This is a genomic window from Bartonella sp. AA168HLJHH, assembly GCF_042197365.1.
Taxonomy (GTDB): Bacteria; Pseudomonadota; Alphaproteobacteria; order Rhizobiales; family Rhizobiaceae; genus Bartonella.
Window position 1 is genome coordinate 49,687 of record NZ_JBHIRS010000007.1, and the last position, 46,862, is coordinate 96,548.

Here is a 46,862-nt window from a genome sequence, read left to right on the forward strand (position 1 = left end):
ATTGCACAATCCAACCATTACGCCTCCATTGGCACCTTTTCTCCCCATATCCTCCCCACAACCATCACGGCTCTTGACCAACCACACACCCTTTTACAGTTCCACGTTTTTACGATTTTGCAAATTCACAGAAAACAAGCAAACTGCCGATAAACCGCCCCATTAAAGCCTATACAAGCCTATTACAAACCTATCACCAGCCTATTCATTGCCATCAACCCTTTTCCCCCAGAGATCAGCGTAAAATGAGAAAAACAATCGATGCCGTCCTCCCAAGCCGTGAAGCAATGGCATGATCTAAAACTTATGCCTCCCCCCATGACACGAGCACTACATGCGCTTTTTCAGCGCTGCGTTTAATTGTTTGGTAACCTTGTAATACGAGATCAAACGCTTGATAAAAGAAATATACAGTGCCACAATGGGTATTGTTAAGAAAAAATTAAAAACACCCCCCAGCAGAATGATCAAAATCACCGTCCAAGCTGCCGCCATTTCGTAATGCATTTTATCCCCTTCCCTTTATAAATTGATTGATTGGGTTGCTTCAGTCACTTCTTCCAACTGCTGAATCTTCTTTTTCAATCGATGGGTTAAAATTTCACGAAGGATCACAACAACAGGGATCGTTGCAAAAATACATACCGATAAAAAAAACCAGAAAAGCAAGAGAATGACAAAATATTCAAATCTGCTCTCATCTACCTTAGCAGCTATCCCTTTAGAGAAAATCACATAGACATAAGCTTTGAAAAACATAATGATGAAAGAAAGGCATGCGTGGAGGATATAATCTTTGCGTGAAAAAGCGAGCCATTTTTTTAACGAATAGAAACTTATCTGTGTTTCTAGTGTTAAGTTTTGCGGCACTCTCTCTTTTTCTTTTCCGCTTTTTTCAAAGAAACAAAAATGCTGCGGCTGTTCTTTCATCAAACCTCTTTGTTTTTTCACTCTGTAATAGAGCCTCAAACGCTTGATTAAAGAATAATAAGGCGCCACAATAATCATATTCACAAAAATGGCAAAAACTGTAACTGCATTTAGAAGAAAATATTCAACTGGCAGAAACAAAATAAAAAACGCGATCTCACCCCTCATGCGTATAACCTCATTGATTAATCTCTTGCTGCTTTATTTTTTCTTTTAGTTTTTTCTTTATTTTTTCCAATTTACGCTCTTTAAAACGACAAATGCCCCACAAAATAGGAAGGGGTGTGAGAAGACAAAACCATATCAACACTGGTAAGAGAAAAATAAGAGAACCAATTCCTTCCCATCTTGTCCATTGCAACGGCTGTACCAGAGACTTTGCACCCGCAGGAACTTCTAAAGTCATCATGATAAGGCATGTACAAAACATGATAAAAAAGCGGTGCCCTATTATTTTACACCGTCCCACCCCTTTACGCCTTTCCACTGAAGACACCATAAATTTTCTAAATGAAAAGAAAGACTCTTCAAATGTTGCTTTTTTCTCCTGCATTGTTCCCCTCTGCTTTTACGCTTCGCGCTTTTTACGCATTATTTTTAGGTTTAAGCTCTTTTTAATTTATCTAAACTCTTTATTTTTCTCAATAATTTTTTTCCTCAACCCTAATTTCTACATCCATATATTCTAACTCCCCATCCTTTATGTAAAGAATATCGGGACGATAGTTTTTTCCATCAACTTCACAAATCGCGTCCTTTTCGTAAACAAAATATCCCTGTTGCCTTAATTCTTGTCTTTTTTCCTCGATCAAATTTTCATAAGAATCTCTTCTTCTATTGCACAAATTGGGATCTGTAGCTCTAAAACATTCATAGCTTTCCACCTCCATGGAAAAATCCTTTGCCGCCTGTTGAAGCAAATCGTAACTGGGTTGCTTTGTCTTTTCTACCGCCTGAGCAATCACCATTGCGCGTTCCAGATGCTCCTCTTCGATGCTTGTTTCAAAGCCCAGCTTCTCACCTTCCATAAAGCTTTTGTGATAAGAGTGTAAGGTTTCAACATCACCCATCAAAGCCAGAGCCGCAAGATAACGCAGGGAATAAGAAGCCAACCGAGGGACCACAGTTTTGTTTTCCCAAGGCAGGATTCTATATTGAGAGTGAAGCATCTTGCCAAGATCAACCTCAGTCATTGCCTTTTCTAAAGCTTTCTCGAGTGCACGACGTAAACATCCAACGCTTACCTTTTCTTCAAAAATTTCCAAGCCCTTCACATCAAAACTCAATTCAAGAGCAATCAAGCCTCCAGAATTATAAGGGTCTATTGTTTGGCAAGCCGCCGCATGGATACCAGAAACCACTGCAATTGCACAATCAAATCGCGGATACCCCTTCTCAGCATTATAAAGAAACTGCACTTCACGATCTGGTAAATAATAGGTGGCCAAATGATCTCCTTTTCCTTCAATTTCCACCTTCCACCCCAAACTCTTTAAAAGCGCCGTTGCACTTTCCATCGTTAAGATTTCCTCATCAGAAAGAGAAAACTCTTTTTTCTCAGATAACAGCTTAATCATCGGCATTGCTCCACTAGACGGCTCAAAAACGACAGATTGTTCAAGCACGCGGCTTAATTCTTTTGTCACTTGGCAATACAGTCTCACCCGCTTGAAAGTAGAGTAATACAATGCCCAAATAAACATCATGACCACGGCAGAAAGCAGCGTGAAAAGCGTCAAGCCCACACCCCACGAGAGTACAACAATAATATCCATCATTTTAATATCTATCATTTTCTCCGCCCCTTCATGCGCTGTTTTGTTGAGAAGCGGTTTTTCTCCGCTTCCAGATTGCTTGCTCCAACATATCGATCTTTTCTTTCAACAGAACCGTGAAAATGATACGAACCACAAAGGCAACAGGGATGAACAAAAAAATAAACCATGATATAAGCTGCATGATTAACGAGAGAGCTGCCACGACATCCCCTTCCCACTCCGCCAACTTCCACCCAAGCAACATGGGTACGAAGCGAAGAGCCATTCTTAAAGCTGCCACAATGAAAGCAATACAAAAGATGACTTTATAATTTTTGCGTGTCAGAAACGCTTCTTCCAGTGCAAAAGACCGTGGTTCTTTATCCAATGGTGAATTTTTTCCATTGCCCCTCATTTTTTATCCCTCATTTGTTTCAATTTTCAAGCCATTTTCATGAACCGAAGCTTTCGTCCTCACAATGAATGAGGGTTCATCAATATCAAACGCTTGTATCCCTCATCTTTTATAAAGACAATATCAAGGGTGCATTTTTTTTCCATCACCTTCAAACATCACACGAATAGAAACTCTCCTACAACGCATGAGAATATATAAAGACCAGTATAGACCAGTATTCATTTTCTGCCCTCCCTTCACACGCTGTTTTGTTGAGAAGCGGTTTTTCTTCGCTGCCAGATTTCTTGATCCAACATATCGATCTTTTTTTTCAACAAATGCGTAAAGATGATACGGACTACAAAGGCAACAGGAATGAGTACAAAAATTAAATCTAATATAACCTGCACGATGCAAAAGAGAACTGTTATAACATCCCCTTCCCACCCCGCCAACTTCCACTCAAGCCACATGAGTAAGAAGAGAAGAGCCGTTCTTAAAGCTGCCACAATGAAAGCAATGCAAAAGATGACTTTATAATTTTTGCTTGTCAAAAACGCTTCTTCCAGCGAAAAAGACCGTAACTCTTCATCCAATGATACATTTTTTTCATTGCCCCTCATTTTTTATCCCTCATTTGTTTCAATTTCTAAGCCATTTTCATGAACCGAAGCTTTCGTCCTCACAATGAATGAGGGTTCATCAATATCAAGCGCTTGTATCCTTCATCTTTTATAAAGACAATATCAGGGGTGCATTTTTTTCCATCACCTTCAAACATCGCACGAATAGAAGGTCTCTCCTACAACGCATGAGAATATATAAAGACCAGTATTCATTTTCTGCCCTCCCTTCACGCGCGGTTTTGTTGGTAAGCCGTTTTTCTTCGCTGCCAGATTTCTTGATCCAACTTATCGATCTTTTTTTTCAACAAACGCGTAAAGATGATACCGACCACAAAGGCAACAGGAATGAGTACAAAAAGAAGCGCTGATATAAAAACCAATATTAATGTTAAAATGAACAGGATATAATTCCACCACCCTGTCAAATCCCACTTAAAAAACATAAAGAATGCCATTATAAAAGCTGCCACAATGAAAGCAATGCAAAAGATGACTTTATAATTTTTGCTTGTCAAAAACGCTTCTTCCAGCGAAAAAGACCGTAACTCTTCATCCAATGATGCATTTTTTCCATTGCCCCTCATTTTTTATCCCTCATTTGTTTCAATTTTTAAGCCATTTTCATGAACCGAAGCTTTCGTCCTCACAATGAATGAGGGTTCATCAATATCAAGCGCTTGTATCCCTCATTTTTTATAAAGACAATATCAGGGGTGCCTTTTTTTCATCACCTTCAAACATCATGTTTTCATCACTCACAGTGTACCCCCTATTATCTTAAGGCTTCTCTTTTCTCCTCGATCAAATTTTCATAAAATATCTTCTTCTATTGCACAAATTTGGGTCTCTGACTCTAAAATTCTAAGTGCTCTTTTTATTTTCAGAAAGATAAGCTGCTTTCCAAAGAAGAAGCAAACGAGTGCAAGAAAATCGTAACGAAGTTGCTTTGTCTTTATGACGATTTGAATCATCAACAAAACCGGCCCAAATTGATTTTTTCGATATTTTTTTTCAAAGCCCAAATTTTCATCTTCCATAAAGCTTTTATGAGAAAGCTGCCAAATGTTAATATCAGCCCTCAATACCAAAGCCCCAAGGGTGTGCAAGTAAAGAAGAAGCCACTTGAGAGATAGCACAATTTCCTTTTCCCAAGGAAGGGTGTTCTATTGAAAGCCAAGCACGCGGACAAGATCAACCTCAGTCCCAGATCAAACCTCAGTCATTGCCTCATCGAAAACTTCCTCAAGTACACAGCATAAATGCCTTACGCTTACCTCTTCCTCAAAAATTTTCAATCTCTTAGCCTTAAAATCCACCCCTTTGCCTCAATGCCTCGTTGTCAATCTGGCCCCCCCCAAAAATGATAAAGCCCTAAAATGATAAGGATTAATTATTTGGCAAGCCGCCGCATGAATACCAGCGTCTCTCACAATTCCATAACCAAATTGCACAAAACCTTTTTCATCCAGAGAGAGAAACTGTCCTTAGCGGTCTCGTAAATAAATAGATGTCCCTCTTTTCTTTCAATTTCCCCTCTCCACCCCAAGCTCTTTAAAAGCACTATTACACTTTCCATGGAGCAAAACGTCTTGATCAAAAACTTAAAGCTTTTGGCTCACCTTCTCTATGCGTCTTGCCTCTCCACCTGCAAAAAATGGGCTTTTTTTTCCCCAAACACCAGAATATCTTTTGCTTTAAGTATAGATTTTTCGCTCTCAATATCGCTTGGTAAAACACATTTTTATGCTTGATAAAAAGAAAATAAGTTACAAGATTTTCTCTCTTTAAGAGAACAGAAACAGCAAGTAAAGTCCAAGAGCGGCCTCTCTTCACTTTCCCCTCAGCACTCAAACAAAAGCTTCAACTCAAGCAAGAGCCTCAATTCTTTTAAAAACACGACACAAATATAAAAAAGCATAAAACGAGAAGTGTCCCCCATGCTCCTTAATGAACAAGTCAAAAGCAAGGCTCAACAAAAGCCCTCTTCACTTTCCTCTCAGCACTCAAGCAAGAGCACCAACTCAAGCAAGAGCCTCAATTCTTTAAAAAAACACGACACAAATATAAAAAGGCATAAAACGAGAAGTGCACCCCATGCTCCTTAATGAACAAGTCAAAAGCAAGGCTCAACGAAAGCCTCTCTTCACTTTTTCCCCTCGCTCATTTTCCCCTCGCTCATTTTCCCCTCGCTCATTTTCCCCTCGCTCACTTTCCCCTCGCTCACTTTCCCCTCGCTCACTTTCCCCTCGCTCACTTTCCCCTCACTCACATCGTATAATATGACGGGAGCTCCTTTCTGCTCAACCTCTTCTTCTAATTGCCGTATCATTTTGTTCAACTGACGTGTCACGATAAAACGCATAATAAAAACAATCGGTAAGAATAAAAAAGTACAGGCAAGCATCCATGCCAGTGGCTCGAATACGACAAGAGAAACAAAGTCCTGCCCTCTCCATATCTTAACGACAGCAGTTATAACTATTGGAGCAGTCGCCATGACTGTAGAAAGATAGAATATTTTTTTATAGTCTTGCCAAACAAGAGAAAGCTGTTTTTTATCAAACATTCTGCTGCTTTTTATTTTGGGGAGTTCTGTTTTAAGGCGATATCGCGTTCATTCAGCACGCATTTCAGTTCCTTTTTCACGCGACAATACAACCGCGCACGCTTGATAAACAGGTAATAAATGACAACGATTGGCGCCCATATTAAAACACTTAAGAGCGTAAAACACAGGAAAGAAATGGCTATTAATGTTATAAGACTACTCGTCATTTTGTCCCCCTTCCACATTCTGCATACGCATTGCCTGATCGCGTTGTTGTATCGCTTCTTCCAATTGTGGAAGTATTTTGTTCAATTTTCTTGTTAACTTTATGCACATGATCCCAATGATCGGAGAAAAGAGAAGAACCCCTAACCATATAAGGCTCAACAGCTGCATGATAAAGGCAACACTATCATTTTTCCACCATACAAAATTTGCAATAGAGAAAGCAGATTGCAAAACAGAAAAGAGAATAAGGATAAAAAAGATTATTTTACATTCTTTTGAATAAAAAGGCAGAGATTCTTTGAAGTTAAGAAAGCGCATTTTCGCATCAAGGGTCTTATGGGCGAGATTGTGTCTTTTCATTTCTCCCAGATCATTGCGCAATTGTTGTATGGCGTGTTTTTGTTGCGTCGTACTCTTTTTCAAGCCTTGAGCGAGTTTAAAAGATAACCTGATATATTTGATCAACAGGTAAGGAAACCTGACCATAACCATAACCATTAAAATGGCAATGATAATGAACCCTAAAAAAGCCAAATGCTGCATCATAATGCTCCCTTTTTTTCCCTATCGCATTGATGTGAAATCATCATTTTTATTCTCTGCTCAAACAAATGTTTCTAATTCCTTTACTGTTTCTTGCACGCCATACTGAAGGAGACTATGGAGAATTAAAATGACAGGTAAAGAAACAACAATACATGTCCAGACCCAAAACAGCAGTCGCATGACAAAATCAATAATGTGAAGCACTATCATAGGCACGTAATTGTGCAAAAAAACCGCAGATTTTGGAAGAAAAGCTGAAAAAACGACAAAACCTGTGCAAAGTGCAACCATAACGAAGGCGATAGAAAAGATCATAAAATAATCTTTTTTTGAGAGAAGCAAAGATTCTTGAAAAGAAAAGGCACGCAACTGTGTTGCAAGAACTGTCCTCTGTCCTCTACCCTCTACCTGATAATGCCCTAAATTCTGCGCTGCACCCTTTTTTAATTTTCGCTGCGTCACCAATAACAAGATTGTCCGTTTTATCAACGAATAATAAAGTGCAACGATTGTCACCACGGTAGAAAGGAATACCATAAAAATTGCAGAACAAATAAAAATTGCCGTTCCTACGTCAATCAACATTCCAATGATTAAAGAAGCGCTCACTTTTCCCCCTATTGTCTTCTGTTAAGAGATTGATTGTCTAGCTGTTGCTGCTCTGGCAAGGTTTCCCATTGTAGCATCATTTCCTTCACATCCCGTTTAAATACGGCGTTAAAGACAAAAAAGAGCGGACAAAAACCAAAAAGAACGCCAAAAATTATTTGCGGTAAGAAACATAAAAAAGCCCAAACACTATTCCACCCCGCATCAAGAACATGCTGAATTATAGGATTTTGGAAAGGGTGTTTAAGACTTTCCTGAAGTCTTTCCTGAAGACTTTCTTGTTTCATTTGTCCCAGTGCTTGGAGCTGTTCTTTGGATATAACGTGAAAAAATTCCAAAGGATCCATATAGGCAGACGCGGAAAAAAGCACCAACAAGAGGATAGCCAAACAACAAATGATGATATAATCGCCTGTTGAAAGAGCCGTCAATTTTTTGAAAGCTTCTGATTGATCCAACACTGGCTGCGATACAAAAGCCTTATCTCCCTTATGGGCAAATTGATGTTGTGATTTATCTTCGATCATACGGATACTCCCCCACTTCTAAAATTCCCACTCTTCAATATTTGATAGCACGCCACCAGCGCGGTAAATTCGCTTAGCACCCTTCTCAGAGTAATGCAAGTATTATAAATCCCCTCTACGTATTTTGTTCATTTGCCCTATACGCGCTTATACATGAAGCACTATACGTGAGGCGCTTACAAGCCACCCCCCCTATCCCCAAGGTGGTGCCCGCATATTGAAAGCCAAGCACGCGGACAAGATCAACCTCAGTCCCAGATCAACCTCATTCATTGCCTCATCAAAAACTTCCTCAAGTACACAGCATAAATGCCTTACGCTTACCTCTTCCTCAAGAAATTTCAATCCCTTTGCCTTAAAATCCACCCCTTTGCCTCAATGCCTCGTTGTCAATCTGGCCCCCCCCAAATGATAAAGCCCTAAAATGATAAGGATTAATCATTTGGCAAGCCGCCGCATGAATACCAGCGCCTCTCACAATTCCATAACCAAATTGCACAAAACCTTTTTCATCCAGAGAGAGAAACTGTCCTTCACGGTCTCGTAAATAAATAACGGTCTCGTAAATAAATAGATGTCCCTCTTTTCTTTCAATTTTCCCCCTCCACCCCAAGCTCTTTAAAAGCACTGTTACACTTGCTATGGAGCAAAACGTGTGCTTTTGGCTCACCTTCTCTATGCGTCTTGCCTCTCCACCTGCAAGAAAATGGGCTTTTTTTCCCCAAACACCAGAATATCTTTTGCTTTAAGTATAGATTTTTCGCTCTCAATATCGCTTGGTAAAACACATTTTTATGCTTGATAAAAAGAAAATAAGTTACAAGATTTTCTCTCTTTAAGAGAACAGAAACAGCAAGTAAAGTCCAAGAGCGGCCTCTCTTCACTTTCCCCTCAGCACTCAAGCAAGGATCCTACTCAAGCAAGAGCCTCAATTCTTTTCAAAACACGACACAAATATAAAAAGGCATAAAACGAGAAGTGCACCCCATGCTCCTTAATGAACAAGTCAAAAGCAAGGCTCAACGAAAGCCTCTCTTCACTTTTTCCCCTCGCTCACTTTCCCCTCACTCACATCGTATAATATGACGGGAGCTCCTTTCTGCTCAACCTCTTCTTCTAATTGCCGTATCATTTTGTTCAACTGACGGGTCACGATAAAGCGCATAATAAAAACAATCGGTAAGAATAAAAAAGTACAGGCAAGCAGCCATGCCAGTGGCTCGAATACGACAAGAGAAACAAAGTCCTGCCCTCTCCATATCTTAACGACAACAGTTATAACTATTGGAGCAGTCGCCATGACCGTAGAAAGATAGAATATTTTTTTATAGTCTTGCCAAACAAGAGAAAGCTGTTTTTTATTTTTGAGAGATCTGTTTTAAGGCGATATCGCGTTCATTCAGCACGCATTTCAGTTCCTTTTTCACGCGGCAATACAACCGCGCACGCTTGATAAACAGGTAATAAATGACAACGATTGGCACCCACAATAAAACATTTAAGACCATAAAGAACAGGAAAGAAAAGGCCATTAATGTTATAAGACTACTGGTCATTTTATCCTCCACGCCCATTCTTCATACGAATTGCCTGATCGCGTTGTTGTATTGCTTCTTTCAATTGTTGAAGTTTTTTGTTCAATTTTCTCGTTAATTTTACGCACATGATCCCAATGATCGGAAAAAAGAGAAGAAGCCCAAACCATAGAATGCTCAACAGCTGCATGATAACGCCGACCATATCGCTCTTCCACCATACCAAATTTGCGACAAAGAAAGCAGATTGCAAAACAGTAAAGAGGATAAAGATAAAAAAGATTATTTTACATTCTTTCGAAGAAAGAGGCAGAAATTCTTTGAAGTTAAGAAAGCGCATTGTCGCATCAAGGGTTTTATGTGCGAGATTGTGTCTTTTCATTTCTCCCAGATCATTGCGCAATTGTTGTATGGCGTGTTTTTGTTGCGTCGTACTCTTTTTCAAGTCTTGAGAGAGTTTAAAAGATAACCTCATATGCTTGATCAACCGGTAAGGAAGCCGGATCATAACCATAAACATTACAATGGCAATGATGGTGAACCCTAAAAAAGCCAAAAATTTTATAACAATAGTCACGTGTTTCCCCTATCGCATTGATGTGAAATCATCATTTTTATTCTCTTCTCAAGCAACCATTTCTAATTTCTTTATTGTTTTTTTCACGCCATAATGAAGGAGACTATGGAAGATTAAAATGACAGGTAAAGCGACAACAATACACGCACAAAACCAAAACAGCAGCTGCATGCCAAAAACGCCAACCTTAAACAATAGAGGCATATAATTGTGTAAAAAAATCACAGATTTTGGAAAAAAAGCAAAAAAAGCGAGCAAAACTGCGAAAACCACAATCACAATGAAAGCTAGAAAAAAGATGATACAATAATCTTTTCTTGAAAGTTCCAAAGATTCTTGAAAAGAAAGGGGGCTGAACTTTATTGCACAAACTGTATTTTGTCCTATGCTGACTTTCTGATTATGCCCCAAATTCTGTAATGCACCCTTTTTTAATTTCCGCCGCATCCCACACAACAATATTGTCCGTTTTATCAAAGAATAATAAAGTACCAAGATTGTCATCAGAGTAGAAAAAAGTATCATGATCTCCCCGAGAAACATGACAGTACTCCACCCTACTGTGGTCAAAATTACAAAAGTACTTATAAAAGAAGCAGCCACTTGTTTCCCTATTGTGTTTTGTTGAGAGATTGGTTGTCTAGCTGTTGCTGCTCTGGCAATGTATCCCACAGCTTCATCATTTCCTTCACCTCCCGTTTAGAGATAGCGTTAAAGACAAAAAAGAGTGGAAAGAACACCACAAAAACACCAAAAATCATTTGCGGCAAGAGACATAAAAAAGCCCAAACACTATTCCATCCCGCGTCACGCAAAAACACGATTGCAGGATTATTTTCAAAAGGCTGTTTCAAGATCTCCTTAATCATTTTTCGAAGATCTCCTTGTTCCATTTGTCCCAGTGCTTGAAACTGTTCTTTGGATATAACGTGAAAAAACTCCAAAGGATTCATATAGACAGTCGCGGCAAAAAGCACCAACAAGAGGATAGCCAAACACAAAATGATGACGTAATCTTTTCTTGAGAGAGCCGTCCATTTTTTGAAAACCGCACACTGATTTAACACGGGCTGTGACGCAAAAGCCGTATTTCCCTTATGGGCAGATTGGTGTTGTGATTTATCTTCGATCATACGGATATTTTCTCACTTCTAACATGCCCACTCACTCTTTGAGAACATGCAACCAGCAAAACCGGTTTATCTAGCACTCTTTTAACCATGAAACACGCGCTATAAGCCCCTTTAAGTCTATTTTTAAAATTTCTCATACGTGACAACATACAATCCCTAAACCTTACAAGCACAAATGCCATTGTATCCTCTTATCTATTACCCACACTTCAAAAGACAATGTTTCACAAAACTCAACAAGCAAAAATATTCAATCTAAGAAATATCTGATGTGTAAAGTTTACAAACAATACACTGATTTATAACAATTTATTGTTTTTCATATTAAATGAGAACCCTAAATACCGTAGGATTGTCTTATTCCAAACCTATTCCATATTAAATCAACCCAAACCATGTCTCTTGTGCGTTACAAGCAGAAAGAGCCATATAGAGTAAAACATTAAGAAAGGATGATAAATGCCTCTAAGGAAGCGCCTCAAATGCCAAGGGCTGTCGCAACAATGAGAGCTGGCAAAATGTGTGATGCTATAGACTTTCTTCTTCACAAGCGTAAAAATGGAAGTGTGCAATAGATTTTATATTATTCAAACTTTATATGGATTTCATTGGGGACTTTATCGTTATACCCTTCATGAGCACCCTTGCAAAATGGGCAAAAGAGAGCCCTAAGACATGGCTCTTTAAAAAGCAACACAAAACAAAGTCAAACAAGCAATCGATTATCCAGTATGAAAAACGTGCGACAAACAACCTTAATCCTCATTTGAAAGCTTCTTAATCAAAAAGGCTTCATTTTAAAAATTCTTCATTAAAGATGAAATATCTCACAGCCCCCACATTTGTATAGCCCCTACATTCATCAAGGCATCTCTTATAAAAGCATCTTTTTATAAAAGCATTTTCTTCTTATAAAAACAGCTTCTTTCGATAATGCATTCCGTCCTTTAAACGACATCCCCTCGTCTTATGATGAGATCCATTAAAACGGAAAATTTTATACTCTATAAAGGATACTTATAAAGGATACACCAAACAAAATAGCGAGATCATTCACAGTTTATTTTAAGTCGATAAACGATATTTTATTTGAAAATATAGGGCATCTTATGCTATTATAATAGAATGCGGAGGTTTGCTTTTTGCCGCTCTCTGCCACTCAACAGAAGACAATATATCTCCTATAAAGGATAAAAGTATGCTTAACAGCGTGATGTATATCAAATATCTTGGGAAAGCGCCCAACAACAAAAAAATAAGAGAACCCAAATAAAAAGCTTCCAACTTAAGAAAACAATGACCTTTCAAAAGTGGAATTGAAAAATTTCCACAAAGCGCTCGTGAAAAAAGAGACAAATAATCCCATTAGAAAAAACTTCCTATTAGAAAGACGATGACATGCCCTTGAAATCCATTGTTATTTTTTCATTCACATTTGACAAAAATTTTCCTTCAATCTCTCAAGAACAGTTAAGAAATATTTAAAAAGCAAATAATCCGCTAGCAATAAAAAAATAAGCATGACAGGGGCGGAAGATAAGACTGATAGGGATAAGATAAAAAAGGTAAGAAACCACCTTAAAGATGATTTTTTCGCCCCACACCGTTGCTTTTCTTTGCATTTAAAACGCCTTTAGTATCGTTTGTTTTTTGATCTGCAACGGCTGATATTTCCCAGTATTTGCTCACTCCCCCAGTATTTTCCTCTTTTTAAGTATTTTCCTCCTTTTAAGTATTTTCCTCCTTTTAAGTATTTGCTCCCCCCAATATTTGCGCCAAGTGCTTTTTACATCACTGTCCCCCATCAACAGACAGTTTCTTTTTCATTCAAATGGTTAAGTTCATGAAAATACGTAAAAAACGCGGTAGATCGAAAATAACAGGAAAGCGAGAGCCCAATAGCTGTATTTCACGTGCCCAAAATTCCAGCGAATCTGCGCTTCAATCTGCGATTGAAATGCGTGCAAAACACTTTGGTTTAAGCTTCGAAGAAGCGAAAAATCCGCTTGTCGGAACCTATATTGGGCGTCTTTGTTTGCTTGGCTATAAAGAGGCTTCATCAGGCATCAGTAAAGAGCAATATGACACGGCGCAACAATACTTGCAAATTAGAAACGACTATTTATGTGCAAAAGGTTTACCAAACGGTTATTATGATGGTTTTACGCACAGCGCATCAGATGAGAAAGCAAAAAAGCAATGGGTCCAAAGAGCAACGAAACACTATGAAGCTATGCAAGAAGCGATTAAAGAAGCACAATATCTACATCGTCAACACAACTTCCATGCGGCATTACACTATCTTGTTATAGAAGATCAACCGCTGCCTAATCTTGTTGGTTCGTTGCGTATTATTCTTGATGCCCTTTATAAACATTTTGACAGTTCTACCCAAAAGAGCCTTGGCTAAAACACCCATCATTTCCTCCCCCTCACAGGATAAAGATTCTCCCCCTCCTTTTATAACATGCCTCTTTATAACCAGCGCCTTTATAAAGTCCCCCTTTGGCAAGTGACACTTGAGAACCTCTGAGCATGCCCTTTCATAAAATTTCATGGGATTGACAAGCTTAAAGCGCACAACAAACAAGCTTAAAAATATCCACCACGCCCTTTAAAAAAATACTTCAACTGTCAAAGAGACTTAACCTTATATCTACCCATGGACTCACTTAATCCATGCCTCAAAGGACAATATTTCACGGCATGGACAGGATAAATATTGCCCCCTCTTTAAAAAACAGCAACATTCTTCCCTCTACCCCCATTGTAACAAACCACCCTCATCATACACTTCACCCAATATCGCGACATCCTTAGCTCTTCAGACAATTCATTATCGTCATTTTACGTCTTTTCTTGTACAATTCTATATGGCTCTTCTGATCTTATGACGGACAAGAGCTATGGCTTTTATTTCAGCATAATCTGGGTTTCTCATTCAAGATAAATAACGATAAAATATCCACTATAAATCAATAGCTTATCATTAAAACAACCCGTTGATTTTTGACACAATTAAAAGCATCATCCCTTAAACGAAAGAAAAAGCCCCTACCAACAATCTCCTCCCTCATCAACAACTGCACCGATAACCCTCCACACCTATCACACCACCACTAATACGACAGCCAGCACAGCCCCAATCACCCCCACAAATCGCCAACACCTAAAGCTTTGCCCCGCAACACCTTCCAACCACCGCCTTCCCAATTCCATCAATAAAATACCACGGATTTCAAAACCACAATTCTCCCTTCATCTTGTCCCCTCCTTTCTCAAAGGAGAAAAAGCATTTACTCAATAAATCTTTATACAGAAACCTTTAGAGACCCCAACAGCCACTCGAAGAGCCATCACGCCTCTAAGCACCCACGAGTCCCCCACCTCGTCATCCCCTCGGAACACCCCCTGCGCAATACCTAAAGCTTTGTTCCACAAACACCTTCCAACCACCGCCTTCCTAATTCCATCAATAAAATACCACGGATTTCAAAACCACGATTCTCCATTCATCTTGTCCACGCCTTTCTCAAAGGAGAAAATGTTTTTTGCCACATCAAAAACTTTTCCATTAAAACAAGATATTTTGCTGCATAGCCAATGAATGAGCTTTTTTCTGTAGATTTTTCCCGCGATAAAGGAGGAAAAATAATCGTTTTGCGGTTGACAGAATATGAAAAATCGTATTTAATGATGGGTGCGGTAAGGGGTTTTCTGCGTCCAGATTTCATCATAAAATTTTCGCATTATCATAGACTATTATAAGTTATTATAGACTGTTATAAACAGTGTGTTTCGCGACAATGTTTAAAACTTTACGGTTTGAAGGTATCTTTCGTCCTTTTCTGACTGTTTTCTTTTGCATTACACAATTTGCATCACCAACAACTCTATAATTTTGAGATTTTCAAAACAAGTGGTATTCAATAAGGGCTCTCAATAGAACGCCCTAATAATCCCCCCATAAAATACCAATATCATACATCACAGCAATGATGAGCAATACACGCATAAAAATATGAAAACAGCATTATTATGCTCTCATCGCCTCACCTTTCAAGATGCAAAGGCTTGTTTTTCAAAACATTGTTTAGCCAGAATTGAAGAAGATAATATCACTTATCGATCATCAACATAGAGGCTAAGATTATGAAGCCACAAGATTCTCCCCCACCACATTCCTCACAAACCCCAGAAGGTGCAAGTGCACCTGAAGGGGCGCATGCAAATGCATCATTAGACACTCTTACTGCACATTTAGAACGGCTTAACATTGAAAAAATAAAAAACACCCCTTTTAATCGTGCGGAATTAAAAGATATTATTGCCGGTTTAGAAAAGCATAATGCCGATGGCAGTTGGATCAAAAATTATTATGATATTCTAGATCTGTACATGATGCCAGCCTTGGTCGATCAAGCAAATCGTAAATATCCAGAGATGAATCTCAAACTTACAAGCCCCCCTGACGGCTTTGCCCTTGCACTCAAAGAAACGCTCGAAAAGGGCATAAAATCTTCTAGGCTGATCGTTAACGCACAAGATAGGGGAATTCATTTTGCGGTTGTCGATCATCAAACCATTGATAATAAAACATCTCTGATATTTTTAGAACCTACCTCACTGCGTGACACGCTTCCCGCATTACTTGCATTAAGAACGCGACAATCCATTGAACATCACCAATTTCCGAATATTCATTTTGCCATGGTAGAAATGGATATTCAACGAAGCTCCTCTGAATGTGGGATGTTCAGCTTAAGCCTTGCCAAAAAGCTTTATCTCGAAGCTCAAAAATTAGAAAGACTACACAAAGATAATATTAAGGGTGTGTTATGTGAACCAGACACGCCTTTACCTGCTGAAAAATTAGATCCATATCTTCCAGCTCGTTTATACAAACACGTGCAAGGCAGAAGACGTCTTGGGGAATATCTAAAAGCCAATCCAGAAGCAGCACAGGAGAAAGTAAACAAAAAAGGCGAAACCCTAACCGAAAGATTTGAGAGAAGCTTGGTAGCAACAGAGACAAAAACTGTTTCTGTTTCACAACACAGAAAAAGAGCCACAGAATACAAATCTCTAATGATGTAATAAGCATTTAGCTCTATTCCACATCCACAAAGAATGAAGCTCTGCGGCTTTACGGTAAGGCATAAATTGCTGTTAGCAAATCTTCTTTTGAGGTAAAGATGCAAACAGTAAGCAACGTGATCTCTTAAAAGACAAAAAGATACCTTACCTTTGACTCTGAAAAGCGGGGGATTTTGTCTTTCGTAACAAAAATTTTTTAAAATAAAGATGATTTCATCTCTTTGTTTTTTTTAGATAAAAATCTTTCCTGCAAACATTGTTTAGCCAGAATTGAAGAAGATAATATCACCTATCGATTATCAATATGGAGGCTAATAGTATGAAGCCACAAGATTCTTCCCTCCCTCATTCCTCACAAACACCAGAAGGAGCAAGTGCAAATGCATCGTTAGACACTCTTACTGCACATTTAGAACAACCCAGTAGCGAAAAAGGCAAAAATATCCCATTCAATCGTGAAGAATTAAAAAGTATCATTGCCCGTTTAGAGGATGATATCTCAACGGGTCGTTGGTTCACAGCTGATTATGCAAGTACAGACCTTAAACTAATGCCAGCCTTGGTCGATCAGGCAAATCGTAAATATCCCGACATGCGTCTTCAATTGGCAGCGTCATCTCACGACTTTGCCCTTGCACTCAAAGAAGCCATCGAAAACGGCGTTCAATCTTCTAGATTTATTATTCACACAAAGGACAGGGGAATCCATTTTTCAGTGATTGATCATCAAACCATCGATGACAAAACCTCCGTGATATTTTTTGAACCTACAACACTCAACAATATGAAACCAGCAGTGCTGGCATTAAGAACACAATTGGCTCTTAAAGCGCATAATTTGCCCAACTGTTCTTTTGCCATGGCAGAAATGGACATTCAACGCAGTTCCTCTGAATGCGGAATGTTTTGTTTAGCGCTCGCTAAAAAGCTTCATACCGAATCTGCTAAATTAGAAAGACTGCATAAGGATAATGTTAAGGGTGTATTATGTGAACCAGATACACCTCTATCTCCTGAAAAGTTAGATACATATCTTCCAACCTCTTTTTACAAACACGTGCAAGGAAGAAGACGTCTTGGGGAATATCTAAAAGCCAATCCAGAAGCAGCACAGGAGAAAGTAAACAAAAAAGGCGAAACCCTAACCGAAAGATTTGAGAGAAGCTTGGTAGCAACAGAGACAAAAACTGTTTCTGTTTCACAACACAGAAAAAGAGCCACAGAATACAAATCTCTAATGATGTAATAAGCATTTAGCTCTATTCCACATCCACAAAGAATGAAGCTCTGCGGCTTTACGGTAAGGCATAAATTGCTGTTAGCAAATCTTCTTTTGAGGTAAAGATGCAAACAGTAAGCAACGTGATCTCTTAAAAGACAAAAAGATACCTTACCTTTGACTCTGAAAAGCGGGGGATTTTGTCTTTCGTAACAAAAATTTTTTAAAATAAAGATGATTTCATCTCTTTGTTTTTTTTTAGATAAAAATCTTTCCTGCAAACATTGTTTAGCCAGAATTGAAGAAATAATATCATTTATCGATCATCAATATAGAGGCTAAGATTATGAAGCCACAAGATTCTTCCCTCCCTCATTCCTCACAAACACCAGAAGGAGCAGGTGCAAATGAATCTTTAGAAGACCTTATTGCACGTTTGATGCAAAGTTCCATCCAAACAGAAGAAGAACATGTTGCACCGAGTTCTGACGAATTAAAAGATATTATTACAGGCTTAGAAGATGATCTTGTCACCGGCCGTTGGATTAACGCTTATTATGAAAACACAGATATTAGATTGATGCCGGCTCTCGTAGAAAAAGCAAACAGCAAATATCCAGAAATGAATCTCAAATTGGCTCTTACAGCAGAAGAGTTTTCGCACGCCCTAAAAGAAGTCGTTGAGAGCGACGCAAAATCTGCCCGATTTATAGTAAATTCGGGAAGCAAAATCCACTTTGCCGTCCTTGATTATCAAAAAGTTGATGAGAAAATCTCTTTGATTATGCTTGAACCTACAACATTTCAGAATATCACAGCTTGCAAACTAGGGATAAAAATAAATCAAACCCTTCAATGTCTTCAACTGCCTCCTTATTCTTTTACCACGGCAGAAATGGATATTCAGCGAAGCTCTTCTGAATGTGGGATGTTCAGCTTAAGCCTTGCCAAAAAGCTTCATCTTGAATCTGATAAATTAGCAAGATTGCACAAAGATAATGTTAAGGGTGTATTATGTGAACCCAACTCATCTTTATCTGCTGAAAAGTTAGATTCCTATCTTCCAACCACTTTTTATAAACATGCGCAAGGAAGAAGACGTCTAGAACAATATTTAAAAGTCCATCCGGAAGCTGAACATGAAACAGTCAACAAAAAAGGCGAAACCCTGAGGGAGAGATTTGAAAAAAACTTAAGAGAAACAGAGGGAAAAACTGTTTCCGTTTCCTCCCACCAAAAAAGGCTCACTGAATACAAATCTTTAACGATGTAAGTGAGGCTTTTTCCATATTCCTATTCATCAAAGAACGAAGAGAGGCTACTTTACGGCTAAGATTTCTCTAAGCAAACCAGCTTTTGCGCTCATAAAACAAAAATAGCCAACAACTTTCCTCTTAAAGAAAAAGCACCATTGTCCTATAAAAACCAGCCCCTCTTAAAATTGTATCAAAATTCCACAGCTCTTGTTAGCCCAAAGCTCTGTGTAACAATGAGACTCTTTGGATAAGCAAAACGCTTGATACATAAAATATTTAATGCTTTCGTCTTCAGTAAAAGCATATGTCTTGTTTTTCTGAGAGTATCCACTTCGTATCTCAAACACCCCCACATCAATACCATACGACCAAACAACCGCAATAGACCACACTTATCGTGCATCAACCAAACAACCGCCCGCACCCCAAGAAGGCTCCATCAAAAACACCAGGACAAGCTCTTAAAATCAACAACCTCTCTTAACGGAAAACACCAGCCCAACTATTTACCCCTCTTTGCCAACTATTTACCCCACTTGCCCAACCATTATCCCTCTTGACCAACCATTATCCCTCTTTGCCAACCATTACCCCACTTGGCCGACTATGATCCCTTTTGACCAACCATTCCCCCATTTCCTAAGATGTCATAACCAACCTTTTGATTTCATAAAAGTTTCACATCTCTTCTGTTTTTGAAGCGTGAAAAAATTCATTTTTAATCTGTCAACCAGCCTCACGTTAACGTGAGGCTTTATTTTATGGAGAAGCAAATGAGAAAAATATCTAAAGCAGGGCTTGCGCTCATTAAACAATGGGAAGGATTGCGTTTACAAGCCTATAAAGATTCCATCGGGGTGTGGACAATCGGCTATGGCCATACCAGCGCGGCTGGCAAACCGTTCGTTCACAAGGGCATGATCATTACTGAAAAACAAGCAGAAGAAATTCTTTCTCAAGATTTAAGACAATTTGAGAATACCGTTGAAAAACATGTGACGGTTTCTTTAACGGATGAACAATTCGCCGCGCTCGTATCGTTTTGCTATAATATAGGAACATCGGCTTTTTGTAATTCGACCCTGCTCAAAAAACTCAATAATGGCGAATATGAAGCCGTCCCTGCTGAGTTACAAAAGTGGACTAAAGCAGGAGGAAAACGTCTTCACGGTTTAGTGCACCGTCGTGCAGCAGAATCGGGATTATGGGCAAAAGGGGCTTATGTTTCTCCCAACTACCAAACTGTAGAAACGCAAGCTCCAATGGGATTTTTCAAAGCAGAAGCGCTTACACCGATTATTGGTTCTTTTTCTGGACTTGGGGGCTTATTGGCAGGCAATGGTCCCATCCAATGGGCATTAGCAACCATTATGGTTTTAGCCGCCTGCGTTGGCATTTTCTTTGTGGCAAAACGGTTTCGGGAGCAGCGCTTATGATGTGGTGGTTGAAAAAAAATCTGATGATAACAGGAGCGGCTCTGACCGCTTTTTTTATCGCTTTAGCGAAAGCTTTCACTCTTGGAAAGAAGGTTGAACAACAAAAGCAAATAGAAAAAACGCTAAAGTCATCAACAACACGGCTAGAGGTGGAAAATGCAATTAATCAAAAAAGTGATGCTGATGTACGCGCTGCTCTTACTCACTGGTTGCGCGATAAAAACAATCAATGAGCCTTTTTCTTGCGTTGGTTGGATGCCCATTTATTTAGACAAAAAAGATCTCAATGTCATCAGTTCAAATCTCGCAAGAGATATTTTAAAGCATAACAAACAAGGGGAAGGCTTGTGTGGGTGGAAACATGGCTAGAAAAAAAACAGAAAAACAAACAGAGCTTACAGAAAAGGAAAAAGAAGTCCTACAAGAAATCATCACAACGTATAAAAGTGTAAAAATGATGTCACGCTATACGAAATGGATTATATTCATCATTTTCTTATTAGCACTTGATTTTTCACGGATCGTAGATGTGCTGGGAAGTATTTTTACACAAAAATCGAATATTCAGCTCTAAAATAAATAAAAAACGTGAGACGTGTTAAATCTTTTAAATATAAAAAGCCATTCGTTATTTTTGAAAACATGGAGTTTTATTGATGATTTTTCATGTCTCACGAGAAATTTTTATACACTCTTCACAAACACTTTCATGAAATGAATTTAGGGGTATGAAGAGAGATTTTTAACCAACGCGTAAGTCAGCAACTTTGGTAACATAAGAAAAGGATCATACCAACATACATTTTTTTAATAATCTATTGATATCCAAATGATTTTATACTCTTCATAAATAACATTGCCAAGAATTTGTATTAAAAGACATTTCTTTTAAAGAAGCGCATAAACAAGCAATGTAATGGTAGCCTTACATAAAACCTCTCATCTTTACGTTGAATAAAAAAGCAAGCCGGCTCCTCCCACCCTCCCAATTCCCTGCCTCCCAATGCCCTGCCTCCCAATTCCCTGCCTCTCAATTTCCACCCTCTCAATTTCCACCCTCCCAATACCCTGCCTCCCAATTCCCTGCCTCCCAATTCCCTGCCTCCCAATTTCCACCCTCTCAATGCCCTGCCTCCCAATTCCCTGCCTCCCAATTCCCTGCCTCCCAATTTCCCCCTCCCAATGCCCTGCCTCCCAATACCCTGCCTCCCAATTTCCCCCTCCCAATTCCCTGCCTCTCAATTCCCTTATGTTCTATGCATAAAGGTCAAGTTGAAGAGAATATATGGAAAATCCTTGGCTCGAAAATATGAAAAGAAGGCATGAGGCTACAACAGAATTTCGCGTGCCTTTATCATCAGAAGCATTAAAAATTCTAACACAAGCACGCCTACTGTCTTGTCATGATTTTTTTCGGCTAACTGTCATGGTCCCCTTAGTTCAAAAATTGCTCCCCACTCAAGAATTTTCTGTCACAATATAGGCAACAAACAGAACTTGAGTATAACAACATGGGTTTGGCTCCAGTTTAGGTGATGAGCTTACCGAAAAAAAGATGAGAGCAAGGCGAAAAATTAGCTTTTGTCTTTAAGCTTCTGAAATGGGGCAGTCTCCCCATTTCAGAGATCAACGAAACAGAGAGATGCTTATTCTCCTATGCAAAAGCTTGAAATACCAGCATCTTATTCATAAAAAACAAACCAGCCCCATCATGCTCTTTTCAACTCTGTCTTTCCAACGCTCAATAGGTACTAACTCTTAACTACTGACTCTTTTTAACTACTGACTTTTAATGATTGCGTTGGTTCATAAAAACCGTAGTGACCTCTCACCTTATGAAGCACAAACACAGGATTTTTTAACGATGCATGCATAAACCTGAAATGAAAAAACAGAACTGTATTATGAATAAATGATTATAAATCAAATAGTTATATTTTTATTAGCACAATATTTTCAAAGGAAACCACGATCCCCGCACAATAGAAACATTTCATAAAAACAAGAGAAAAAGCTATGGATTAAGAGTGAAATTCATTCACAATAACGGTAGATCAACCAGAGGAGAATAGAACAATCCTATAAGATAAAGAAACTATCATAAAAGGAAAAACTGTATGAAACGTGAAAAAGCATAAAAAAAACGGGCACAGAAGACCCGTTTCTTTATTACGTCTAGGAATAAGAGCTTAGAAATCCATTCCACCCATTCCGCCAGCAGGCATCGGAGGCATTGGTGTATCTTTCTTTGGAACTTCAGCGACCATTGCTTCTGTTGTGATCAGAAGGCTCGCAATTGAAGCCGCATTCTGAAGAGCAGAACGCAAAAACTTTCACGGGATCAACAATTCTTGAAAGCAATCAAATCACCAAATTCACCGGTTGAAAAACATGAAAAGCATAAAAAAAACGGGCACAGAAGGCCCGTTTCTTTATTACTTCTATGAAATAAGAGCTTAGAAATCCATTCCGCCCATTCCACCCATTCCGCCAGCAGGCATCGGAGGCATTGGTGTATCTTTCTTTGGAACTTCAGCAACCATTGCTTCTGTTGTGATCAGAAGGCTCGCAATTGAAGCCGCATTCTGAAGAGCAGAGCGCACAACTTTCACAGGATCAACAATTCCCAAAGCAATCAAATCACCGAATTCACCAGTTGCGGTATTGTAACCATAAGTGTCAGCATTATTTTCCAGCACTTTGCCCACAATAATAGCGGCTTCTTCACCAGCATTGCTTGCAATCTGGCGCGCTGGTGCTTGTAGAGCACGACGAACGATACTAATACCAGCTTCTTGGTCAGGATTACTTCCCTTAACGGTCAACGCATTTGCTGCACGCAACAATGCGGTACCACCACCAGCAACAATACCTTCTTCAACAGCAGCACGTGTTGCATTCAAAGCATCATCAACACGGTCTTTCTTTTCTTTCACTTCAACTTCTGTTGCACCACCCACACGGATAACAGCAACACCACCAGCGAGTTTAGCAAGTCTTTCTTGCAATTTTTCACGGTCATAGTCAGAAGTTGTTTCTTCAATCTGAGCCTTGATTTGATTGACGCGAGCAGTAATTTCAGCCTTTTGTCCAGCACCATCAATAATGGTGGTGTTTTCTTTAGAAATATTCACTTTCTTTGCACGTCCAAGCATATCCAAAGTGACATTTTCAAGTTTAATGCCCACATCTTCAGAAATAACCTGTCCGGATGTCAAGATAGCGATATCCTCTAACATTGCTTTACGACGGTCACCAAATCCAGGAGCTTTTACAGCAGCAATTTTCAAACCACCACGCAATTTGTTGACAACGAGCGTTGCCAAAGCTTCACCTTCCACATCTTCAGCGATAATGAGAAGTGGTTTTCCAGACTGAACAACAGCTTCAAGCACAGGAAGAAGAGATTGCAAATTAGACAATTTCTTTTCGTGAATGAGAATGTAAGGATCATCAAGATCAGCGACCATTTTCTCAGCATTTGTGACAAAATAAGGGGAAAGATACCCACGGTCAAATTGCATTCCTTCAACGACTTCTAATTCCGTTTCAGCGGTTTTAGCTTCTTCCACGGTAATGACGCCTTCATTGCCCACTTTTTCCATAGCATCAGCGATCATTTTACCGATTTCAGCAGCGCCATTAGCGGAAATTGTTCCCACCTGTGCAATTTCTGCTGAAGTTTGAATTTTTTTTGCTTTTTTGAAGAGGTTTGCCACCACTTCTTCAACAGCAGCATCAATCCCACGTTTAAGATCCATTGGGTTCATGCCCGCAGCAACAGCTTTAACACCTTCTTGCACAATAGCTTGTCCTAAAACAGTTGCTGTTGTTGTTCCATCACCAGCGATATCATTGGTTTTAGAAGCAACTTCGCGCAACATTTGTGCACCCATATTTTCGAACTTATCTTCCAGTTCGATTTCCTTTGCAACGGATACACCATCTTTTGTGATACGAGGCGCACCGAATGATTTATCAATCACCACATTGCGACCTTTAGGGCCGAGTGTCACCTTAACAGCATTAGCAAGGATGTCGACACCGCGCAACAAACGCTCACGCGCTTCACGGCCAAATTTGACTTCTTTAGCAGCCATTTAATTTCTCCTTGGAGTTTTCTCAAAATAGTACACAATGAAAAACTAAGTGCTTCAATTAGCCCATAATTCCCATAATGTCAGATTCTTTCATGATGAGGAGGTCTTCCCCATTAATCTTGACTTCAGTTCCAGACCATTTTCCAAACAAAATACGGTCTCCTGTTTTGACTTCTAAAGGCACGCGCTTTCCGTTATCATCGAGAGCGCCATTGCCAACAGCAATCACTTCGCCTTCTTGGGGTTTTTCTTTTGCTGTATCAGGGATGATAATCCCACCAGCCGTTTTATTTTCAGATTCAACCCGACGGACAACGACACGGTCGTGAAGTGGGCGGAATTGTATATTAGCCATGTTTTAAATCCTTAAAACTGAACATAATTGAATTAATCTTAAAAGTTCTTGCTAGCACTCTCAAATTACGAGTGCTAGCATGTGTTAGATATAAAATCGGCATCTCTCAATGTCAAGAATAGCCATAAAAATAATTTCTCTAAATGAAGCTTCAAAGTCTTGCCTCTTATTGCACTTTCGCGTTATCTATCTTTTTTGAGAACCCGTGAACAAAAAAGGATCTTATCATGGTTGAAACACGTCAGGAAACGGATAGCTTTGGAACGATTTCGGTACGTCAAGATCGTTATTGGGGCGCACAAACTGAACGTTCTCTGCATAATTTTAATATTGGCAGTGAAAAGCAGCCTCTTGCCATCATCTATGCCTTAGTCCTTGTCAAAAAAGCAGCAGCGATTGTAAATATGGGCAAAGGAAAACTACCAGAAAATATTGGAAAAGCAATTATTGCCGCCGCTGATGAAGTGCTTGCTGGCGATTTTGATACGCATTTTCCACTGTCCGTCTGGCAAACAGGTTCTGGCACACAAAGCAATATGAATGTCAATGAAGTCATTGCTAATCGTGCTAGTAAGATTTTGGGAGGAAAACTTGGAAGCAAAAAACCAGTTCATCCCAATGACCATGTCAACATGAGCCAATCATCGAACGATTCCTTTCCCACGGCGCTTCACATTGCCACCACGTTGCAAACACGCCAACACTTACTGCCAATCCTTGAAGCTCTTATTGCGACATTAAAACAAAAAGAGCAAGAATTTGCAGATATCATTAAAATCGGCCGCACCCATACGCAAGATGCAACCCCTTTAACCTTAGGGCAAGAATTTTCAGGCTATCGTGCCGCATTAGAAGCCAATTTTCAGCGTATTGAAAATGCTCTAACCGATGTCCAAATGCTTGCTCAAGGTGGTACGGCTGTTGGCACAGGGCTGAATGCGCCAAAAGGTTTTGACGTTGCTTTTGCGCAAACAGTGAGCACTCTCACAGAAATAACGTTCCAAACTGCCAGCAATAAATTTGAAGCACTTGCCCATCATGGCGCCCTTGCGCATTTCCACGGGAGCTTGAATGCTCTCGCTGCTGATCTGTTTAAAATTGCCAATGACATTCGGTTTTTAGGCTCTGGTCCACGTTCCGGTTTAGGGGAACTCAGTCTTCCTGAAAATGAACCCGGATCTTCTATTATGCCCGGCAAAGTCAACCCCACGCAATGTGAAGCCTTAACCATGGTCGCATGCCAAGTTTTTGGTAATCACACCAGCGTAACCTTTGCCGCAAGCCAAGGACATTTTGAACTCAACGTTTATAAACCTGTTATTGGCTATAACGTTTTACAATCAATTACCCTTCTTGGTGATTGCATGCGTTCTTTTGATATGCATTGCATTCAAGGATTACGGGCCAATCGTGTTCATATTCACTCACTCATGGAGCGCTCACTCATGTTAGTCACAGCTCTTGCACCAGAAATTGGCTATGAAAAAGCTGCTGAAATTGCCAAAGCAGCGCATAAAAATGATACAACTTTGCGCACCGAAGCATTAAAAGCAGGTGTTTTTGTAGAGGATTATGACCGATTAGTTGATCCTAAAAAGATGATTGCTCCCCAATAAACAACCCACTAAAAAAGATGCAAACATCTTAAAACAAATCTTTCTGTCAAAAGATCGGGGTGTAAACACCCCGATGATGACCGATAACAATTACCCACAGCGTTCATTTTAGGCTCTGAGCCGCATTTATGCTATGGGTGTTTTTGTTGCTTATATTGTACTTAAAAGGCACAACGGTTTTGGAAAGGCATGGATAGTCATAGCTCAACACCCAATGGCTATACTGGCAGAAAGTGATTTAAATGGATATGACCTTAAGGTGTTTTTCATTCTAGCTTCGCGTTTTGATTTTGAAAATCTATTAGCTATCAACCAAACAGAATGAGCTCAAAAAAATCGGTATTAATAGACATAATTTCAATCGAAGTATAAAAAGATTAATGAATTCATCGTAGTTACGCTTTACAATGTTATCATTATTGATAACATTGGGTAGATAACTCTTATCTCAATGAGATAATGTGTTTATTTATAATGATAATCTAGCGTTATCCATATTGAACGAGAATCCTAAAGACCGTAAGATTTTCTCATTTTAAATCGGTCCCATGTTGCATCAATCAAAATCACTGACTTGCACATCACAAACGCAATGAATGCGTGAATAGAAATTGTATCCGATAAGGACTACAAACGCCTCTAATGAACCACCTCAAGTGCCAAGGACTGTCACAACGGACAAAGGGGCCTATCACAACATTGTGGAGAGGACTGTCACAACAACCCCACGAACTGGCAAATATAGTAATGGTACCGGCGTGCTCCTTTATGAAGCGTAAAAGAGATGCTCAATAGATTTATTATTATACCATTCACAATCGCTGTCATGAAATGGGTTTAGGAACATTGAGAAATGTCTCTTTTATGAAGCGTGAAGATGGGAGTGCTCAATAGATTTATTATTATATCATTCACAATCGCTGTCATGAAATGGGTTTAGGAACATTGAAAAATGTCTCTTTTATGAAGCGTGAAGATGGGGGTGCTCAATAGAGGAACAGCTGTTGGAACAAAATTCAATGCACCGAAAGGTTTTGACCTTTGCTGAAACAATCAGCTCTCTAACGGGGATATCCTTGACAGCTCGCAAGAAATTGGAGGCATTTGCCCATTATAGCGCCCTCACCCATTTCCACAAAAACCTGAATGGCACGCGCTAATCTCTTTAAAATCGCCAACGACTTTCAGTTTTTAGGCTCTCATCCACGTTCTGGCTTTAAGTGAACGGAACGGAGAGTTTATCCGTTTTACATGGCGCATAAGAAACCTCATGAGACTTGAGATTCTCGCACTTTACTCCTTCTTATTCTTCGTATTCCATTCAATCAATCAAAACTATTCGCTTGGATTATCATAAGCAAAAGTGGCATATAGATAAAAAAGAAATAAAGTCGCTCATCCCCTCAAGTGCTCAAAAGGCTATCGCAATACAAAGCTACGCAACATCAGAAACGAGCAAAGAATATGATGGTGCCAATATGCATTTTTTACGATCAATTGAATATGTAAGCACATTGATGTCAATCATAATGGATAATACATTTAATAACAAAAAGTGTTTTAATATGTATAAAATAATGTTTTTTAAATAAGTAAAAAGCTTATTTACTATACTATAATTTTTTCTAAAACACAGAGAACACTGAAGGCGTATAAAAAAATCCTGAAAAATCAATATAAACCCGGCATAATAGCATGAAAACAAGTTTTAAGAACGCTTAAATATGGATAATTATAGAGTTTTTGAGTGTTTTAGTTTTCATAATGATATTAAGTATAGATTTTTTTAACCAATTTGTATATAATACGATTTGTATCTGAAATAAATTGGGGACGTTTTTATGAAAACAAAATGTTTAGTTGCACTATCTATTTTCACCTTCATTACCGCTTCAACAGCGCAAGCAGCAGATACGGTAATCTTTAAGCAATCAGAACCGAAGGTTTCATTGCAAGATGTTTCATCGTCACGTATTTCACCGGTTACTGTTTCTGCGCCTTTTTCTTGGTCTGGTTTTTATTTTGGAGGACAAATTGGATATTTTTCCAATAAAAATACTCTAAATTACGCACAAGAAGCTAGGGACGGAAAATGGGCTTGGGTTGATAGAGATTTATCACCGAAACTATCAGGATTGAGAGCAGGTTTGTATGCAGGTTCTAATATTGATCTGGGAGATCTTGTTTTCGGTTTTGATACCGATATGGTCTGGTCTGGAAGGAAAAGCACCCAAACAGACAATGGAAAGAAAATTCTAGATGAATCAAACTCCATTAACATTGCCTTTAAAAAAGCTGGGATTCCTATCATAAAACCTGCAGCTCAGGGTGAAACGATATCCAACTATGGTGACATTGTTGTTAGCAGTGTAACATTGAAAGAAACGTGGTCTGGTGCCACGCGCGCGCGCATTGGTTTTGCTTCCCATCGTCTTATGCCTTATATTGCAGGGGGTATAGCCTATAGACAGATGCAATATATCATGTCACTTTTATCAAAATCGCAAGAAGATTCGACAATTTTTGCTTCTGGCAATGTGTTAGATGAGACAAAAACAATGTTTGGTTACACTGTTGGTGGTGGTTTTGATCTTGCAATGACAGATAATATCATTATGCGGACAGAATATCGTTATTCAGATTTTTTTAAAAAGAAATTTGCAAACGATAACCTTAAAATCTCTTCTCAAACGCATGATGTTCGCTTTGGTATCGCTTATAAATTCTAAGTTTTGTAGAAAAATTGAACGATTAAAAAACCCTGTTAAAAACGGGGTTTTTTAATGCCCCTTTCCCCCTAAAAAGACGTAGCTTCTAAAAACCTGTACTAAACTGTAAACAAATAGTCACGAAACAATAAAGCCTCTCCCTCTCTTAAAGCAAGCTCCTATCCTCTCAGCCTTTCATGTAATGCCTTTGGAATATAAAGCTTTACCATCATACCACTGGGCGCCATCGTAAAATAAATGAGAGCCGTTATTTAAGAGATATTTCTTTAAAATAAATATAGATATTGTGCATCAATTGCAGTTTTATAAGATGATGTTGACTTGGCCTCCCCGCTCTTAAAGGATAAAGATTCTAAAAACCCATTTTTAAACACCCATTTTTAAACACCCATTTTTAAACACCATGTCCGTTTATAAAAGCACAAAAACCCTTGGAGACTCTTGGGAGATATTGGGGGATATTGGGCGGGCTTCTTTGGGCTCCTCCTCATGGAATGCCCTTAAATCTCAAGCAAGACAAACACTGAAGAATATCCAACACACACCGAAAAAAATACTGTAACGTTTCAAGGAAGTATGCCCTATATGACCACACTTCAAACAACAGTATTTTACCGCTATTATATGCCAAGAGTGGAGAGAGAATATTGCGGTTCTCTGTTTATGTAATTTCTGTAACGAGAAGACAGCTTCATTTGGAGAGAACATGAAGTTGTCAAGGTAAAAAAACAATTTCCAACCTTACCATTTCCCTCTGCTTTACGACTTTCGAAAGCCTCTAAAGCATAATCTTTTAAGCCTCTCATGCTCCTGTCTTTTAAAGAGAGGAGATTACACATTGCCCCATGTTTTTGTTGCTCACATATCTTTTTGGCGATCACGCCCCTCATGTCATACGACAACGCTTCAAACCAAACACACTCAAATTCAAGACACTTTGGTTGCCAATTCACATGCGTGTTTTAAAGAAACAGCTCTCAAAACCCTCAAGCCCATTTTGCGAAAGCACCTACAAGAATATAAAATCTATAAAGCCTCTAAAGCACTATTTTTTAAGCCTCTAAAGCTCCTGTCTTTTAAAGAGTGGAGATTACGCACTACCCCATGCTTTTGTTGCTCACATATCTTTTTGGCGATCACGCCCCTCATGTCATACGACAACGCTTCAAACCAAACACACTCAAATTCAAGACACTTGGGTTGCCAATTCACATGCGTGTTTTAAAGAAACATCTCTCAAAACCCTCAAGCCCATTTTGCGACAGCACCTACAAGAATATAAAATCTATAGAGCACCATCTCTACACTTCATAAAAATGCAAGCTGGCACCATCCATCATATACTTTACCTCCAATGATGCCCTTGAAACGGCATAAGAGGCATTTTTATTCATTTTTTGTAAAATTTCACTCCACGCGAGAGCTCATCTAGCTTGTAACGTACGAGCGACATGATTTTGGTTGATTTACTATAAGCAGACTTGAAATGAAAGAATCCTAGGGTATTCGAGGTTTTTCATTCAACATGCAAAACATTGAACACGGTCTATAAATCCCACGTTTTATAACCCCCCATGTTTTATAAAACAACGTGATGCGCCATAACAGGATAAAGGAAAATATTTATGAAGTGGTGCGGGTGGTCGGACTCGAACCGACACTCCTCTCGGAACCAGATTTTGAGTCTGGCGCGTCTACCAGTTCCACCACACCCGCACACTGCTATAAAAGACAGGACTATAAAAGACAGACTTGTCGATTATTCCTTTGCACTATATGAAGAAGCACAGATTCGTCAACAGAAGACTTCTCATTTTTTAAGAATTCATATCATTTTCTTATCTATTTTATGAAATACTTTCTTTATTGGATTTCTCTACCGGATTTATAGCAATCTCATTTGTAAAGTCTTTACCTCTTAAACTTATAAAAGCCTCATGATATTAAACAAATTAAAGCTTTGGACGATTTCTTTAGCAAATCGGCGTACAGCACCACACTGGCTTGGTTTCATTGCCTTTATTGAAAGTTCTGTTTTTCCAATTCCCATAGATGTTTTATATATTCCGATGCTTCTTATCCATCAAAAGCGGGTTTATCGCTATGCTTTGATTGCGACAATCTGTTCTGTATTAGGAGGCATTGCCGGTTGGTTTATCGGACATTTTGCCTATGATACCCTTGCCAAACCCATTTTAGAAATTTATGGTAAGGTTGAAAGTTTTGAATCACTGAAAAATAGTGCAACCCTGCAATTTCTCATCATTTTACTGATAACATCAGGTTTTTTTCATCTTCCCCCCATCAAGATTGTCACAATTTTGGCCGGTGTTATGAGTGTGCGTCTTGAATTTTTCATTCTTATTTGTATTTTTTCCAGAGGCGCTCGTTTTTATCTTCTCGCGTGGCTGATTAAACATTTTGGGCAAAAAGCAATGAATTTTCTAGTACAGCATTTTAAATGGATTGTTCTCATTGGTTGTGTTAGCCTCCTTTTAATTTATGGGATTTTCATAGCTTTTTTAAACAGGAAGCTTTTATAAGGAACAGACTTAATGGCATGCGTTTTGTCTTCTCACCCACTTTTACACAAACACCTTCATCTTGAACCCAGCAGAAAAGAACAAAGTTTATGGGCTTTTTTTCTCGCTTTTTGCTTGTCTGCCACAATAGGGATTGCCCTTGGTTTTGAATATTTCGGAGGATATCTTCCTTGCGATTTATGTCTCATAGAACGTTTTCCCTATTATGGAGCCATACCATTTTTGCTCTTAGCAGGTTTTGGGGCATGTTTTTTTCGCATAACTGCTTGGATACAACTTTTATTTTTGTGTGTTTTTGTCTTAATGTGCATCAGCCTTGTTTTAGCCGTTTATCATGCGGGTGTTGAATATGGCTTTTGGGCAGCTCCCCTCAGTTGTGGTTTAAGCGCAGTCAGAAAAACCTCAGACATTAACCAGCTGCTTAACCAATTAAACAACATTCATCCTCCTTCTTGTTCTGAAGCATCCGCACGCTTTCTTTTTCTCTCATTTGCCGGTTGGAATGTCGTCTCAAGCCTATTTTTCTCCCTTATAAGCCTCTATATTACTTCAAAAGGGCTCCTTTCAGTCCATAAAAAACTCTAACCATAAAATAGAAACGAAACCGCGTGCACTCGTTCTCTCCAATCGCTTTCCCCTACCAACAACCCTCCAGTCACCAATCCCCACCCAGAACCACCCACCGCCAAACCAACCCACCCACACCAACGAGTCACCAACATCCCTCCTCTAGCGTTGTACTCAAAAGACAAAAATAAGCAGATACATCCATTTTATGGTTTCACCTCTCTGTACTTATAAGCAACATTTTGATAAAAACTCGTGATAGAAAAGCCGTAAAATAATAAGTGAGGGGACCAATAAATATAAATGGTCTGCTATGGCTGAAGATAAGAACACAGAGCCTTCTACCCTATCACCTATTTCCTTAGATATAACCAAACTTGAAGAACCATGTGTTATGATGGAACATGATCATAATGCATGGCGTGAGCATATAAAAGAAAGGGATTTAAATGCGCCTTACGAAAAACCACCTCATATAAAACCACGAATCAAATCGGCACCACGCATCAGGCAAGTTTTTTGGTGCGATTTTCCTCATGATTCGATACTCCCTGAATTTTGGAAAAAGCGGCCTGTTTTAGTGCTTTCTAAGAATGCAAAATTATATGGAAATGTGACAGTTTTACCTTTTTCAACGAAATCACAACCCAATAATCCCGCTGCGTATCCAATACAATCTCCCATAGAGAATAAAAAAGCATGGATTATCTGCAATTATGTCACAACAGTTTCTGTAAGTCGTTTAAGTTGCTCACGTACCGTTCCAAGATTATCCTGCGAAGATTTTCATAAAGTTGTAGCTCTGATGCTCAAATATTTACCGCATTTACACTATTGACTTTTGAGAAAAATAAGTGTACCTATATCAGCATACACGGCATCAGTAATGGTGGCCGCTTCCCCGCAAGGGGAGATAGGAACGAAGGAGTGGGAAACCGCTCCTTTCGTCATTTTTGGTATTTTTTTGAAAACTGCCATTTTTTGCAACCTTCCCTAGAACATATCCAACATTCATTCTCCACCGTTGTTGTTTTGAAATATCTGCGATTTGGGATAAGCAGAAGACAATATCCACACCTTGGATCCGGTAAAGTTTCCCACGGAGATTACCGAGATATTGTACATACTTATCATTTCATTGCACAAAAAATCGTGCTGCCGTTGCTTAAACTTTATATGATTTTCCGCAATAAGAATATCTTTCCAAGATTGAAAAAAGCTTCGCTTTATATGACCACACCTCAAACGATCGTATTTGACAAAATAACAAAGAAAATTCTCTAATAAACCAGAAATCAACACCCAACCGATTTCTATCTCTTCACCAATAACAATTGTTTATTGCCCTAACCGCATTATTTCACCTGTCACACGACCCAACATAGCTTTTGCAGATAGACTTTCTTCCTCTTCTCCTAGAAACGATATATTAAGCTATTTTGGGATTTACTGCTAAATTGCTTATGCTTGCACTTTGAATACCTTTTTCTCATTATACAAAAGGTAGATAAAAAAATAATTTCGTTTATCAGCTTTATTTTAAAGACACACCTATTTTTACAGGATACGTTCTCCTTTCTATCAACCCTATCACATTTAATACACTTGTCGTTTCTAAACATGAACCACCAAGCATCACAATGGAGCAATAGACACCCATCACTTTCATGGGCACTTGCATTGACAAGAGATAAACAAGAGCATTGATCACCACACACAGAGCAAAAATCTATAGCGACTACGCCATAGACTTTCGCCACGCAAGGGTTATTCTTAAAGCATATTTATGATGAGATAATCATTTATGACATCCTTTTTGTTGCGCCATAGAACGGGTTTTGCTAACGAGTTTTACTATTGTGCAAATTTTTCAAGAGAAATCCTCACTCGCTCATAGATGACAAGATTTCTTTATGGAGAGCGCACATGACGCTCAGCTTTGACCTTTTCCATAACAAGGGTAAGTTCAAACTTTAACCAACACGACAATACACCTATTCTAAACGATTTACGCACCACCTCATCGGCAACAGGCTGCTCCAATATCGGTGCACTTACTTGAGAATTTTTTGCACTTCCACGCACCGTAAAAAAAGAAAGTATTTTTATCATATTTAAATCCATTTCTGTTGATTTGGATTTTAAAAATGACCAAAAAAATCAAACAAAAATAGAGAGGTAAGTTACGAAAACTACAGGGTAAATTTTACTGCCCCAAAATGTCTATTTTCCCCCGCCTGAACAGTCAGAGGAACACTATAAAAATTATTTTCATTGAAAAACAATTACTTATAATCTAGGGAAGAAAAGTAAAAATCCCCCCAGAAAAAGAGATTACCTTCAAAATTATCAAAAAAAGCAGCACAATTTTAGTGATCTTTTTATTTTTTTTTTTTGATAAAATTAATTGGCAGGTGTCTTAGGCGCCCCTCCGGTAGGTTCCCAATTCGCAACAGCCGCTAATTCCTCAATGAGCTTCTCTCTTGGTAAATTATTATCATCCACCAACTTGTACTGAACGGCATTATCACTAAGCCACTTTATAAGCGTTCCTTTAACAGTTTTACCACCCTCAGCCTCACTCACCGCTTCCCATGCTGCAACAATAGCAGCAAGCTTTGGAGCATAACGTGGATGCGTTGGATCTTGAAACGCATATTTTTGATCCTTAACGTCACGAGAATCATCCTCAGGGAAAAAAACTTTAGGTCTCTTACCACGCAATAAAAGCCATTTTTTTAAATCATCTAGGGAAACAGAAGAATATTCAGCAATAGGACCGTTCAAATGCCCCACCCGAAAACCACTAAGATAGTACCATTCTACCCTTAATTTTCCCTCTTTTGCTTCTCTTACTATGTCACTATAAACAGCTCGGAACAAAGCAATTTTATCAAACGGTACTCGCTCCTCTCCTTCGTAAATATCACTGTCTTCAGGGCTATATTCGCCGGGAAATTTACATACGAGTGGATTCAAGCCCGCTATCAATAACGCTGCCTGCAGTATTGTTATTTTTTGAGAACATAAAAACCATTCTAAACTTTCATCAATTTCCATATATTCCCCGCTTTTTCTACGAAACTTAACATATTTTTCAAAATGCTAAGAGCAATCTCCTTCACTACACAGAGATTATACTCCCCTCATATTGCACACTTATCACACTTTTTAACAATCCCACAACCACACCCCTCCTTGTGATACACAAGAAAATGATTTGAATTGTTTCAATATAAGAAGTTTTGAAGTGAGAGAATTTTACTGAATTTTGGGCTTTCATACAAGATATCAGGCAAGTTACAAGGCGATAAATGCCCCTTCATAAAGCATAAATTTTTATGCGTGATCAAACAATTTGATATGATAATATCTCTTTCATTTATGCACCCCCACCCTTAAACCTGCCCCTGCAATCACAGCACAAAAGATAATTCGTTACACGCTAACAAATCCACCTAAATGCAAAAGCTGTAACAACGCTAAAATGCGCGTAAATATCATAAGAATACCGTCTTACACCTCCACAAGCAGAATGAGTGGCGTAAAACTGTACAATAAAATGTCATGCCTATAATGAACCGAGCTAAAAGCTGTCGCAACACTGGGAGCTAAGGTGTATGACGATGCCGGATTGCTCTTTATGAAGTAACAAGCCAGCACCATCTATTTGCCAGCCCCCAATGTTGTGACAGCCCTTGGCTCTTAAGACGGCTCATAAGAGCCATTTTTAGTCCTTTCTTCTATAGTTTTTACCCACACACCAACCCCGCTTGTAGTGTGCAAGCAAGTAATTTTGATTGATTCAAGATAAACAGATTTGAAATGAGAGAATCCCACGTTATTCGGGAGGCTAATTCAATATGAATAACGCTAGATTATCATTATAAATCAATATCTTTTATGCAGCGTAAAGATAAGAAGGCTCAATGGAGTGTATATTATTCAGTGTATATTATTGTATGAAGGCTTTACTGTTTTACTCTTTTATACTCTTCACGGACGCCCTCATGAAAGAGACTTTTGTCCCTTGAAAAAGTCTCTTTTAAAGAATTATCTCAAATTCCAAAGATTGTTATCGTCTTTTGAACCCGTCAAATGAATGATCGTGCCCGCTTATTTCCATATATTCACAATACATTAGAATGCTCCATTGAAAACGTCCCATAATAAAGCATATTTTCTCTCAATGCTTTCAAGCCCCCCTCTCGACCCCACTTAATAAATCTCCCACTTAATAAATCTTCCTGTACTTGAATTTATTTGCCAGCTTTACTTTCATAGCACCCCAGCATTTTTTTACTGCAACCTTTTTGCAATTTTTCAGTTTTGAACTTTTAGATTGACTTTCGGTTTATTTTTCTTATGTTTTAGAATTATTCTAAAGTGCAGAGGAACAGAAAATGTTGAGATCGTTTTTTTCATTTGTACAACGTAAAGCTCTGTCCTTTCGTTCAGCACAAAACGTGATACTTAAAGCGCTCAAATTAAAAGAGCAACATGCGGCGCTCTATTTAAAATATGCAAAAGCTCTAGAACCTTATTCCTCTAAGGAAGCCGCGGTTTTTACCGCCATGGGGCTTCAAGAGCTTAAAAATTATAAGCAACTTTTGTGCCTTTCTTGCCATAATCGTGCAAACACTATCGGTTCATTATGTGACAAAACTTCTCTTGTGAAAGGCAAGAACCGCCATCCCTCCCAAAAAACAACAGCGGCAAATCACACCATAAAAAAACCTTCGAAAACGCAAAGACAAACACTTTTGACTTGGATTCAACCAGGTCTAGCAGGGTTAATGGATGGCTCTGTTTCCACCCTTGCCCCCATTTTTGCCGCAGCTTTTGCCACGGGAGACACGCATCAAACTTTTTTGATAGGGCTCTCAGCTTCAATTGGTGCAGGACTTTCGATGGGTTTCACAGAAGCAGCCCATGATGACGGCAAATTATCAGGACGTGGTTCGCCATTAAAAAGAGGCCTTGCCAGCGGCATTATGACCACATTAGGAGGATTAGGCCATACGCTTCCCTATTTAATCAACTCTTTTTATGTAGCGACAATTATTGCTTTTATCATTGTTTTTTTCGAACTAGGCGCCATCGTCTGGATTCAGAACAAATTCATGTCAACTCCCTTTTGGCGCGCTTCTTTACAGGTCATCATTGGGGGAGCTCTGGTTTTTGCCACGGGTATTCTTATCGGTAGTATCTAAAAAATCTTATCTGTAACCACAATTTAGATCTCAAATAAGCGCATGCCCCTAGGCATAAGCCATCCTTGATGATGCCATTATTGAAAAATGCCATTGATAATGTTAGGTGGTGTTGTGGAATATTTTAGGTCAGTAAGAGATGATAAGCAAGCTCTGGGGACAACCTATATCCACACACCTTTATCGACTTGGTTTTATAGATATCTTTTGTTAAAGTATCATTTTCTTCTAGACCTCATATTTTGGAAATGCCTCGATCATGTCGCACACTGAAACAAACGCCTCTCTAAACAACCATCCTGTCTCTTCTCAATCTTCACATGCCCAGACTTTATTTGTTCAGCGTCTTGCACACGGACAAGGTTTAGAACTTCCTTGCTACGCGACAGCGGGTTCTGCGGGTCTTGATCTACGGGCAGCAATTGGAGAAGAAGAAACGCTTGTTCTTGCCCCTGGGCAGCGGGCACTTATTCCAACAGGTCTCATTTTTCATTTATCTCTTGGGTTTGAAGCACAAATACGTCCACGCTCTGGCTTAGCCTTAAAACACGGCATCACATGCCTCAACACTCCAGGAACGATTGATAGTGACTACCGTGGTGAAGTCAAAGTCCTTCTTATCAATTTAGGACAAGAAGACTTTTCCATCCAACGAGGCATGCGCATTGCCCAAACAGTCATCGCCCCCGTATCTCAAGTTAATGTTTGCGCCATTGAACCAGAGCAAAATACCCAAAGCCATAACGAGAGCCGTGGAACAGGAGGTTTTGGTTCAACGGGACACACTTAAGAAGCTCTGAAAAAATCGCTATCCTTAAAATAACACACACACTTATTCCAACCACTCTTTCACTTAAAACCCCTTGGGCTTTTAAAGTACACAAGGAGTGCGCATTTGCTTTTAAAGTTTTTTCACTAAACGCCCCTCTAAACAAGTATCCTTACTCTTCTCCTGTCTCTTCTCGATCTTCACATCCCCTGACTTTATCCGTTCAGTGTCTTGCACTTGGGACAAGATTTAGAACTTCCTCACTACACAACGGCTGGTTCTGCTGGTCTTGGATTTACAAGCAGCAATTGGTAAAGAAGAAACACTGGTTCTTGCCCCTGAGCAGCGGACACTTATTCCAACAGGTCTCAATTTTTCATTTATCACGTGGGGCTTGTGAAGCACGCATCCGTCCACGCTCTGGCTTAGCCTTAAAACACGGGCATTACATGCCTCAACACTCCAAGAACGATTGAGTGTGACTATCCGGAAGTGAAGTCAAACTCCTTCTTATCAATTTAGACCAAGAAGACTTTTCCATTTAAACGGGGCATGCGCATTGCCCAAACAGTCATCGCCCCCGTATCCCAAGTTAATGTTTGCGCCATTGAACCAGAGTAAAATACCCAAAGCCATAACGAGAGCCGTGGAACAGGAGGTTTTGGTTCAACGGGACACACTTAAGAAGCTCTGAAAAATCGCTACTCTCAAAATAACACATACCCAACCACTCTTTCACTGGAAATTCTTTGAGCTTTTAAAGTGCAGAAGGAGTGCGCATTTGCTTTCAAAGTTTTTTCACTAAACGCACCTCTAAACAAGCATCTCTCAATTACGTCTCGTGCACTATACAAAACTTCATTATCACCAGATACCCCTCCCCCATAACAAAAACATTGGCACTAACCATTGAGCGTTCACACACTGCTTGTAATGTCGACAATCTATACATCATATTGATTTATAATAATAATGAATTGTCTTTCAACTTAAATGAGAAATCTCAATACTGTAAGATTGTTTTATGGCAAGCCTATTTATATTAAATCAATCAAAAGCATGTTTCTCACATTCCAAACGTGGCTAGCATACAGATAAAAACTGAAAAAATGCCTACAATGAATACGTATATTAACACTGTCTTGGAAAAAAATATAAATACGATAATGGTGCTCGCTTGCTCTTTTGTTAAGCGTAAAGATGGTGATGTTTGATAGGTTTTTTGATTATTTTACGGGGGCTTTACCGTTATACCATTTATGAACACCGCCGCAAAAAAGGCTTTAAGATGTATTAAGACACACAACAATCGCCTCTGCTGTTTTCTTGATCGCACCTCTTGCGGCAAGATGAGTAGAGCTTAATCCTAAAAAACCGATTCAATATATGAACCCCCTGCGTAATATCAAACCCCTACGTAATATCAAACCCATGCGTGTTTGGTTTAATAAATCCACGGAACCCTCATCAATTTCACTCTACGACTTTGAGTAATATGCTTTGCTTCCTGCAACAAAGGCTGTTTTTTATCACTGATCAGAGACATCGGCTGGAATATTAGCGTTTCCCGCAGTGCCCGTTGTTACGGCATCCACATGCCCCACAACGTTACCACCCGCTCCATCGACAGCAGCGTTCGCTACCCCTGTTGTTTTATTATTGATCTCACCTCTTGAGACAAGATTGGTAGAGTTTTGCAATCCTACAAGACCGATTTTATGATATCCAGCCATGCGTATTTGATTTAATAAATCGATGACAGTACCATAATCAATTTCGCTATCCGCTTTGATTAAAATTTTTGTCTCTAAATTTTGCGTCGTTTCCCTCAACAAAGCTTCTCTCAAAGCTGCTTGTTCTACAAGATGATCACCAATGTAAAGAGAACGATCTTTTTGCAACGTAACATAAAGAGGTTCATCAGACTGAACCACTGAAGGTGCTTGAGTTATAGAAGGAAGCTGAACGGAAATGGCAGATGTTGCCAAAGGCGCAGCAACCATAAAAACAATAAGCAACACCAATACAACATCAATAAAAGGGGTCACATTGATTTCGCTTTGCAACCCACTCTCGTCTATATCCCAATCATTATTAAGGCTTGCTTTCATTTTTTATGACTTTTCTGTTGTCTTTGTCTATCAAGTTCACGGCTCAAGAGCCTTTCAAGAGCAGCAGCGATATCACCTAAATCACTACGATAACCACTCAAAGCACGCATAAGGCTATTATACATAACAACGGCGGGAATAGCCACAAAAAGCCCAACAGCCGTTGCGAATAAGGCTTCAGCAATTCCAGGCGCCACCACATCAAGTCGCGTTGTTTGAGACTGAGCAATCCCAATAAAAGAATTCATAATTCCCCAAACAGTTGCAAAAAGACCAACAAAAGGAGCAATTGCGCCAATAGTTGCAAGAACAGCACTTCCACATGCAACACGGCGTGTAGCAGCCAGCAAGCAGCGTGCCAAAAGTGAATGAACCCTTTCTTTTAAACCTTCATGAACATCACGAACCCTAGCATCGCGAACATCGCGGGAAACATCTTCATATTGATTGCTCTCCTCATAAAAGAGAATATCTTCAATCGTTTGTGCATTTTCCCCTACACTGGTTTTTTCACCAGAGCTTTCGTTTATCCCTTCAGGAGCAGAAAAATGAACCTGTTGTGCAGAAAGATACACCTCTTTAAGGACTTCTTTGAGAAAAAACACACCAGCTCCTTTGCTTTCTTTCAAGCTAGCTGCCAAACGCGTAAGAGTCTGAGCATTTAGAACCAATTGAAGTTCATGACGTACTCTTCGTTTTACCAAAGTGATCTCAACAATTTTCACAAAAGCAATTGTCCAAGACATAAGTGAAGCAAGTAACAAAATAATGATAACGGCTTTCACCACCCAATCAGCAGCCATAAACATAGAAAGAGGAGAAAAATCATGCACTGTCAATACAGCAGACATATTATCTAAAGGGACTGTTTTATCTAAAGGGACTGTTTCAGATTCCATTTTTATCTCACATTCTTGTGCTCTTATCTTTATTTATGAGCTGGATCGTCACCCCGCATAGCATCACTGTTCCACAATGCCACTACCCTTTTAACGTCACTTGTGTATTCCTCTTAAGAAAGAAAACTTGATAAATCAAGTATAGTTTTATTTCACAAGCTCTCTCTTAATTCTAAAGAAATTACTCAAGAAATTTTTCTCTAACAATTCAACAAGTTTATCTTACCCAATCAATTTATTGCATAAATTAGGCAAAATGATAAACTTACAAGAAGTATCGCATATAATATTTTAATTTATAAGAATAATTTATCATCGTTCCTGTTAAATAAATCTCTCATATCGCAAAGCTTTTCTCATTTCTGCGGCTCTTTTGAAGCCAACAAAATATTTTCTTACATGAAACAAGCAGCAAAAATATCATAAAATCCTCGGAGAAAAGGATATGCACTTCTCTAACAACCAGTGCACTAAAGTACCTCTCCTATCCTAAAATAAAAATATACCTTACGTTTTTAAAAAAGAACGATCGCAATATTCTTAAACTGACCAAAAGTATCATGGGGAGCGCGTGTTGCCCCCAAATACATAGAGAGCAAAGAGCCGCAATATTATTTTCTTTTTCTTTGCTGCAAAAGTATAAAAATGACAGTACTTCTGCCGCAAAATCGCAACAACAATGTTTTTTAGCTGTCACAAGCTTAAAAAATAAGCCTCAGCACACTTTTAAAAAACTTTTATAAAAAACTGCGCCACGAGAAACTGAAGAATGGTGCTAAATTCCTGCAAAAGCATAAAAGCATATAAGGCAATTCTCAACAGATGCGACCCTTTACAGACAAAGCATATCGTATAGGAAAGATTTATTTTATCAAAAACAATTTTAAATTCGACAAAATGAAAGGAACCAAAAAAAGCTTTTGGCGTTACTCAAGCAGTGAAAATTTTCACTCCAATGCAAATGATCACTATGAACACACCAATACAAATATAATGAATCAAGAGGGAAAAATACCATGGCCCATAATAAAACAACACAGCACGATAAAACAGCCGTAGAAAAAGACCTACAAGGACAATTAGAAACGTTACGCACTGAAATTTCAGGGATTACCTCAACCCTAACAGATCTTGGTGCAAACAAATTCAACGCCGCCAAAGACAAAGCGGAAAAACTATATCACTCAGCGAAAGAAAGTGGTGAAGACATGATGTCTCAAGCAAAAGACAAAATCAGTGATCTTGAACAAACTCTGAACCAATGCGTTCGCAAAAACCCTGGCAAAAGCGTTTTGTTTGCCGCAGGGGTTGGTTTTATTCTTTCTCAATTACTACGTCGTTAAGCAATGCATAAGTTTATCGCTCCTCTTTTAAACCATCTTGTCGGTGGAGGGCTTAAAAGCACAGTCAAGCAAGTACGCCTTCAAGCAATTTTCTATGGGTTTATTAGCATTTCATTCTTCATGTCTTTGCTTTTTTTATGTACCATCGGTTTTATTGCGTTATGTTCTGTTATGAAGCCTCTTGCTGCCGCCAGTATCATGTTTTTAATTTGTCTTTCTCTTGCGGGATTAGGTCTTATTATCAGTCGCGTTCTCAAAACTTATCAACGCTATGACCAACAAAAAAAGACAGAAGAACAACGCCACAAACTCATGACAGATGCGACTGTTTCCAGCCTTGCAGCTCTCGGTCAACATCTCCCTTTTGCCAAATTGAGTGTTCCCATTCTCGGACTTGCAACTTATTTTTTGTGGAAAAAAGATAAAAAAGACCGCTTTTCAAAGTAAAATATGTAAAACTGTCACTCTAAATTCCCCCTCAGTGTGCTTTCTTTTATAACAAAAGAAAGCACATTTTTTTCCTCATAGTCTCTTTAGCTTCTTCAAATACCTGAAAAAAATCCCCTTCATTTTGCTAAAAATTCCATAGAACCGCTACACTCTCTTTCAGATTGCAACCCATTTTTCATGAACATAACAACATAAGGCAATGCTTGCATTAGAAGTCCTAGTTTAATTCGAAGCCATTTATTGTTTTTTGAAGGAAATGATGTTCCGTTTCTGCCTTTCTCTATATTTTCATAAGCTTTTTTCAGAACCAAAGGTCACGTCATCGATTTGAATTTATAAAGCAAAAATATTCCCCGTATGAAAATTCTTTTTTCAAAAAATCTGAAATTTTTACAGATAAGAAAGTTGTAAAAACGTCCATTACACAACAAAAATTTATCAATTCTGATACTGATAAAATAGAGGTCATACCTATAATTCACGTCACAGAAAAAACAAATAAAGAAAATTTTATAGAAATATTTGCTGATGGCATTCAAGCAATTTTTAATTTATCTCGTACAGGACATCGTGCTTTGATAATAGTTTTAGAAGAATATCGATCTAATAAATCAACAAACGAAGATCCCAGCAGCGTTACCTTAATTTGGTTTGATGGGGGTATAAATGGAAAAAAGCGCGATATGGTCGACAGAACTTTTCACAACGGTTTAAGAGAACTTATACAAAAAGGAATTTTGAAACCAAAATTGCCTAATCAATACTGGGTGAATCCTATTCTGTTATTCAAAGAAGAAAAAGTTGCTTTTATGAAAGAATATCAAATAGAATCATCTTCTACCAAACCGGATATTTCATCCGTTGAACATCAAACAGATCTTGAAGATTTTATAACAAAATAACTTATATCATTTATCGTACTGTGTATATTGTGGAGCATCTTGATTTAAGCGCGTGAGGGGAAAATAATGTCAAAATCACAAATAAGCAAAGAGGCGCTCGTCCTTTTGCTTTTATGGCTTCGTGGTCCTTTAAGATTGATACTAAGCCTTATAGTGATAATAGGGTTTGTGGGATTGTTTACAATTCCTATTATAATATTATCAATAGGTTGGTCAAAAGCACTAATAAACATTACAATTTGTTCGTTTATATTAGGTTTTGGCTCTTTCCTTCTCATTTTTTATTATGATAAACTTATAAGATATTTACAATAAACTGTTCACATATTTTTCCATTAACAATACTAATAAAAAACAAAAGATCACGATAATTAAATCTGTATTCCGATATAATTGATGAGATTAATACATATAATTTTTAAAGAGGGGAAAAATGAAAAAATTTATTTTAATATGCTTGGCTCTATTGACTATAGGATTGAATATTACAGGTTGTGGTAAAAGTGAAGAGGAAAAACGTAGAGCCCAACAAGAAGAACAAGCTAAAAAGTTTTTTGATGAAGAATTAACCTCTACAGATCGTGATCATGCATTTTAAAAAATACCCTACGACAATAAAATGTGAGTTATCAATCTCTAACTAAAAGAGTATTTTGTGTAACTCACACCCGACAACGTCATTGTACACTTTAACACGTATGAAGACAATCAGTTTTAAAAACTTTGGAAAGGCTTTTCATAACCTATCCGCTTAACGCTAAGTATTTATATAACAAAATACCCATTTATTATCTTTTCTTGTCTTTTTTATAATATTTTCAAATATATATCACTTAAAATACCTTATTATTTTCATCACTTTCTTTTGACTTATCCCCCTATAAGCTTTCTCTTTAATCATGATCTCAAAGCCGCGTGAGAAAAGAACAAGATAAGCCTTTTGGTTATTGATAAGGGGCACACGTGCGCCTAACGATACGCTTTTACAGAATTTCCCAGCCTTTAAAACTTAAGGCTTTTAGCCTTCTCATTTAAATGCAGGTTTGATGTCATGATTTTGGGGTGCGATTATTAAGAGTTTGAGAAGCGAAGAGCTTTTCATTTAAAAAGCAAAACGAAATGACGTATAGCCAAGGAAACGCGCTCTCCCATAGCACTGTAGTAAACAACCTATAAGGATATTTTAAACACAACAAATTTTCATAACGAGCGTTGTCCACCAAGGACTGCGTGGATTATAATTAACTTTTTTCTGATAAGATTTGCAGTAGAATATTGACTTGATTTTTAAATAGCGCTTGAGAGAACGCTTTATTAATAATGGTCAATATTAATTATGGTCAATGGGATTATAGCTCCCATGATCTCTTCGCCAATCTTCTGGTTGTTGAAATTGGCTCGACCATAAACCGTTTTGTGCTTTTTGAGCAGCAGATTGTAGAGTTTTATAGTCTGCGGGGGATGGAAAATGATGCTGATCTTTTGTCAACACCATCAACCCTTCTGCCAGCCCCAACCGCGCCAGATCAACCCCATCTACAAAACATTGTGCATAATGAACCTGTTGAACGACACGTGCTTGCCGACAAGTAACCTTTTTATCAATTGTTTTTGAAACAAGCCAAGCCGTAACAAAAGCACCGCAAGGCCACTTAACTCCGTTGCGTGAGGCAAATTGCCTCATTTCACAGCTTTCCACACCATATAAACGGATATCACGGATGATCTTTTTTCTCCATCCATCATCTACAAGCGTGATCATTTTAAAGGTCACACCACTTGTAACCTGTATAGCACCGGAATAGACCGGCACATTTTCTTCATAAAATTGTGATGCGAGTGGTTCTGAATGCAATACCACATTTTGTTGATTTACGTCTTGTTGGTTTGCATAATCAACCAATTGTGACTTCGGACTTTGAACGGGGTTTCCAATTGTCTTTTCTGATCCTTCAAAAAGAGAAAATTGCATAATATTTTCAGTATGTTGACTGAAATAAAAGTATCCTAAAATAATAATACAAATTAAGAAAATATATTTAGGCGCTGCTCGAAGATATTTTAAAAGTATCATTTTGAATATTACTATATTTTTTGTTCATTAAATAATAAAAGATTAAATATTATTAATTTATCGATAGAAAAATTTATTTTTTTCATTTATATGATTCCCGATTAATATTTTGAATATTAATTTTGTGATTAACTTAAACATAAAGCGGGGGAATTTTCATGAAAAACATGAATAATTCGTTCATTAATGAACATACCTTACAAAAAACTATTCTATCCAACACCCAAAAGAAATGGTTAACAGCAGCATTGATGCTGTTTATTGCCTTCATGGCACTGAGTGAACCAGCATTTGCTGATGGCGGCTTCGGAAAAATTGAAACTGCTCTTGATAAAATAATTGAAGCTTTAACAGGAAAAATTGCAACATCAATTGCAACCATTGCGGTTGCTGGTATTGGGCTTGCATGGATTGCTGGTTATGTTGAAATGCGTAAAGCTTTTTTCGTTTGTGTTGGCATCGGCATTGTTATGGGTGCAACGCAAATCGTATCAATGTTTTCCCATTAAACTTTGCCTTTCAAAGCCATGAAAGAGCATGACAAGCTAACAGAAGATACGTTATTTCTTGCTTGCACGCGCCCTGCAATGATTGCGGGCGTAACAGTGGAAGCTATGGGATTAAATGGGATAGGAACAATGATATTGTTCATTATGGCAGGCAATATTTTTCTTCTAACCTTTGGTGTGATGCTGCATTTCATATTCAAGGAAATCCTAAAGCATGACCATAACAAATTTCGTATTCTTCTGACATGGCAAAAGACATCT

At 38.6% G+C, this 46,862-nt stretch carries 49 protein-coding genes, 1 tRNA gene and 3 pseudogenes; 25 read left to right on the forward strand and 28 right to left on the reverse strand.

Translation table 11 applies throughout. From position 1 onward, the window contains the following. Positions 1–330: 330 nt before the first annotated feature. The 17 genes from ACFINM_RS05860 to ACFINM_RS05940 all read right to left on the reverse strand — a co-directional run bounded on the left by ACFINM_RS05860 (position 331) and on the right by ACFINM_RS05940 (position 11,413). Positions 331–507 (reverse strand): hypothetical protein, encoded by a 177-nt coding sequence (locus ACFINM_RS05860; protein ID WP_375631929.1) that lies wholly within the window; start codon positions 505–507, stop codon positions 331–333. 15 nt (positions 508–522) lie between these two features. After that, complete coding sequence (locus tag ACFINM_RS05865; protein ID WP_375640885.1) at positions 523–1,098, reverse strand: hypothetical protein; 576 nt, start codon at positions 1,096–1,098, stop codon at positions 523–525. A 10-nt stretch (positions 1,099–1,108) separates the two neighbouring features. Further along, positions 1,109–1,483 carry a hypothetical protein gene (locus ACFINM_RS05870; protein ID WP_375640886.1) on the reverse strand — a complete coding sequence of 125 codons (375 nt, stop codon included), beginning with the start codon at positions 1,481–1,483 and terminating at the stop codon, positions 1,109–1,111. A gap of 88 nt (positions 1,484–1,571) precedes the next feature. Next, on the reverse strand, positions 1,572–2,708 hold the full coding sequence (locus tag ACFINM_RS05875; RefSeq protein ID WP_375640909.1) for a DUF6990 domain-containing protein: 1,137 nt from the start codon (positions 2,706–2,708) through the stop codon (positions 1,572–1,574). Between the two features lie 28 nt (positions 2,709–2,736). After that, a complete protein-coding gene (locus ACFINM_RS05880) occupies positions 2,737–3,102 on the reverse strand; it encodes a hypothetical protein (RefSeq protein ID WP_375630082.1) in 366 nt (121 codons plus the stop codon). Positions 3,103–3,341: 239 nt separating this feature from the next. Continuing rightward, a complete protein-coding gene (locus ACFINM_RS05885) occupies positions 3,342–3,707 on the reverse strand; it encodes a hypothetical protein (RefSeq protein WP_375630083.1) in 366 nt (121 codons plus the stop codon). A 230-nt stretch (positions 3,708–3,937) separates the two neighbouring features. Further along, a complete protein-coding gene (locus tag ACFINM_RS05890; protein ID WP_375640887.1) occupies positions 3,938–4,294 on the reverse strand; it encodes a hypothetical protein in 357 nt (118 codons plus the stop codon). 225 nt (positions 4,295–4,519) lie between these two features. Further along, positions 4,520–4,747, reverse strand: coding sequence for a hypothetical protein (locus ACFINM_RS05895; protein WP_375640888.1), 228 nt, complete (start codon positions 4,745–4,747; stop codon positions 4,520–4,522). A gap of 1,106 nt (positions 4,748–5,853) precedes the next feature. Next, positions 5,854–6,276, reverse strand: a complete 423-nt coding sequence (locus tag ACFINM_RS05900; RefSeq protein ID WP_375640889.1) for a hypothetical protein — start codon at positions 6,274–6,276, stop codon at positions 5,854–5,856. Between the two features lie 198 nt (positions 6,277–6,474). Continuing rightward, positions 6,475–7,032 (reverse strand): hypothetical protein, encoded by a 558-nt coding sequence (locus tag ACFINM_RS05905; protein ID WP_375640890.1) that lies wholly within the window; start codon positions 7,030–7,032, stop codon positions 6,475–6,477. 57 nt (positions 7,033–7,089) lie between these two features. Next, positions 7,090–7,641: a hypothetical protein gene (locus ACFINM_RS05910; RefSeq protein ID WP_375630088.1), complete on the reverse strand. Its 552-nt coding sequence runs from the start codon at positions 7,639–7,641 to the stop codon at positions 7,090–7,092. A gap of 8 nt (positions 7,642–7,649) precedes the next feature. Further along, positions 7,650–8,168: a hypothetical protein gene (locus tag ACFINM_RS05915; RefSeq protein ID WP_375621570.1), complete on the reverse strand. Its 519-nt coding sequence runs from the start codon at positions 8,166–8,168 to the stop codon at positions 7,650–7,652. Positions 8,169–8,523: 355 nt separating this feature from the next. Continuing rightward, on the reverse strand, positions 8,524–8,838 hold the full coding sequence (locus ACFINM_RS05920) for a hypothetical protein (RefSeq protein ID WP_375640891.1): 315 nt from the start codon (positions 8,836–8,838) through the stop codon (positions 8,524–8,526). 366 nt (positions 8,839–9,204) lie between these two features. After that, positions 9,205–9,468 carry a hypothetical protein gene (locus ACFINM_RS05925; protein WP_375640892.1) on the reverse strand — a complete coding sequence of 88 codons (264 nt, stop codon included), beginning with the start codon at positions 9,466–9,468 and terminating at the stop codon, positions 9,205–9,207. Positions 9,469–9,725: 257 nt separating this feature from the next. After that, complete coding sequence (locus ACFINM_RS05930) at positions 9,726–10,280, reverse strand: hypothetical protein (protein ID WP_375640893.1); 555 nt, start codon at positions 10,278–10,280, stop codon at positions 9,726–9,728. A gap of 48 nt (positions 10,281–10,328) precedes the next feature. Continuing rightward, on the reverse strand, positions 10,329–10,883 hold the full coding sequence (locus ACFINM_RS05935; RefSeq protein WP_375640894.1) for a hypothetical protein: 555 nt from the start codon (positions 10,881–10,883) through the stop codon (positions 10,329–10,331). 8 nt (positions 10,884–10,891) lie between these two features. Then, entirely contained in the window at positions 10,892–11,413 is a 522-nt protein-coding gene (locus ACFINM_RS05940) for a hypothetical protein (RefSeq protein ID WP_375640895.1), read from the reverse strand. A gap of 1,843 nt (positions 11,414–13,256) precedes the next feature. Between ACFINM_RS05940 and ACFINM_RS05945 the strand changes: the two genes are divergently transcribed. Next, on the forward strand, positions 13,257–13,823 hold the full coding sequence (locus ACFINM_RS05945) for a hypothetical protein (protein ID WP_375621576.1): 567 nt from the start codon (positions 13,257–13,259) through the stop codon (positions 13,821–13,823). A 1,102-nt stretch (positions 13,824–14,925) separates the two neighbouring features. On the opposite strand, the gene ACFINM_RS05950 is transcribed toward ACFINM_RS05945, so the two are convergent. Then, a complete protein-coding gene (locus tag ACFINM_RS05950) occupies positions 14,926–15,150 on the reverse strand; it encodes a hypothetical protein (protein WP_375640896.1) in 225 nt (74 codons plus the stop codon). 415 nt (positions 15,151–15,565) lie between these two features. On the opposite strand from ACFINM_RS05950, the gene ACFINM_RS05955 reads away from it, so the two are divergent. The 8 genes from ACFINM_RS05955 (at position 15,566) to ACFINM_RS05990 (ending at position 21,904) form a co-directional block, all read left to right on the forward strand. After that, positions 15,566–16,510: a YopJ/AvrA family T3SS effector serine/threonine acetyltransferase gene (locus ACFINM_RS05955; protein ID WP_375640897.1), complete on the forward strand. Its 945-nt coding sequence runs from the start codon at positions 15,566–15,568 to the stop codon at positions 16,508–16,510. A 319-nt stretch (positions 16,511–16,829) separates the two neighbouring features. Further along, entirely contained in the window at positions 16,830–17,756 is a 927-nt protein-coding gene (locus tag ACFINM_RS05960) for a YopJ/AvrA family T3SS effector serine/threonine acetyltransferase (protein WP_375640898.1), read from the forward strand. A 319-nt stretch (positions 17,757–18,075) separates the two neighbouring features. Beyond that, a complete protein-coding gene (locus tag ACFINM_RS05965; protein ID WP_375621578.1) occupies positions 18,076–19,002 on the forward strand; it encodes a YopJ/AvrA family T3SS effector serine/threonine acetyltransferase in 927 nt (308 codons plus the stop codon). A 756-nt stretch (positions 19,003–19,758) separates the two neighbouring features. Continuing rightward, entirely contained in the window at positions 19,759–20,421 is a 663-nt protein-coding gene (locus ACFINM_RS05970; RefSeq protein ID WP_375640899.1) for a lysozyme, read from the forward strand. Beyond that, the gene (locus ACFINM_RS05975; RefSeq protein ID WP_375621580.1) at positions 20,418–20,654 is read left to right on the forward strand and encodes a hypothetical protein; all 237 of its coding nucleotides are present in this window, start codon (positions 20,418–20,420) and stop codon (positions 20,652–20,654) included. The genes ACFINM_RS05970 and ACFINM_RS05975 overlap by 4 nt, the downstream gene beginning before the upstream one ends. Beyond that, the gene (locus ACFINM_RS05980) at positions 20,578–20,790 is read left to right on the forward strand and encodes a hypothetical protein (RefSeq protein ID WP_375621581.1); all 213 of its coding nucleotides are present in this window, start codon (positions 20,578–20,580) and stop codon (positions 20,788–20,790) included. Before ACFINM_RS05975 ends, ACFINM_RS05980 begins: the two co-directional genes overlap by 77 nt. Next, positions 20,783–20,995, forward strand: coding sequence for a hypothetical protein (locus tag ACFINM_RS05985; RefSeq protein WP_375610233.1), 213 nt, complete (start codon positions 20,783–20,785; stop codon positions 20,993–20,995). Before ACFINM_RS05980 ends, ACFINM_RS05985 begins: the two co-directional genes overlap by 8 nt. A gap of 711 nt (positions 20,996–21,706) precedes the next feature. Beyond that, positions 21,707–21,904, forward strand: coding sequence for a hypothetical protein (locus ACFINM_RS05990; RefSeq protein ID WP_375638307.1), 198 nt, complete (start codon positions 21,707–21,709; stop codon positions 21,902–21,904). Between the two features lie 706 nt (positions 21,905–22,610). On the opposite strand, the pseudogene groEL reads toward ACFINM_RS05990, so the two are convergent. The 3 genes and pseudogenes from groEL to groES all read right to left on the reverse strand — a co-directional run. After that, positions 22,611–22,807, reverse strand: a pseudogene (gene groEL, locus ACFINM_RS05995) (chaperonin GroEL); the annotation flags it as partial. Between the two features lie 70 nt (positions 22,808–22,877). Beyond that, positions 22,878–24,521 (reverse strand): chaperonin GroEL, encoded by a 1,644-nt coding sequence (groL, locus tag ACFINM_RS06000; protein WP_375606493.1) that lies wholly within the window; start codon positions 24,519–24,521, stop codon positions 22,878–22,880. Positions 24,522–24,579: 58 nt separating this feature from the next. Then, complete coding sequence (gene groES / locus ACFINM_RS06005) at positions 24,580–24,876, reverse strand: co-chaperone GroES (protein ID WP_005774667.1); 297 nt, start codon at positions 24,874–24,876, stop codon at positions 24,580–24,582. 227 nt (positions 24,877–25,103) lie between these two features. Between groES and fumC the strand changes: the two genes are divergently transcribed. From fumC to ACFINM_RS06025, 4 genes and pseudogenes are all read left to right on the forward strand, one after another. Beyond that, positions 25,104–26,492 carry a class II fumarate hydratase gene (gene fumC / locus ACFINM_RS06010; RefSeq protein ID WP_375611602.1) on the forward strand — a complete coding sequence of 463 codons (1,389 nt, stop codon included), beginning with the start codon at positions 25,104–25,106 and terminating at the stop codon, positions 26,490–26,492. Positions 26,493–26,625: 133 nt separating this feature from the next. After that, a complete protein-coding gene (locus ACFINM_RS06015; protein ID WP_375640900.1) occupies positions 26,626–26,817 on the forward strand; it encodes a hypothetical protein in 192 nt (63 codons plus the stop codon). A 669-nt stretch (positions 26,818–27,486) separates the two neighbouring features. Further along, positions 27,487–27,707: pseudogene (locus tag ACFINM_RS06020) on the forward strand (lyase family protein); the annotation flags it as partial. 626 nt (positions 27,708–28,333) lie between these two features. Continuing rightward, on the forward strand, positions 28,334–29,221 hold the full coding sequence (locus ACFINM_RS06025; protein ID WP_375621582.1) for an outer membrane protein: 888 nt from the start codon (positions 28,334–28,336) through the stop codon (positions 29,219–29,221). Between the two features lie 1,631 nt (positions 29,222–30,852). Here the strand turns inward: ACFINM_RS06025 and ACFINM_RS06030 are convergent. Beyond that, a tRNA-Leu gene (locus ACFINM_RS06030) sits at positions 30,853–30,937 on the reverse strand. A gap of 221 nt (positions 30,938–31,158) precedes the next feature. Between ACFINM_RS06030 and ACFINM_RS06035 the strand changes: the two genes are divergently transcribed. Beyond that, positions 31,159–31,764 (forward strand): YqaA family protein, encoded by a 606-nt coding sequence (locus tag ACFINM_RS06035; RefSeq protein ID WP_375638304.1) that lies wholly within the window; start codon positions 31,159–31,161, stop codon positions 31,762–31,764. A 12-nt stretch (positions 31,765–31,776) separates the two neighbouring features. Further along, the gene (locus ACFINM_RS06040) at positions 31,777–32,349 is read left to right on the forward strand and encodes a disulfide bond formation protein B (protein ID WP_375621583.1); all 573 of its coding nucleotides are present in this window, start codon (positions 31,777–31,779) and stop codon (positions 32,347–32,349) included. On the opposite strand, the gene ACFINM_RS06045 is transcribed toward ACFINM_RS06040, so the two are convergent. Beyond that, positions 32,346–32,480 (reverse strand): hypothetical protein, encoded by a 135-nt coding sequence (locus ACFINM_RS06045; protein WP_375621584.1) that lies wholly within the window; start codon positions 32,478–32,480, stop codon positions 32,346–32,348. The genes ACFINM_RS06040 and ACFINM_RS06045 overlap by 4 nt on opposite strands. A gap of 164 nt (positions 32,481–32,644) precedes the next feature. Here ACFINM_RS06045 and ACFINM_RS06050 point away from each other — a divergent pair, with 164 nt between their 5' ends. Next, positions 32,645–33,169, forward strand: a complete 525-nt coding sequence (locus ACFINM_RS06050; RefSeq protein WP_375613249.1) for a type II toxin-antitoxin system PemK/MazF family toxin — start codon at positions 32,645–32,647, stop codon at positions 33,167–33,169. Positions 33,170–34,242: 1,073 nt separating this feature from the next. Here ACFINM_RS06050 and ACFINM_RS06055 read toward each other — a convergent pair. Continuing rightward, positions 34,243–34,443 carry a hypothetical protein gene (locus ACFINM_RS06055; protein WP_375640901.1) on the reverse strand — a complete coding sequence of 67 codons (201 nt, stop codon included), beginning with the start codon at positions 34,441–34,443 and terminating at the stop codon, positions 34,243–34,245. A gap of 291 nt (positions 34,444–34,734) precedes the next feature. Further along, a complete protein-coding gene (locus ACFINM_RS06060; protein ID WP_375640902.1) occupies positions 34,735–35,391 on the reverse strand; it encodes a hypothetical protein in 657 nt (218 codons plus the stop codon). Positions 35,392–36,734: 1,343 nt separating this feature from the next. Between ACFINM_RS06060 and ACFINM_RS06065 the strand changes: the two genes are divergently transcribed. The 3 genes and pseudogenes from ACFINM_RS06065 (at position 36,735) to dut (ACFINM_RS06075) (ending at position 38,997) form a co-directional block, all read left to right on the forward strand. Continuing rightward, entirely contained in the window at positions 36,735–37,544 is an 810-nt protein-coding gene (locus tag ACFINM_RS06065; RefSeq protein ID WP_375611594.1) for a VIT1/CCC1 transporter family protein, read from the forward strand. A gap of 259 nt (positions 37,545–37,803) precedes the next feature. Next, positions 37,804–38,334, forward strand: a complete 531-nt coding sequence (dut, locus tag ACFINM_RS06070) for a dUTP diphosphatase (protein WP_375640903.1) — start codon at positions 37,804–37,806, stop codon at positions 38,332–38,334. A 188-nt stretch (positions 38,335–38,522) separates the two neighbouring features. Continuing rightward, positions 38,523–38,997 (forward strand): annotated as a pseudogene (gene dut, locus ACFINM_RS06075) (dUTP diphosphatase). An 845-nt stretch (positions 38,998–39,842) separates the two neighbouring features. Here the strand turns inward: dut (ACFINM_RS06075) and ACFINM_RS06080 are convergent. Further along, complete coding sequence (locus ACFINM_RS06080) at positions 39,843–40,424, reverse strand: biopolymer transporter ExbD (RefSeq protein ID WP_375640904.1); 582 nt, start codon at positions 40,422–40,424, stop codon at positions 39,843–39,845. After that, positions 40,421–41,323: a MotA/TolQ/ExbB proton channel family protein gene (locus ACFINM_RS06085; protein WP_375612523.1), complete on the reverse strand. Its 903-nt coding sequence runs from the start codon at positions 41,321–41,323 to the stop codon at positions 40,421–40,423. The genes ACFINM_RS06080 and ACFINM_RS06085 overlap by 4 nt, the downstream gene beginning before the upstream one ends. Positions 41,324–42,339: 1,016 nt before the next feature. On the opposite strand from ACFINM_RS06085, the gene ACFINM_RS06090 reads away from it, so the two are divergent. The 4 genes from ACFINM_RS06090 (at position 42,340) to ACFINM_RS06105 (ending at position 44,616) form a co-directional block, all read left to right on the forward strand. Continuing rightward, on the forward strand, positions 42,340–42,666 hold the full coding sequence (locus tag ACFINM_RS06090; protein ID WP_375640905.1) for a YqjD family protein: 327 nt from the start codon (positions 42,340–42,342) through the stop codon (positions 42,664–42,666). A gap of 3 nt (positions 42,667–42,669) precedes the next feature. Beyond that, positions 42,670–43,113, forward strand: coding sequence for a hypothetical protein (locus ACFINM_RS06095; RefSeq protein WP_375621591.1), 444 nt, complete (start codon positions 42,670–42,672; stop codon positions 43,111–43,113). A 578-nt stretch (positions 43,114–43,691) separates the two neighbouring features. After that, entirely contained in the window at positions 43,692–44,018 is a 327-nt protein-coding gene (locus tag ACFINM_RS06100; protein ID WP_375630505.1) for a hypothetical protein, read from the forward strand. A gap of 433 nt (positions 44,019–44,451) precedes the next feature. After that, a complete protein-coding gene (locus tag ACFINM_RS06105; protein ID WP_375610246.1) occupies positions 44,452–44,616 on the forward strand; it encodes a hypothetical protein in 165 nt (54 codons plus the stop codon). 732 nt (positions 44,617–45,348) lie between these two features. On the opposite strand, the gene ACFINM_RS06110 is transcribed toward ACFINM_RS06105, so the two are convergent. After that, positions 45,349–46,092 (reverse strand): nuclease, encoded by a 744-nt coding sequence (locus ACFINM_RS06110; RefSeq protein ID WP_375640906.1) that lies wholly within the window; start codon positions 46,090–46,092, stop codon positions 45,349–45,351. Positions 46,093–46,250: 158 nt separating this feature from the next. Between ACFINM_RS06110 and ACFINM_RS06115 the strand changes: the two genes are divergently transcribed. Continuing rightward, positions 46,251–46,601 carry a TrbC/VirB2 family protein gene (locus tag ACFINM_RS06115; protein ID WP_375613238.1) on the forward strand — a complete coding sequence of 117 codons (351 nt, stop codon included), beginning with the start codon at positions 46,251–46,253 and terminating at the stop codon, positions 46,599–46,601. A gap of 18 nt (positions 46,602–46,619) precedes the next feature. Beyond that, positions 46,620–46,862, forward strand: a 243-nt coding sequence (locus tag ACFINM_RS06120) for a type IV secretion system protein VirB3 (protein WP_375640907.1), incomplete at its 3' end; no start/stop codon positions are given.

Bases quoted from the DNA above. Each gene is read 5' to 3' on its own strand.
- ACFINM_RS05860 (WP_375631929.1), bottom strand. From the start codon at position 507: ATGCATTACGAAATGGCGGCAGCTTGGACGGTGATTTTGATCATTCTG.
- ACFINM_RS05865 (WP_375640885.1), bottom strand. From the start codon at position 1,098: ATGAGGGGTGAGATCGCGTTTTTTATTTTGTTTCTGCCAGTTGAATAT.
- ACFINM_RS05870 (WP_375640886.1), bottom strand. From the start codon at position 1,483: ATGCAGGAGAAAAAAGCAACATTTGAAGAGTCTTTCTTTTCATTTAGA.
- ACFINM_RS05875 (WP_375640909.1), bottom strand. From the start codon at position 2,708: ATGATGGATATTATTGTTGTACTCTCGTGGGGTGTGGGCTTGACGCTT.
- ACFINM_RS05880 (WP_375630082.1), bottom strand. From the start codon at position 3,102: ATGAGGGGCAATGGAAAAAATTCACCATTGGATAAAGAACCACGGTCT.
- ACFINM_RS05885 (WP_375630083.1), bottom strand. From the start codon at position 3,707: ATGAGGGGCAATGAAAAAAATGTATCATTGGATGAAGAGTTACGGTCT.
- ACFINM_RS05890 (WP_375640887.1), bottom strand. From the start codon at position 4,294: ATGAGGGGCAATGGAAAAAATGCATCATTGGATGAAGAGTTACGGTCT.
- ACFINM_RS05895 (WP_375640888.1), bottom strand. From the start codon at position 4,747: ATGGAAGATGAAAATTTGGGCTTTGAAAAAAAATATCGAAAAAATCAA.
- ACFINM_RS05900 (WP_375640889.1), bottom strand. From the start codon at position 6,276: ATGTTTGATAAAAAACAGCTTTCTCTTGTTTGGCAAGACTATAAAAAA.
- ACFINM_RS05905 (WP_375640890.1), bottom strand. From the start codon at position 7,032: ATGATGCAGCATTTGGCTTTTTTAGGGTTCATTATCATTGCCATTTTA.
- ACFINM_RS05915 (WP_375621570.1), bottom strand. From the start codon at position 8,168: ATGATCGAAGATAAATCACAACATCAATTTGCCCATAAGGGAGATAAG.
- ACFINM_RS05925 (WP_375640892.1), bottom strand. From the start codon at position 9,468: ATGGCGACTGCTCCAATAGTTATAACTGTTGTCGTTAAGATATGGAGA.
- ACFINM_RS05940 (WP_375640895.1), bottom strand. From the start codon at position 11,413: ATGATCGAAGATAAATCACAACACCAATCTGCCCATAAGGGAAATACG.
- ACFINM_RS05945 (WP_375621576.1), top strand. From the start codon at position 13,257: ATGAAAATACGTAAAAAACGCGGTAGATCGAAAATAACAGGAAAGCGA.
- ACFINM_RS05950 (WP_375640896.1), bottom strand. From the start codon at position 15,150: ATGATGAAATCTGGACGCAGAAAACCCCTTACCGCACCCATCATTAAA.
- ACFINM_RS05955 (WP_375640897.1), top strand. From the start codon at position 15,566: ATGAAGCCACAAGATTCTCCCCCACCACATTCCTCACAAACCCCAGAA.
- ACFINM_RS05960 (WP_375640898.1), top strand. From the start codon at position 16,830: ATGAAGCCACAAGATTCTTCCCTCCCTCATTCCTCACAAACACCAGAA.
- ACFINM_RS05965 (WP_375621578.1), top strand. From the start codon at position 18,076: ATGAAGCCACAAGATTCTTCCCTCCCTCATTCCTCACAAACACCAGAA.
- ACFINM_RS05970 (WP_375640899.1), top strand. From the start codon at position 19,759: ATGAGAAAAATATCTAAAGCAGGGCTTGCGCTCATTAAACAATGGGAA.
- ACFINM_RS05975 (WP_375621580.1), top strand. From the start codon at position 20,418: ATGATGTGGTGGTTGAAAAAAAATCTGATGATAACAGGAGCGGCTCTG.
- ACFINM_RS05980 (WP_375621581.1), top strand. From the start codon at position 20,578: ATGCAATTAATCAAAAAAGTGATGCTGATGTACGCGCTGCTCTTACTC.
- ACFINM_RS05985 (WP_375610233.1), top strand. From the start codon at position 20,783: ATGGCTAGAAAAAAAACAGAAAAACAAACAGAGCTTACAGAAAAGGAA.
- ACFINM_RS05990 (WP_375638307.1), top strand. From the start codon at position 21,707: ATGGAAAATCCTTGGCTCGAAAATATGAAAAGAAGGCATGAGGCTACA.
- groL (WP_375606493.1), bottom strand. From the start codon at position 24,521: ATGGCTGCTAAAGAAGTCAAATTTGGCCGTGAAGCGCGTGAGCGTTTG.
- groES (WP_005774667.1), bottom strand. From the start codon at position 24,876: ATGGCTAATATACAATTCCGCCCACTTCACGACCGTGTCGTTGTCCGT.
- fumC (WP_375611602.1), top strand. From the start codon at position 25,104: ATGGTTGAAACACGTCAGGAAACGGATAGCTTTGGAACGATTTCGGTA.
- ACFINM_RS06015 (WP_375640900.1), top strand. From the start codon at position 26,626: ATGGGTGTTTTTGTTGCTTATATTGTACTTAAAAGGCACAACGGTTTT.
- ACFINM_RS06025 (WP_375621582.1), top strand. From the start codon at position 28,334: ATGAAAACAAAATGTTTAGTTGCACTATCTATTTTCACCTTCATTACC.
- ACFINM_RS06035 (WP_375638304.1), top strand. From the start codon at position 31,159: ATGATATTAAACAAATTAAAGCTTTGGACGATTTCTTTAGCAAATCGG.
- ACFINM_RS06040 (WP_375621583.1), top strand. From the start codon at position 31,777: ATGGCATGCGTTTTGTCTTCTCACCCACTTTTACACAAACACCTTCAT.
- ACFINM_RS06050 (WP_375613249.1), top strand. From the start codon at position 32,645: ATGGCTGAAGATAAGAACACAGAGCCTTCTACCCTATCACCTATTTCC.
- ACFINM_RS06055 (WP_375640901.1), bottom strand. From the start codon at position 34,443: ATGATAAAAATACTTTCTTTTTTTACGGTGCGTGGAAGTGCAAAAAAT.
- ACFINM_RS06060 (WP_375640902.1), bottom strand. From the start codon at position 35,391: ATGGAAATTGATGAAAGTTTAGAATGGTTTTTATGTTCTCAAAAAATA.
- ACFINM_RS06065 (WP_375611594.1), top strand. From the start codon at position 36,735: ATGTTGAGATCGTTTTTTTCATTTGTACAACGTAAAGCTCTGTCCTTT.
- dut (WP_375640903.1), top strand. From the start codon at position 37,804: ATGTCGCACACTGAAACAAACGCCTCTCTAAACAACCATCCTGTCTCT.
- ACFINM_RS06080 (WP_375640904.1), bottom strand. From the start codon at position 40,424: ATGAAAGCAAGCCTTAATAATGATTGGGATATAGACGAGAGTGGGTTG.
- ACFINM_RS06085 (WP_375612523.1), bottom strand. From the start codon at position 41,323: ATGGAATCTGAAACAGTCCCTTTAGATAAAACAGTCCCTTTAGATAAT.
- ACFINM_RS06090 (WP_375640905.1), top strand. From the start codon at position 42,340: ATGGCCCATAATAAAACAACACAGCACGATAAAACAGCCGTAGAAAAA.
- ACFINM_RS06095 (WP_375621591.1), top strand. From the start codon at position 42,670: ATGCATAAGTTTATCGCTCCTCTTTTAAACCATCTTGTCGGTGGAGGG.
- ACFINM_RS06105 (WP_375610246.1), top strand. From the start codon at position 44,452: ATGAAAAAATTTATTTTAATATGCTTGGCTCTATTGACTATAGGATTG.
- ACFINM_RS06110 (WP_375640906.1), bottom strand. From the start codon at position 46,092: ATGATACTTTTAAAATATCTTCGAGCAGCGCCTAAATATATTTTCTTA.
- ACFINM_RS06115 (WP_375613238.1), top strand. From the start codon at position 46,251: ATGAAAAACATGAATAATTCGTTCATTAATGAACATACCTTACAAAAA.